At 46.8% G+C, this 57,671-nt stretch carries 52 protein-coding genes and 1 tRNA gene (1 of these 53 running past the window's edge); 18 read left to right on the top strand and 35 right to left on the bottom strand.

Annotated features, from left to right (window positions below; all coding sequences use genetic code 11):
* Nucleotides 1-3,736 carry the 5' portion of an AAA domain-containing protein gene (locus tag QUA70_RS13455; protein ID WP_333344322.1) on the bottom strand. 569 nt of this gene lie to the left of the window's left edge, so only the first 3,736 of its 4,305 coding nucleotides appear in the window; its start codon is at nt 3,734-3,736; its stop codon lies beyond the left edge, outside the window.
* 182 nt (nt 3,737-3,918) lie between these two features.
* A tRNA-His gene (locus tag QUA70_RS13450) sits at nt 3,919-3,991 on the bottom strand.
* 622 nt (nt 3,992-4,613) lie between these two features.
* Here QUA70_RS13450 and QUA70_RS13445 point away from each other — a divergent pair.
* The 4 genes from QUA70_RS13445 (at nt 4,614) to cobA (ending at nt 8,815) form a co-directional block, all read left to right on the top strand.
* Entirely contained in the window at nt 4,614-6,149 is a 1,536-nt protein-coding gene (locus QUA70_RS13445; RefSeq protein ID WP_333332004.1) for a serine/threonine-protein kinase, read from the top strand.
* A 195-nt stretch (nt 6,150-6,344) separates the two neighbouring features.
* Nucleotides 6,345-7,028 (top strand): manganese catalase family protein, encoded by a 684-nt coding sequence (locus tag QUA70_RS13440; protein ID WP_333332007.1) that lies wholly within the window; start codon nt 6,345-6,347, stop codon nt 7,026-7,028.
* A 246-nt stretch (nt 7,029-7,274) separates the two neighbouring features.
* Nucleotides 7,275-8,009: a sirohydrochlorin chelatase gene (locus tag QUA70_RS13435; protein ID WP_333332009.1), complete on the top strand. Its 735-nt coding sequence runs from the start codon at nt 7,275-7,277 to the stop codon at nt 8,007-8,009.
* On the top strand, nt 8,006-8,815 hold the full coding sequence (gene cobA, locus QUA70_RS13430; protein WP_333332012.1) for a uroporphyrinogen-III C-methyltransferase: 810 nt from the start codon (nt 8,006-8,008) through the stop codon (nt 8,813-8,815). Before QUA70_RS13435 ends, cobA begins: the two co-directional genes overlap by 4 nt.
* Nucleotides 8,816-8,897: 82 nt before the next feature.
* Here the strand turns inward: cobA and QUA70_RS13425 are convergent, their stop codons facing one another.
* Complete coding sequence (locus QUA70_RS13425; RefSeq protein ID WP_333332100.1) at nt 8,898-11,150, bottom strand: transglycosylase domain-containing protein; 2,253 nt, start codon at nt 11,148-11,150, stop codon at nt 8,898-8,900.
* Between QUA70_RS13425 and QUA70_RS13420 the strand changes: the two genes are divergently transcribed.
* Nucleotides 11,094-11,309, top strand: a complete 216-nt coding sequence (locus QUA70_RS13420; RefSeq protein ID WP_333410449.1) for a hypothetical protein — start codon at nt 11,094-11,096, stop codon at nt 11,307-11,309. The two genes, QUA70_RS13425 and QUA70_RS13420, sit on opposite strands and share 57 nt — an antisense overlap.
* Before the next feature lie 142 nt (nt 11,310-11,451).
* Here QUA70_RS13420 and QUA70_RS13415 read toward each other — a convergent pair whose 3' ends face one another.
* The 8 genes from QUA70_RS13415 to QUA70_RS13380 form a co-directional block, all read right to left on the bottom strand.
* Nucleotides 11,452-12,330, bottom strand: coding sequence for an ISAs1 family transposase (locus QUA70_RS13415; protein ID WP_333344320.1), 879 nt, complete (start codon nt 12,328-12,330; stop codon nt 11,452-11,454).
* The gene (locus tag QUA70_RS13410) at nt 12,293-12,652 is read right to left on the bottom strand and encodes a transposase family protein (RefSeq protein ID WP_333410447.1); all 360 of its coding nucleotides are present in this window, start codon (nt 12,650-12,652) and stop codon (nt 12,293-12,295) included. Before QUA70_RS13410 ends, QUA70_RS13415 begins: the two co-directional genes overlap by 38 nt.
* Before the next feature lie 307 nt (nt 12,653-12,959).
* Nucleotides 12,960-13,082: a photosystem II reaction center protein J gene (locus tag QUA70_RS13405; RefSeq protein ID WP_006635506.1), complete on the bottom strand. Its 123-nt coding sequence runs from the start codon at nt 13,080-13,082 to the stop codon at nt 12,960-12,962.
* A gap of 69 nt (nt 13,083-13,151) precedes the next feature.
* Nucleotides 13,152-13,274 (bottom strand): photosystem II reaction center protein L, encoded by a 123-nt coding sequence (locus QUA70_RS13400; RefSeq protein WP_006635505.1) that lies wholly within the window; start codon nt 13,272-13,274, stop codon nt 13,152-13,154.
* A gap of 9 nt (nt 13,275-13,283) precedes the next feature.
* Nucleotides 13,284-13,421 (bottom strand): cytochrome b559 subunit beta, encoded by a 138-nt coding sequence (gene psbF / locus QUA70_RS13395; protein WP_006635504.1) that lies wholly within the window; start codon nt 13,419-13,421, stop codon nt 13,284-13,286.
* Between the two features lie 20 nt (nt 13,422-13,441).
* Entirely contained in the window at nt 13,442-13,690 is a 249-nt protein-coding gene (gene psbE / locus QUA70_RS13390) for a cytochrome b559 subunit alpha (protein WP_006635503.1), read from the bottom strand.
* A 56-nt stretch (nt 13,691-13,746) separates the two neighbouring features.
* A complete protein-coding gene (locus QUA70_RS13385; protein ID WP_333344318.1) occupies nt 13,747-14,760 on the bottom strand; it encodes a photosynthesis system II assembly factor Ycf48 in 1,014 nt (337 codons plus the stop codon).
* Nucleotides 14,747-15,082, bottom strand: a complete 336-nt coding sequence (locus QUA70_RS13380) for a rubredoxin (RefSeq protein WP_242716309.1) — start codon at nt 15,080-15,082, stop codon at nt 14,747-14,749. Before QUA70_RS13380 ends, QUA70_RS13385 begins: the two co-directional genes overlap by 14 nt.
* Nucleotides 15,083-15,449: 367 nt before the next feature.
* Between QUA70_RS13380 and ndhC the strand changes: the two genes are divergently transcribed.
* Genes ndhC through QUA70_RS13365 form a run of 3 tightly spaced genes read left to right on the top strand, consistent with a single transcriptional unit; the run spans nt 15,450 to nt 17,024 of the window.
* Nucleotides 15,450-15,812, top strand: coding sequence for a photosynthetic/respiratory NAD(P)H-quinone oxidoreductase subunit C (gene ndhC, locus QUA70_RS13375; protein WP_006635500.1), 363 nt, complete (start codon nt 15,450-15,452; stop codon nt 15,810-15,812).
* On the top strand, nt 15,803-16,528 hold the full coding sequence (gene ndhK, locus QUA70_RS13370; RefSeq protein ID WP_333344315.1) for a photosynthetic/respiratory NAD(P)H-quinone oxidoreductase subunit K: 726 nt from the start codon (nt 15,803-15,805) through the stop codon (nt 16,526-16,528). The genes ndhC and ndhK overlap by 10 nt, the downstream gene beginning before the upstream one ends.
* Entirely contained in the window at nt 16,521-17,024 is a 504-nt protein-coding gene (locus QUA70_RS13365) for an NAD(P)H-quinone oxidoreductase subunit J (protein WP_333344313.1), read from the top strand. Before ndhK ends, QUA70_RS13365 begins: the two co-directional genes overlap by 8 nt.
* A gap of 231 nt (nt 17,025-17,255) precedes the next feature.
* On the opposite strand, the gene QUA70_RS13360 is transcribed toward QUA70_RS13365, so the two are convergent.
* Entirely contained in the window at nt 17,256-17,675 is a 420-nt protein-coding gene (locus QUA70_RS13360) for a GNAT family N-acetyltransferase (protein ID WP_333410445.1), read from the bottom strand.
* 294 nt (nt 17,676-17,969) lie between these two features.
* On the opposite strand from QUA70_RS13360, the gene QUA70_RS13355 reads away from it, so the two are divergent.
* Nucleotides 17,970-18,632, top strand: coding sequence for a restriction endonuclease (locus tag QUA70_RS13355; protein WP_333344310.1), 663 nt, complete (start codon nt 17,970-17,972; stop codon nt 18,630-18,632).
* Entirely contained in the window at nt 18,629-20,089 is a 1,461-nt protein-coding gene (locus QUA70_RS13350; RefSeq protein ID WP_333344309.1) for a class I SAM-dependent methyltransferase, read from the top strand. The genes QUA70_RS13355 and QUA70_RS13350 overlap by 4 nt, the downstream gene beginning before the upstream one ends.
* Nucleotides 20,090-20,345: 256 nt before the next feature.
* On the opposite strand, the gene QUA70_RS13345 is transcribed toward QUA70_RS13350, so the two are convergent.
* From QUA70_RS13345 to QUA70_RS13315, 7 genes are all read right to left on the bottom strand, one after another.
* Entirely contained in the window at nt 20,346-21,011 is a 666-nt protein-coding gene (locus tag QUA70_RS13345; RefSeq protein WP_333344307.1) for a Na(+)/H(+) antiporter subunit B, read from the bottom strand.
* Entirely contained in the window at nt 21,011-21,670 is a 660-nt protein-coding gene (locus QUA70_RS13340) for a DUF4040 domain-containing protein (protein ID WP_333344305.1), read from the bottom strand. Before QUA70_RS13340 ends, QUA70_RS13345 begins: the two co-directional genes overlap by 1 nt.
* Nucleotides 21,660-21,947, bottom strand: a complete 288-nt coding sequence (locus QUA70_RS13335) for a monovalent cation/H(+) antiporter subunit G (protein ID WP_333344303.1) — start codon at nt 21,945-21,947, stop codon at nt 21,660-21,662. The genes QUA70_RS13340 and QUA70_RS13335 overlap by 11 nt, the downstream gene beginning before the upstream one ends.
* Nucleotides 21,944-22,174: a hypothetical protein gene (locus QUA70_RS13330; RefSeq protein WP_190739580.1), complete on the bottom strand. Its 231-nt coding sequence runs from the start codon at nt 22,172-22,174 to the stop codon at nt 21,944-21,946. The genes QUA70_RS13335 and QUA70_RS13330 overlap by 4 nt, the downstream gene beginning before the upstream one ends.
* A 150-nt stretch (nt 22,175-22,324) precedes the next feature.
* A complete protein-coding gene (locus QUA70_RS13325; RefSeq protein ID WP_333344301.1) occupies nt 22,325-22,708 on the bottom strand; it encodes a Na+/H+ antiporter subunit E in 384 nt (127 codons plus the stop codon).
* A complete protein-coding gene (locus QUA70_RS13320; RefSeq protein WP_333344299.1) occupies nt 22,705-24,135 on the bottom strand; it encodes a cation:proton antiporter in 1,431 nt (476 codons plus the stop codon). The genes QUA70_RS13325 and QUA70_RS13320 overlap by 4 nt, the downstream gene beginning before the upstream one ends.
* The gene (locus QUA70_RS13315) at nt 24,132-24,467 is read right to left on the bottom strand and encodes a cation:proton antiporter subunit C (RefSeq protein WP_190739504.1); all 336 of its coding nucleotides are present in this window, start codon (nt 24,465-24,467) and stop codon (nt 24,132-24,134) included. Before QUA70_RS13315 ends, QUA70_RS13320 begins: the two co-directional genes overlap by 4 nt.
* A 234-nt stretch (nt 24,468-24,701) precedes the next feature.
* Here QUA70_RS13315 and QUA70_RS13310 point away from each other — a divergent pair, with 234 nt between their 5' ends.
* On the top strand, nt 24,702-24,854 hold the full coding sequence (locus tag QUA70_RS13310; protein WP_333332050.1) for a hypothetical protein: 153 nt from the start codon (nt 24,702-24,704) through the stop codon (nt 24,852-24,854).
* Nucleotides 24,855-24,995: 141 nt separating this feature from the next.
* Here the strand turns inward: QUA70_RS13310 and QUA70_RS13305 are convergent, their stop codons facing one another.
* Both QUA70_RS13305 and QUA70_RS13300 read right to left on the bottom strand, forming a co-directional pair.
* Nucleotides 24,996-26,261: an ABC transporter permease gene (locus tag QUA70_RS13305; protein WP_333344298.1), complete on the bottom strand. Its 1,266-nt coding sequence runs from the start codon at nt 26,259-26,261 to the stop codon at nt 24,996-24,998.
* Between the two features lie 185 nt (nt 26,262-26,446).
* Entirely contained in the window at nt 26,447-28,267 is a 1,821-nt protein-coding gene (locus QUA70_RS13300; RefSeq protein ID WP_333332056.1) for an efflux RND transporter periplasmic adaptor subunit, read from the bottom strand.
* Nucleotides 28,268-28,724: 457 nt separating this feature from the next.
* On the opposite strand from QUA70_RS13300, the gene QUA70_RS13295 reads away from it, so the two are divergent.
* Entirely contained in the window at nt 28,725-31,151 is a 2,427-nt protein-coding gene (locus QUA70_RS13295) for a patatin-like phospholipase family protein (RefSeq protein ID WP_333332059.1), read from the top strand.
* Nucleotides 31,152-31,591: 440 nt separating this feature from the next.
* Here the strand turns inward: QUA70_RS13295 and QUA70_RS13290 are convergent, their stop codons facing one another.
* Nucleotides 31,592-32,860 carry a pitrilysin family protein gene (locus QUA70_RS13290; protein ID WP_333344294.1) on the bottom strand — a complete coding sequence of 423 codons (1,269 nt, stop codon included), beginning with the start codon at nt 32,858-32,860 and terminating at the stop codon, nt 31,592-31,594.
* 323 nt (nt 32,861-33,183) lie between these two features.
* Nucleotides 33,184-34,449, bottom strand: coding sequence for a pitrilysin family protein (locus tag QUA70_RS13285; protein ID WP_333332065.1), 1,266 nt, complete (start codon nt 34,447-34,449; stop codon nt 33,184-33,186).
* A gap of 346 nt (nt 34,450-34,795) precedes the next feature.
* Here QUA70_RS13285 and QUA70_RS13280 point away from each other — a divergent pair, with 346 nt between their 5' ends.
* Nucleotides 34,796-35,824 (top strand): hemerythrin domain-containing protein, encoded by a 1,029-nt coding sequence (locus QUA70_RS13280; RefSeq protein ID WP_333332068.1) that lies wholly within the window; start codon nt 34,796-34,798, stop codon nt 35,822-35,824.
* Between the two features lie 283 nt (nt 35,825-36,107).
* Here QUA70_RS13280 and QUA70_RS13275 read toward each other — a convergent pair whose 3' ends face one another.
* The 4 genes from QUA70_RS13275 to QUA70_RS13260 form a co-directional block, all read right to left on the bottom strand.
* Entirely contained in the window at nt 36,108-36,968 is an 861-nt protein-coding gene (locus QUA70_RS13275) for an SDR family oxidoreductase (RefSeq protein ID WP_333344292.1), read from the bottom strand.
* A 398-nt stretch (nt 36,969-37,366) separates the two neighbouring features.
* The gene (locus QUA70_RS13270) at nt 37,367-39,802 is read right to left on the bottom strand and encodes an SdrD B-like domain-containing protein (RefSeq protein ID WP_333332074.1); all 2,436 of its coding nucleotides are present in this window, start codon (nt 39,800-39,802) and stop codon (nt 37,367-37,369) included.
* Nucleotides 39,803-40,092: 290 nt separating this feature from the next.
* Complete coding sequence (locus QUA70_RS13265) at nt 40,093-40,260, bottom strand: hypothetical protein (protein ID WP_333332077.1); 168 nt, start codon at nt 40,258-40,260, stop codon at nt 40,093-40,095.
* An 82-nt stretch (nt 40,261-40,342) separates the two neighbouring features.
* Nucleotides 40,343-42,274, bottom strand: coding sequence for an SdrD B-like domain-containing protein (locus QUA70_RS13260; protein ID WP_333344290.1), 1,932 nt, complete (start codon nt 42,272-42,274; stop codon nt 40,343-40,345).
* Between the two features lie 263 nt (nt 42,275-42,537).
* Between QUA70_RS13260 and QUA70_RS13255 the strand changes: the two genes are divergently transcribed.
* Nucleotides 42,538-43,215, top strand: a complete 678-nt coding sequence (locus tag QUA70_RS13255) for a peptidoglycan-binding protein (RefSeq protein WP_333332082.1) — start codon at nt 42,538-42,540, stop codon at nt 43,213-43,215.
* A 781-nt stretch (nt 43,216-43,996) separates the two neighbouring features.
* Here the strand turns inward: QUA70_RS13255 and QUA70_RS13250 are convergent.
* Nucleotides 43,997-45,874 (bottom strand): DUF1565 domain-containing protein, encoded by a 1,878-nt coding sequence (locus QUA70_RS13250; protein ID WP_333332085.1) that lies wholly within the window; start codon nt 45,872-45,874, stop codon nt 43,997-43,999.
* Nucleotides 45,875-46,093: 219 nt separating this feature from the next.
* Between QUA70_RS13250 and QUA70_RS13245 the strand changes: the two genes are divergently transcribed.
* Complete coding sequence (locus QUA70_RS13245; RefSeq protein ID WP_333332087.1) at nt 46,094-47,176, top strand: thiamine phosphate synthase; 1,083 nt, start codon at nt 46,094-46,096, stop codon at nt 47,174-47,176.
* A gap of 97 nt (nt 47,177-47,273) precedes the next feature.
* Entirely contained in the window at nt 47,274-47,486 is a 213-nt protein-coding gene (gene thiS / locus QUA70_RS13240; RefSeq protein ID WP_333332090.1) for a sulfur carrier protein ThiS, read from the top strand.
* A 303-nt stretch (nt 47,487-47,789) separates the two neighbouring features.
* Here thiS and rpmA read toward each other — a convergent pair whose 3' ends face one another.
* A complete protein-coding gene (gene rpmA, locus QUA70_RS13235) occupies nt 47,790-48,089 on the bottom strand; it encodes a 50S ribosomal protein L27 (RefSeq protein WP_006634942.1) in 300 nt (99 codons plus the stop codon).
* Nucleotides 48,090-48,116: 27 nt separating this feature from the next.
* A complete protein-coding gene (rplU, locus tag QUA70_RS13230; RefSeq protein WP_172190164.1) occupies nt 48,117-48,509 on the bottom strand; it encodes a 50S ribosomal protein L21 in 393 nt (130 codons plus the stop codon).
* 297 nt (nt 48,510-48,806) lie between these two features.
* Here rplU and QUA70_RS13225 point away from each other — a divergent pair, with 297 nt between their 5' ends.
* Nucleotides 48,807-51,899 (top strand): pentapeptide repeat-containing protein, encoded by a 3,093-nt coding sequence (locus tag QUA70_RS13225; protein WP_333344288.1) that lies wholly within the window; start codon nt 48,807-48,809, stop codon nt 51,897-51,899.
* A gap of 170 nt (nt 51,900-52,069) precedes the next feature.
* On the opposite strand, the gene QUA70_RS13220 is transcribed toward QUA70_RS13225, so the two are convergent.
* The 4 genes from QUA70_RS13220 to glpK form a co-directional block, all read right to left on the bottom strand.
* Nucleotides 52,070-52,285 (bottom strand): hypothetical protein, encoded by a 216-nt coding sequence (locus tag QUA70_RS13220; RefSeq protein WP_333031954.1) that lies wholly within the window; start codon nt 52,283-52,285, stop codon nt 52,070-52,072.
* A 328-nt stretch (nt 52,286-52,613) separates the two neighbouring features.
* A complete protein-coding gene (locus QUA70_RS13215) occupies nt 52,614-53,114 on the bottom strand; it encodes a DUF3122 domain-containing protein (RefSeq protein WP_333410443.1) in 501 nt (166 codons plus the stop codon).
* A 229-nt stretch (nt 53,115-53,343) separates the two neighbouring features.
* Nucleotides 53,344-53,715, bottom strand: coding sequence for a c-type cytochrome (locus QUA70_RS13210; RefSeq protein WP_333334657.1), 372 nt, complete (start codon nt 53,713-53,715; stop codon nt 53,344-53,346).
* A 74-nt stretch (nt 53,716-53,789) separates the two neighbouring features.
* Entirely contained in the window at nt 53,790-55,277 is a 1,488-nt protein-coding gene (gene glpK, locus QUA70_RS13205; RefSeq protein WP_333334655.1) for a glycerol kinase GlpK, read from the bottom strand.
* 100 nt (nt 55,278-55,377) lie between these two features.
* Between glpK and QUA70_RS13200 the strand changes: the two genes are divergently transcribed.
* Nucleotides 55,378-55,962 (top strand): endonuclease dU, encoded by a 585-nt coding sequence (locus QUA70_RS13200; protein ID WP_333334653.1) that lies wholly within the window; start codon nt 55,378-55,380, stop codon nt 55,960-55,962.
* 128 nt (nt 55,963-56,090) lie between these two features.
* On the opposite strand, the gene QUA70_RS13195 is transcribed toward QUA70_RS13200, so the two are convergent.
* Nucleotides 56,091-57,293: a hypothetical protein gene (locus tag QUA70_RS13195; RefSeq protein WP_333334650.1), complete on the bottom strand. Its 1,203-nt coding sequence runs from the start codon at nt 57,291-57,293 to the stop codon at nt 56,091-56,093.
* Nucleotides 57,294-57,671: the final 378 nt, after the last annotated feature.

The raw sequence follows: 57,671 nt of genomic DNA, 5'->3' as shown, positions 1-57,671 counted from the left end.
CTGCTTCCTGAATGCCACAGTTGAGCTTTTGTTGGTAAAACTGATTGATTGCGCCCATGATTTGTGGGTGCATTCGATACTGAGTTGTCAGCATTTTTTTGATGCTGTCGCTGGCATTTTCAAACAAAACTTTGAACAAAGATTCTTTTATGAAGCTAAGTTCGTCTCCGGTACAGCCGATGTCTTCGGCAATATCGTCGATCGTACTTTGATTAAACATCGGCGGCAATTGCCTGTGATCGCCCACTAATACTAACTTTCTGCCCTTCAAAGCGGGAATTAACAACTCTGGCGGAGTGCATTTGCTAACTTCGTCAATGATGACTGCATCAAAGCTGGGAAAGTTTTTAGTAAAATCGAAGCTAGCAGCCTGCACGCAAGTAATGCCGATTACGTTGGCATTGTCAATATAAATTTGCTTTAAATCGTTGCGGTCTTTTTCTGATGGATTGCGGAGTTTTTGAATCCAATCTGTTACAAAGTTTTGAGAGCGATTGAGTGCTGTTTCTTCTTGTTCTAATTTCCGCTGCCAAGTTTTGAATAAACGCTTAATTTTGTTTAAAAAAGCTACGGTAAATAATCCTGTATTCGGAACTTCTGGCTGGTATTGAGTGGGGATAGTTTGCCATGCTGACTCCCACCAATTTCTCTCAACAAGTAATGCTACGGTTGGTTGCTGCTGTTGCAGTTGAGCATTAATTTCGCTCAATTCTGCTTGTAGTTGAGCGAGTTGCTGCTGCGAAGTTGCAGCCGCAGTTTGCAGCGGAGATAAATGCTCGTCAAGAGTCTTTTTGATTGTCTCCAAAACCCCAAAAGGGTCTAAGTCAGCAATGGATTTTTCAAGCTGAATCAGGCTTGCTTTCCAAGCCTCAACTTGCTTGACAAACTGCTGCGGTTGCTCCCAAATATTCGATTTTTGGGCGAGATATTGTTCGGCTAAAATCCGCAACTTTTCAGGGACGTTTGGCTGTTGGACAATTGCTTGCAACAAATTAGTAACTTCGCTAATTTTTAAGTTTGCCTCTTGCTGCGCTGTTTCTACCTGAAGTTTAGCGGCGGATATTTGCTGCTGGCTTAAGGTTTGACCGATTTTATCTAATAATTGTTGCTGTTTTATAAGCTGCTGTTCGGTTTCGGTTTTCAGGGGAACCACGCACTGACGCGCATTGGCGAGGATACTGTGCAGTAATTCTTTGACTAGGCGATCGAAGGTAGCCTGGATATGATTGGGCTGCAAGGATTGACTGTAAAATTGTTGAATGCTAGCTAAGAAAGTGGCGGCTTTTTCGATGATGAATTTGCGCTGACTTTGGCTGACTTGAGAATAGCTGGCGAAGTCTTTGGCTAGTTGCTGCCACTGTGTACGATCGCCCGCAGAGAGCACGATCGGCGTTTGACTCAAATTTAGGTGCAGAAACTCGCTAAACCGGAACTGTTGCCCTTGTAAGTCCTTAAAACCTGCGCTTTCCTCGTGGGATATCGCCTTTTGCAACCGATCCAAATCGGGCAAATTGATTTTGCATTTGGGCGGCACGATCGGCAATTTGAGCGATCGGGCAATTTTCAGCAATCCTGCGGGCAATTCTACCATATCATCCGTGAGCATTGCGCCCGTTTCCCAGCAAGTTTTCACGACTTCATAGAGCCCCGTATCCGCCGTCTCGATCCACTGTGCAACGGCGACGACAACGGCTGCAATTTCCGCTTTTCGCAGTTCCAAATTCTTGATTTTCTGTTCGAGATTGTGGCGGTGTGTCTGATTTTGCCGATCGCCCAATTCGAGTTGATTCAAAGCCTCAGACATCTGGCGGGAAACCCGCAACGACTCTGCAACCGCCGACATAGCGTGACAAACATCATCAGCGCGATCGAATGCTATCTTAAATTCCGATATTTGCGCTGCTACAGTTTCCTGCAGCCAAACCGCAATCCCAAACGCGCCGCAAGCAGGGCGATCGAACCCAATTTGAGTAGCATTGCTAGTGGCAATCCGAACATTTGCCATAAAGTTTTCTACTAAAACATTGCCTTCTGAGTATGGTTTTAGTCGGGGCATAAACTCAGCTACTTCTGGAGATTCCCAGTTAACTTGCGGCGCATCCAGTAGATTCTCTAGCCCCAAAACCACCGATTCAATCTCGCTTTTTTCGGCTAAAATTTGTTCATAAGCTGCTGCTTGCTGACTGCATTTTTCCTCTATATTTGCTTTACTGTCGTGCAGGTGTTTTAGTTCATTAAAGAAATCTCTCTCTGCGGCACAGTAGGCGGTAAATCGCTCGGATTCTGCCACCAACTGCCGCAAAGATTTGACATTAGTCAGGCGCTGCGAGAGCTTTTCTTCGCAGTCAGTCGCCGTATTTTGCAGCCAAGTGCCGATCGCATTTTCCTCTAAAAACGGCTGCCCTTCTTCCTGCACCTTATGAGCTTTTCCCTTCCGCAAAGCCCGAATCGCCGGATTGTGAACTAACCGACTCAAAGCATTGTCTACAGCCAAATTTGCTTGCGAAGCAATGAGCGTTTTGCCACCCTGACGGGCAATTTGATAGCAAATCTCCGCAATCACAGTCGTTTTGCCCGTTCCCGGCGGGCCTTGAATCAAAATTAAATCCCGCGCCGAAAGCACCGTTTCTACGGCGGCAAGTTGATCCTCATTAGCATTACGATTTAATAAGTTTTCCCGATCCAATTTAATCATTTTTTCCGGCATTCTCGCCTGAGAAGAGTCGAATAAAAACTCACTCAAATAGGGATTTTGAGCGCGGCCGTCTGTCAGCATTTTTAAAGCTTTTTTCTTGCGTTCAATCTGACTGATATCGCCCGCAGCCTCAAAATACAAGAATCCTTGTTTGGGCATTTGATATCTGCCGCCCGCCATGCGATCGCCTAAATCAACATCTAACTTAATGCGTAATTTACCATGTTCAAAGTCAACTTCCGCGATGCTGCCTAATGTCTCTCCATCTCGGCTGCTTCTGCTTCCGGGCGGCGAATCAAACAGGATAATTTCTTCATTTCGGGCTTTTTTCAGCCTTTCGCGAAAGTCGCCCAATTCTAAGGAATTTTCCTCGTAACCGTCCAGAGTTGCGGAATTACGATCAATTTCAAAAGTGACGATTTTAAAGCCTGAACCGTAATTATGACCTCGGAAAGGCACGCAAAATTGACGCGCTTCCGCGATGCGTTTTTCAACATTTAAAAAAGTATGCCAAACTTTTAGCTGTTCGGTAGTCGGTATGTGTCTGTCGTCCCAAAATGGCATTTGTTGGACGCGGGCGATCGACTTTACAGGAATTGGCGATCGACTGTTAGCCAAAAGTCGCAACTGAACCGGCAAAGCATACCCATCTTTCCTCCCTCTGGGAACCGCCACCAAACCAGCATCCAGCAGTTTTAAACCGCCAATTCCGTCTTCACAACGTACAGTGGCTAATAACCGCAAAGTGCGATCGGCTTTTTGCAACAATTGGGGTAATTCAAAATCATCTCCATCCGTAGCAAGCAGCAATTCCCAGATTTCTTCTTCGGAATATCTCTCATTTACCTTTTGGCGGCGCACGTAGAAAAGATTGTGCGATTTCCCAGCTATCTCCGACATCAGAATTTCCGCACGTTCTTTGCATTCCCAATTGCAATATTTCGCTAAAGCCGCTTCCCCTTCAACATCGCGAATAAACTTATTAATCGTGCGATCGCCACTAAATTTATATCCCCAATCTTCTGCTACTAAAGATGGCATATTTTGATTTTAGATTTTAGATTTTAGATTTTTGATTGGATTTAAGATTAGCACATCGGAACTTGTGCCGACAGAACCGCGACATCCCAAAAAAGATTAAGGTGTGCAATGCACACCCTACGACCATCGCAAGTTACCGTAGAGGCGACGGGCGATCGAATTAAACAGTTCAGAATTAAAAGGGCGAATGATGGGAATTGAACCCACGAATGGTGGTACCACAAACCACTGCCTTAACCACTTGGCTACACTCGCCATAACGTTTCTAACTATAGCATCAGATCTCAGCACAAGTCTAGGGGTAAGGCAAAAATATTTTGAAATATTTCTGAGCGTCCCTGAACCGGACAGATCGATTGTGCCTTAAATTCCCAGCACAGTAAGAGTTTAGCACAATTTTTGGTCTGCGCGATCAGGGTGTGCGATCGGCAATTATCTCGCCCCCAGCAGTCATGCGGCCTGGGTTCGGCCGCTTTGGCAGCATCCCGATTCGATCTAGCGCATTAAAATAGCCTTATCAGCCCAGGCGCATCTAAATTTTACAGTCAAGTTTGATAAAACTCACATCTGGCACCATTCTCAAGAACAGGCAAGATGCCTGTTCCACAAAGAATGAATTTCTTGTAGGGTGGCTCTTCTAGCCCGCCCCTAAAAGCCTTATTGAGAATGGTGCAACATCTCAGATGAAATGCTTGTGGGGTTTCCCGCCCGCCCGAAAAATACAACGCCAGAAGCGGGACAGCTTATCCCGCACTGCATGAGTTATCAACCATCCTTCTTCTCTCTCTTCTCTCTTCCCTCTTCCTTCGCGCAGCTTCGCGTCTTCGCGGTTCGTTTTAAAAAAAGTCTTGTCCGCAATATAAAATCTAAAATCAATATGAGCTACTGTGTCAACCCAGAATGTCAAAATCCTCATAACTCCAACGCCACACAATTTTGCTTAAACTGCGGCTTTAACCTGTTGCTGAGACAACGATATCGCCCGATTGAACTTTTAGGTAGAGGCGGATTTGGTAAAACTTTCCTAGCAATTGATGAAGACATCCCATCTCTACCCCGCTGTGCAGTCAAGCAATTTTATTTTTACGACCGCGATCCCAAAATTTTTAACAAAGCCGTTGAATTATTTCGGCAAGAAGGCGTCCGTTTAGACGAACTCGGAAAACACCCGCAAATCCCTACATTATTAGCCTGCTTTGAACAAGAAGGTCATATTTATTTAGTTCAAGAGTTTATAGGGGGATCGACTCTTAAACAAGAATTAGACAACAGTGTATACGATGAAGAGCAAATTTGGCAACTGCTGCAAGACTTATTGCCAGTGCTGCAATTTATCCATGACAAGCGCGTCATTCACCGCGACATCAAACCAGAAAATATTATCCGCCGCCAATCGGACAACAAACTCGTCTTGATCGATTTCGGCATTGCCAAACTGCTGACTGATTCAGCCATGCTTCGTCCAGCAACGCTCATTGGTAGTCAAGATTATGTAGCTCCCGAACAAATGCGCGGCAAAGTATTTCCTGCTAGCGACCTTTACAGTTTAGGTGTTACTTGCATTCGCCTAATGACGCAAGTTCCTCCCTTGGATATGTACGACTGCAACAACGAGCGCTGGTGGTGGCGCGAGTTTCTCCCCAAAGCTACGAGTATTAGCGATGAGTTAGGCGAAATTTTAGATAAATTGCTGCAAACTCCTCTCAATCAGCGGTACAGTTTTGCTGCGGAAGTTTTGCAAGATATCCAAGCAGCTTTAGATATTCGTCATCAAAATTTGCTTTCGCCCCAAAAACCGATGACTCCTGCTCTCGGTAATAGCGACAACTCAACCGATATCAGCGCACTACAAACTCCTGATTCTCGAATTTTACCAACCAATGCCGCCGCCCATTGTGCAGAAAATTTTTCCTTATCTGTTACTTCACATACTTCAAATCTCGATCCAACCCTAATTTCTGCACGGGGAGTTGATTATACCAAACTGCGCGATTTTTTGTCTAACAAAAAGTGGAAAGAAGCCGATCGCGAAACTTGGGGCTTGATGTGTCAATCTCTTTCCCAGGAACCGGGAACTCAGCTAGAAATAAGCCAAATTTACCAGCTACCGTGCGAAGATTTGCAAACAGTCGATCGCCTGTGGCTGCACTACAGTCAAGGTCGGTTTGGCTTCAGCGTCCAAAAGCAGATTTACGAAAGCGTTAAGGGAGACTATATCAGATTTTGCGATCGGGTCAACTGGCAAACCTACAATTCTGCTACTACTTTAGGGCAGATTAAATTTAGTCAGCAAGCACCAATCGGACACCTCCCCTCTCGCAGTTGGGTTGGTGGCATTCAGTGGCTGCGACATCTCGATGTCCTGTCTGCAAAATTAACCGAGTGCGACAATAATGCAGCTTGTAAGTTGTAGTATTTATACCGACTAACTAGCTAAAATTTTAACTTTAAACTCTACCTGAAAGCAGAGAAATTTGTCGCGAGAGATGTATCCATCGACCGAGGCTCGGTGCGATCGCTTGTCGCACAATGGATTGTGAAGGTGAACACAGGTACAAGTCTGCAATCCTCAGACTGTAACAATAGAATTAAAAAGAGGTATCGATCCATGTTTTTTCACAAAAAGCAATTAATGGCTGCGGTGACTGTAGACGAAGCCAACCCCCGTTTTGCCCAATTGCTGCTAGAACAGTTTGGCGGAGCAACCGGAGAACTGACAGCAGCTCTGCAATACTGGGTGCAGTCCTTTCACTGTGAAGATGCAGGGATTAAGGATATGCTCCAAGATATTGCAATAGAAGAATTCAGCCACTTAGAAATGGTGGGCCAACTCATCGAAATGCACACCAAAAACTCTGACCAAACAGAAGCTTATAAAAGCACTTTGTTTGCGGTGCGCGGCGTAGGCCCACACTTGTTAGACAGCCAAGGTCAAGCTTGGACGGCAGCTTATATCAACGAAGGCGGGGAGGTAGTGCGCGATTTGCGCGCTAATATCGCTGCGGAAGGAGGAGCTCGCCAAACCTACGAAGAGTTGATTAAACTCGCACCGGATATGGGAACGAAAAAGACGCTGCAGTTTCTGCTGACTCGCGAAATTTCTCACACTCAAATGTTCATGAAAGCTCTGGAATCGCTTGGCAAACTCACCGATCCAATGTTCGGCAATATTCCGCCAGATTCCACAGTGGATCTCTACTTTAACTTGTCCACAAATGGCAAGGATGAACGCGGCCCTTGGAACTCGGAACCTACTTTCCAATACATTGCCGATCCCGCTCCCAAAGCTTAATTTGAGATTTGTGTAACCTGGGTGGCGAGTGAAGATTTAAGCTCAGTGTTAAGTAATTTTTAAGCCGCGCACCTTCTTTTGTAAGGTGTGCGGCTTAGAAAATTTAAGCCCAGTGTTGAGTAATTTTTAAGCCGCGCACCCTAGGATATCGAACTTTTGTGTTGAGTAATTTTTAAGTCCCGCGCCTTACGGTGTTATAATTATTTGAAATCCGGATCGAACATTAACATTTAATCTATATTGAAATTGCGATCGACCTATTTATTAGTTTCTCACGGCAGCCGTGACCCCAGACCCCAACTAGCTTTGGAAAACCTAGGTCAACTGCTGTCTCAAAATTTGGCTGACTCGTTCCCCGCAGTAGCAACCGCCACCTTAGAACTCGGGCCCGCACCGCTGCACGAACAAATTTGCAGTTTTGGCGATCGTACCCTGTCGCTGGGAGTGACACAATTGCAAATACTGCCTGTATTTTTATTGCCGGGAGTTCACGTCGCCGAAGACATACCGGCAGAGGTGGAAATTGCCCAAAAAACTTTTGGTGACAAGCTAAAAATTGAATTGCGCCCGCATTTAGGTTCCCAGGAAGCAGGCTTAACACAATTGGTAAAAAGTCAGATGCAAGAGGTGAGTTTTCTCCCCAATCTGCTATTGCCAAAATGGATTTTATTATCTCACGGCAGCCGTCGCCCCGGAGGTAACTCGATTGTTGAGCAAATCGCCAGCAAACTCGGTGCACAGACAGCTTATTGGTCGGTAAAGCCGAGTTTGGAAGAGCAAATTGACAGTTTGGTTCGTGGTGGACAGCAGCAAATAGGGATTGTGCCATACTTCTTATTTAATGGAGGAATTACAGATGCGATCGCCAAAAATGTCGCACAGCTAAAGCAGCAATTTCCTGCGGCGGAACTTCATCTCGCAAATCCTCTAGGCGCAAGTGTAGAATTAGCAGACTTAATTGGGGATTTAATTCAAAAATGAACCGCAGTGGCACAGAAGAGGTAAAGGAAGCAAGAAAAATGTCTTTAGGAAAAGTGTATTTAGTAGGTGCGGGGCCCGGAGATCCAGGTTTGATGACCTTGAAGGGAAAAGCTCTGTTAGAGTGTGCGGATGTGGTGATTTATGACGCTTTAGTCAGCCCTCAAATTTTGGCAGCAATCAACCCCCAAGCAGAACGAATTGATGCCGGAAAACGCAAAGGCCGCCACTCGTTAATGCAAGATGAAACAACTCAGCTAATGATAGAAAAAGCTGGAGATAATGCGATCGTAGTTCGTCTCAAAGGCGGCGATCCGTTTATCTTCGGTCGCGGCGGCGAAGAAATGGAAGAGTTGGTAAAAGCTGGAGTGTCGGTAGAAGTCGTCCCCGGCGTAACTTCTGGGATTGCGGCCCCGGCTTATGCGGGAATTCCTTTAACACATCGATCGTACAGTTCCTCTGTCACTTTTGTCACCGGTCACGAATCAGCGGGAAAATATCGACCGGAGGTAAATTGGCAGGCGATCGCTCGCGGCTCGGAAACCATTGTAGTATACATGGGAATCCACAATTTGCCTTACATTATCGGTCAGTTAACAGCAGCCCAATTGAGTGCAGAAACACCCATAGCGTTAGTGCGCTGGGGAACGCGGCCGGAACAAGAAGAATTGATCGGAACTTTGGGTACAATTGTAGAGCAAGTTGAGGCTGCCGGATTTGCAGCACCTGCGATCGCAGTAATCGGAAATGTTGTCAATTTGCACTCAATATTGTCTGGCTGTCGGCCAGTTTCTCAGACTGTAGAATAAGCGCAGAAATTGCCCCTAAATCCTCGTAGGGTACGCACGGCGCACCTTACTTACTACTTTTGATGCGTCTATGCTGATGATTTCAACGCGCCACCTGCCGCATATACTCCCCCCACAACTGAGCGGCATTGGCACTACCTCCCCCAGTCGGAGAATTATCATCATTTCCCAACCAAACTCCTGTCACCAGTTGCTGACTCGGAATATAACCGACAAACCACAAATCTCTATTATCATTAGTCGTGCCTGTTTTTCCAGCTTCTCCCAACCCCAAAGCAGCACTGCTACCCGTACCTCCCCGCACCACACCTTGCAGCATATCAGTCATCGTATCCGCTACCGCTTCAGAAACTAACTGCCGATTGGCAACGCCATCTTTTTGATACTCATAAATCACCCGGCAACTGTTAAAATCATTTCGATCTTTGCAATCGCTGCTGTCAATAATTCGCTTAATTACGTGGGGGCGATTTCCTAAACCCCGATTGGCCAAAACCCCGAAAGCACCCGTTAATTGCAACACATTAACTTCACTTTCACCTAATACTAAGCCTGGGTTAGAACGCAGTTCAGATGTAATCCCCAAACGTCTGGCCATTTGCACCACATTGTCTAAACCGACATCCTGTGCTACTCTCAAAGCAATTCCATTTTCCGACAATGCCAAGCCGCGATACATATCCGCACTGCCGCTGGTTCTTTCGCAACCACTATAACTTTGTCCTCCCCAGGAAAGGGGAGCGCAAGAATAAGTTTTATCGGCTGATATTCCCCGTTCCAGGGCTGCTGCATAGGTGAAAATCTTAAATGTAGAACCGGGCTGTCTCAAAGCTTGGGTAGCCCGATTAAACTGACTTTGCAAATAATCTACACCCCCAACTAAAGCTAAGACTTCTCCGGTTGCAGAGTTGAGAGTTACCACGGCTCCTTGAGAGAAACCTGCACTGGCTCCCTCATTTTCTACAGCATTTTTGAGGGAAGCTTCAGCCACTTTTTGCAGACCGGGATTCAAACCTGTTTCTACAATAAAATTGCCTTCTCTGGCTAACTGCTCCCCCAGCAAAAATTCCAATTCGTCAAATACATAACTGTAGAAATAAGGAGCGATCGTACTTTGCAGAAATTCGCGAGCTTTCGGATTTATCTCAATTCGCGATCGCCTCGCGCGATCGGCTTCTTCCTGAGAAACCGTCCCCAGAGCGCGCATTCGTTCGATCACTCGATCGCGATACTGCACCGCCAACTGATAATTTTGAATCGGATTAAAACTGTTGGGAGCCGGCAAAATTCCCGCCAAAGTTGCCGCCTCTGACAAAGTTAAATCCTTCGCCGACTTGCCAAAATAAAACCGAGACGCATCCTCAAAACCGTAAAGGTCAATTCCCAAAAACACCCGATTCAAATAAGTCAGCAACAGCTCATCTTTACTGTAATAACTCTCCAGTTTAAAAGCCACTACAGCTTCCCGTAACTTGCGTCCCGCCGAATCTTGAGTTCCCACATAATCTCGAAACAAACTCCTCGCTAACTGCTGCGTCAGAGTGCTACCGCCTTCGCGAATTCCGCCCCCCCGAACATTAGTTAAAAGTGCTCGCAAAACCCCAAGCGGATCTACCCCCAAATGCCAATTGTAGCGGCTGTCTTCTGAAGCAAGTACCGCCTTGGATAAATAAGGCGAAAAATCCTGCAATTTCTTTAATTCTAAGTGAGCGTTATTCTGAGGAGGACGCAGGGGAGTTTGCCCGTCGCGGGCGTAAACAATCACGGGGCCATTGATACTTCTCGGTAGAGGCCGCACTTGAAACTTTGTCGATTCCATGCCTACCAACACAGCAATCAAAGCGGTGATGCCGCTGACGCCGTAAAAGCTGTAACGCACCAGTTCCAAATACCAAGGCGGCGGATATACGAATTGAATTCTAACAGCGGCGGCTAGTTCCGGTGGCCCTAAAGTGAACACGTCTCCGTGACGCAGGGACATACTTTTAACTCGCCTTTTGCCATTGTAAATGCCGTTTGTGGAGTCTTCATCTTTGATGACAAAAGGAGTCCGCCGCCGAGTATCCCGCGACAGGGATAAGTGCACGTGACTGACAACAGGATTGCGAACCACAATATCAGAAGATTTGGACGATCGACCTAATAAATATCGATCGCCCAACAGCGGATAAACCTCAGCTTTAGCTGCACCCGCATCCTGTACCCACAATTCGGGTACTTTGGCGTTCGGTTTCAGCGCTAGCTGGTTAAAATTAACCTTGGCAATAGTCTGGACTGCTTGGGTAATCGCACCCAAGACGGTTTGAGGTTTGCGGGGCGGCGGCGGTGGGGTCATATTTCGCTGTGCACTACGATCGAGCGATCGGCTCTTGCACCATTCTACTCGCAACTTTTGGCTATTTTCACGATCGGCCCCACAGAAGGAGGCGATCATCGGCTAGTGGCGATCGATTTGGGGGTTATTGGTGAACCCGCAAGGCGAGCAGTTTCTTGAGCAAATCTCCATCTAGCCACCAAAAATCTCGCTCTCACCAGAAAATTAAATTATCATAAACCTGCTAAAAAATCCACACTTTCAATCAATACGATTCAGTTAAGCCCGATCCCCCCTAGCCCCCCTTAAAAAGCAGGGTGGATTAATTGTCAAAACAGTAAACCAGTGGGGCAAGGCTATTTGCTGACGAGCACGCGCCAGATTTAATTGGTTTGTCTTGATGAGATAAACCGAAAAGTAATTCGCTAACATATTCAAGTTGATTGGCCATAAATCTTAAAGCTTCAGGAAGTGTATTTGTACCGAGCATCCGAGCTAGAGATAGTAAAAATTGTCTGACCATTGCCCAGTTCGCAGGTGCATTGCCACCTCGATGGATGCAGTTATCCTCATTTAACGTCACATCTTTAACCCAATGCAGCCGATTCTCTATTAACCAATGTCCTCGAATTGCCGACGCAAATTGGCTTGCCGACCAATCCTTACTACTTAAATAATAATGCGTTTCATGGAAATCAACTAACCGACGACGACTTTTTTTGCCTTCCCACCTACTGCCAGTTCTTTTGATAGCAATTATATGTTTGACACCAGCCCACGCTGGTAATAACTGAGTAGATACGGGATAAATTGTAGTAGAGCGAGTTGTGGTGCGGCCATGCAAGCGTTCTGAGGTTTGAGCTGAATCGCTCGCACCCACAGATTCGACCAATTTTTGAGCCATTTTAAACAGACTAGATTGATTTTTTTTGAGAGTAATTATGTAGTCATTACCTCCATCAATAATTAACTGAATAGTTTTTTTTTGAGTGTGCAGTGCATCAGCAGTAATTACTACTTGAGAACCCGCAAGTTCTTGCACGAGTTCCTCCACAGCTTCGATTTCACTTCGCTGCTGATTTTCCATGACTTTATGTCGGACTACCCACCCGCGATTGTGACTGTACACAGAAACCAGGCTCACAAAATTTTGGTAAGAACTATTACCCCCAACACTTGTGGCAATTGATACTTTTACCATCAATTGCCATCAATTCTCCTGGCGTGCTCGGTAATGTCTGCCCTGCCCATATATTAAAAAGGACGGCAATTACCTCAAAATCTAATGAGAGAATGATGTTTCTAAAAGTTGAGTCGCATGGAAAACGAATATCTGGTGGGAGGTTAAAGAGTTTTATCAGAGTTGAGCGATGATTTTTCGTAAATTCAGCTAAGGGCTTATATCCCCAATATCCCGTACAACTGCCCAATAAAATTATCATGAGTATCAGCCATAAGGGATGCCTAATTCCCCTCGGATGTCGGTGGTCAGGTACTGATTTAATTGCTTCAATTAAATTCATTGTTGATGCACTCTGTAGGATAGTCGAGCGCGAGCGAATCGAGTCCGCTCGCGCTCGACTATTATAATTTACTTGGGGACAATTAATCCACCCTGCCTAACCCCCCTTAATAAGGGGGGGACAAGAACTTACTCAAAGTCCCCCTTCTTAAGGGGGATGCGAGGGGGATCTCCGGGGAATAAACAGTTTTAACCCAAGCGTATTGCACTTTCGATAACATTTATCCCTGATTTACCAACACACTTTGCATAATTAAAACCCCCCTTTTTCAAGGGGGGTTAAAAGCCGAAAATCAGCTTAATTCTCCTTACATCGAAGAACCCAAACCGGCATAAGCACCGTAGAAGAAAAGACTCACAATGCTCAGAACACCGAGACCAGCGACAGTAGCTACCAGCCACAAAGGAATTCTGCCACTTTCACTAAACATAGCCATCACCTCACTAATTTACAGCTAAACACATTCGAGCGAACTATCGAAAGCAAACTGGGGCACCAGTTAGTTAAAGAAATAACTGGAAAACAAAATACCCAGAGTAAAAATCAGCAACAAACCCAAATACAAAGAAGTCCGGTTTAACTCAACAGGCTGCTCGTTGGGATTAGGAAGGCGCTCAGGCATTGTAAACTCCTATCGTTGAATAAATTGCATTGCTGCGATCGCGCCCAAAAAGAAAATTGTTGGGACACCTAAAGTATGAACTGCCAACCAGCGCACCGTAAAAATCGGATACGAAATTGGCTCATTATTTGGGGTTCTGCTCGTCATTTTTCCAAATCCTTGTTAAATTACTTGGCAATGAACTGATCTACTTGTTTCTTAGCTTCAAAGCGATCCGAGATAATCGGCACTTCTTCTCGCTGCGGTGTGAAATATTGGTTAGGGCGAGGAGTTCCGAAAGCATCGTAAGCCAAACCCGTTTGCACAAACAGCCATCCAGCAATAAACAAAGCCGGAATGGTGATGCTGTGAATTACCCAATAACGGATACTTGTAATAATGTCCCCAAACGGACGTTCTCCAGTTGTACCAGCCATTTAGAATCCTCCTTTCAACAACAAATTGACAGACAATCTCTATTACTATTCTACTATCAAGCAGCTTGCGCTGAACCTTGATATTTAAGTAAAGTACCGCTCGCGCCGATCACAAATCCGCGATCGGGGCCCATAAAGACAATCCTGTAAAAATTAGCCGGAACATCTTCAACTTCGCGGTCTTTTTGCCAAGTTTTCCCGCCGTCCAAACTGCACAGCAAATTGCCGCCGCCGCCGGCTACCCAAATTTCATTATCAGTCCGGTAAGCCATGTCCAGCAAACCCCAACTCGCCTTGCGATCGGGAAAAAACGGTTTTCCCCAACCTTCAGGATTGGACGGGTCACTAAACTGAATCTGACCGCCGCGGGCGAGCATCCACAAACGCCCGTCCTTGGTAAAGCCCATATTTTGCAGGCGGCGAGAACTATTGCGGTTGTGAGGTTCCCAAGCTTGTTGTCCGGGTTTCCACACCGAGTAGAAATTTCCCTTCGAGGAAACCGCAACATACTGCCCGTCTTCAGAACGGTTGATATTGCGAACTACCCCAAAAGAATCCTGCACGACAGCTTTCCAATTTTTGCCGCCGTCCGAAGTGCGGTAAATCGCCCCGACATCGGTCGTCATCTCGGCGGAATTCGGGCCCAATGCTGCGATCGTACTCGGAGAACCTGGCAACTGACTGCTCAAAGCAATCCGCGTCCAAGACTTGCCCTCATCGTTCGTGTGGAGCAAAACAGAAGGCTGGCCGACAATCCAGCCTTCGGAACCCGAAAAACTCACCGACGCAAAACGCGACCTCGAATCGTCGATATCCAGTCCTACAGACTTCCAGCTAGTGCCGCCGTCCATCGTTTCGAGCAGAGTCGCCTCAGAACCAACAACCCAGCCGTGTTGAGGATTGCCCGTAAAGGCAATATCCTGCAAATTAGCTTCCGTCGGCAAGGAAATCACTTGCCAGGGGTTGTAACTCACAGCACCGATCGTGCTGCAACTCGTACAGATGAGCGCAGCGGCCAATAACATTACAATTCGTTGCCAAAATCTCACAATCGTTTTACTGCAAACCATACATACTAAGTAAAAACAAGAAACCAACGACCAAGCCGCCAAAAATCAGCAAACTTTTCTGACCTTCGGTCATGCCGTTGACACCGACACCGTAGCGCTGATTTGCCTTAAATCCAGACACCCCTTCCATCTGACCGAGATTTTGAAACACCGATTTGCGCGCCCCGCAAACGGGACACACCCAAGTCGGGGTCACATCTGTAAAAGCAGTGCCAGGGGCAATTGCATTTTTAGGATCGCCTTTTTTAGGATTGTAGACGTAGCCGCAGGCTCGGCACTCGTGCCGATCGAGGGTATTAGTCTCCGTGGCTCGATCGCTCATAAATCCAAAATTATGGGTCAGCTAATCGTGAAGTACCTCAACTAAACTTCGTTATAGTTGGGGCTTCCAACTAAAACTCATATTAGGACGGTCTTATTCGTCTTCGAGGTTTCCCGTCTCAACCGCCGATGCCACGTTAGGGACACCACAAGGGTGTTCGACACAAAGCGTCGATGATGGTCTTACTTAGCGTCCACAGGCAGCCGCCCGTCTTCCACAGGCAGTTACAATATTAGAATATACATTAAAAATTATTGCAGAAGATGGATGATTAATCTCAACCAACTCGTAATTTTAGCTACCCAAAATCTATATAATGTAACAGACAAGTTACAGAACCCTTTCACCGAGGCAGTAATTATTCACTGTGTTTGCACTTAGCGGCTACGAGTATTTCTTAGGCTTCCTGCTAATTTCCAGCCTAGTCCCTATCCTCGCCCTCACGGCGTCTAAGGTTCTGCGGCCCAAAAGTCGTCCCTACGACCGACGCACTACCTACGAATCTGGCGTCGAGCCGATCGGCGGAGCCTGGATTCAGTTCAACATCCGATATTATATGTTCGCTCTGGTCTTCGTCATCTTCGACGTAGAGACCGTCTTCCTCTATCCTTGGGCGGTTGCTTTCAACCAGCTAGGACTTTTGGCTTTTATTGAAGCCTTGTTTTTTATCACAATTCTCGTTATTGCTCTTGTTTACGCATGGCGCAAAGGAGCCTTGGAATGGTCTTAAGTTCTGACACAACACAAAAAGCGCAACTTGTCAACCCAGTCGAGCGCCCCGAAGTCACATCCCAACTCTCCGAGAACGTCATCCTGACAACAGTGGATGACCTCTACAATTGGGCGAGACTTTCCAGCCTGTGGCCGCTGCTTTTCGGCACAGCCTGCTGCTTCATTGAATTTGCAGCTTTGATCGGATCGCGCTTTGACTTCGACAGATTCGGTCTAGTACCGCGATCGAGCCCCCGGCAAGCCGACCTGATCATCACCGCCGGCACAATTACCATGAAGTACGCCCCCATCTTGGTGCGGCTGTACGAACAAATGCCGGAACCCAAATACGTGATCGCGATGGGCGCTTGCACCATCACGGGCGGAATGTTCAGCATGGACTCCACCACAGCAGTCAGAGGCGTTGACAAACTGATTCCTGTAGACGTGTACATCCCCGGCTGTCCCCCCCGCCCAGAAGCGATTATTGACGCAATTATCAAACTGCGGAAAAAAATCGCCAACAATTCCATGCAAGAACGGGCCAATTTGCTGCCAACCCACCGCTACTACACCAGACCCCACAAAATGAAAGTAGTAGCCGACATCTTGGACGGCAAATACTTGTCTATTCCAGGCCGGATAGCACCGCCGAAGGAATTGACGGAAGCAATGGGAATGCCAGTACCGCCGGCCCTGCTTGCAGGACAAAAACAGGAGGTAAACCGTGGCTGATCAAGAATCTGCGATTGTTGAAGCCGGGAAGGTTTCCCAGTGGTTGACTCAGAATGGCTTTGAACACGAAGCTTTAGCGGCCGATAATTTGGGCGTGGAGATATTAAAGGTCGATCGAGACTTCTTAATTCCGATGTCAACAGCACTGTATGCCTACGGGTTTAATTATATGCAGTGCCAGTGCGCCTACGACCAAGGGCCGGGACAAGATTTAGTCAGCGTCTACCACTTGGCTAAGCTGACAGATAATGCTTCCAAGCCTGAAGAAGTCCGCGTCAAAGTATTCGTACCCCGCGAAGATCCCAGAGTGCCATCAGTCTACTGGATTTGGAAAGCAGCCGACTTTCAAGAGCGGGAATCCTACGATATGTACGGCATTGTCTACGAAGGACATCCGAATCTGAAACGGATTTTGATGAATGAAGATTGGGTAGGCTGGCCACTGCGGAAAGATTACATTTCCCCTGATTTCTACGAATTGCAAGACGCTTATTAAGGGAGTTTTGCGAGGGCGGGTTTACATCATAAAATTTGACTTTTGGGGTTAAGTTTTATGTGAAACTCGCCCTCTATTTTTTTGCGAACTTTAACTGATTCCTAGGCTCTGCCTGGGAACCGATGTCCAGAGGCTCTGCCTCGCTGGTAAAAATTGGAAGAGCACGACACGGAAGATATGAGCGATCGCACTGATGATAGTCGATCGCACCGATTTAGCAATATACATGAATTACAACGGGAGTGAGTAATGATAGAACACCTCATCTTTGACATACCCACGAGATTCGTAAAGTGATTGCGCGCTTTGATTGGTCATTTGCGTACATAATGCAATTCTCACGGCACCCGTTTGACGTGCAAAGGTTTCCGCCGCTTGCATTAATTGTGTCCCAACACCTTGCCGGCGAGCCGTTTCTTCAACAAACAAATCATTCAAAATCCAAAGTCGTTTCATTGAAAATGACGAAAAACTCGGATAAAGCTGAGTAAAACCCACACTCCGAAGTTCATCCAACGCAATCAATATTGTTGAGTCACCCTGTTGGAAACGCATTTGGATAAACTGACGGGCTGCATCAAGATCCGAAACCTGACCGTAAAAGATGCGATAGCGATCGAACAACCGCGTCACCTCATCCAAATCATCCATGTGCGCCAACCGAACTTCCATCCCACACCTCAATCACAATTCACCCGATTATAACAGATGTTTCATTACTAGAATACGGGGATTTTCAGACACCGAAAGTTCAATAGTTCAATTTGCCGAAAGTCAGCCTGCATCACAAATTTCGAGATAAACTGAGGGCTGCTTATTCGTATCAGCTTTTCTATGCTCATTCCAAATGCAAAGAATGCAGTTAGTGAAATAGCTAATAAATCGGCGACCTTTAATGATACTGTTTAGTTGGTCAGGAAATTAAAAATCTGGTGGTTCATCAAAATGACGACTCTGACCGTAGAAATTCTTTGTTCTGAGGCGGCAATATTTTCAGCCGCCGAGTCTCAACACCCGGAACCTTTGCTTTACGGCATCACAGACGGAAAGGCTGTGGGGACATATTTGGAGCAAAAGTTTAGACTCTATCTTAAGCAGCAGTATGAATTTATAGATGGTAATTCAGCCAGCGGCATCGATTTTCCTGGGCTATTGGTTGACGTGAAGGTAACAAGCATTAGGCAACCGCAGTCGTCATGTCCTTTCAAATCTGCAAGGCAAAAGATTTTTGGGCTGGGATATTCACTGATTATCTTTGTTTACGAAAAGACAGACAACAGTACGCTCCGAATTGCAACCCTGAATATTTTGCATACAATTTACGTGAGTGCCGAAAGAACCGCAGATTTTCAAATGACCCGTGGAATTCGCAATATTTTAGACAACGAAGGCAATAAAGATGATTTGCTTGCTTTCATGTTTGACAAAAATTTACCTGTTGACGAAATTGAAGCAGGTAACATTGCCGACGAAATACTGAGAAACCCACCCTTGCAAGGTTTTTTAACCATTTCTAATGCGTTACAATGGCGACTTCAGTATGGAAGAGTCATTGAGCGTGCCGGACAACAGGAAGGCGTTATCGCAGTTTATAAATCTAAACGATGAGTTCCAACGATCGCCAAACAAAACTAGAATACGGGGATTTTCAGACACCGCTGGAATTAGCCGAGATGGTGTGTCGGAAATTGATAGAACTTAATGTTAACCCCAAAGTCATCATTGAGCCAACTTGCGGGATAGGTAATTTCATTAAAGCTGCTGCAAATTCGTTTCCATCCGCCAGCAAGATTATCGGGGTTGAAATCAATCAAAGTTATTTAAGAGAATTAAGAGCTAAGCATGAATTGTTACAGGATGAAAGATGTGAGGTTAAGCACGGAGATTTTTTTGAGTTTGACTGGACATCATTAATCAACCCATTTAATCATAGGGTGCTGGTACTTGGCAACTTTCCTTGGGTAACAAACTCACAACAAGGAACTATTGGCAGTGAAAACTTGCCGAAAAAAAGTAATTTTCAAAAGCACACTGGCTTAGATTCACTAACAGGTAAAAGTAACTTCGATATCTCAGAATGGATGCTGATCCATGCGATACAATGTTTGCAAAATCGTGACGCCACTCTGGCCATGCTTTGCAAGACTTCCGTTGCCAGAAAGTTATTGAGTTACATTCATTCAAAAAAACTTAATCTCGCTAGCTGTGCAACTTACAAAATAGATGCTAAAAAGTATTTTGATGCAAATGTTGATGCCTGTCTGTTATACTGCAAGTTTGACTCAAGCTCACAAAACTACTTCTGCGATGTATTTAGCAGTTTAGAAAGTTCTGACGGCAATCGAATCGGATATCACAACAATCTCCTGGTTAAAGATATAGATTCTTTCAATAAATTGAGTAATTTATATGCGGTGAATTCAGGGGCAAAATGGCGATCGGGCGTTAAACATGACTGCTCGAATGTGATGGAGTTTCGGAAAATTGATAATTTGTTTGTCAATGGATTTGGGGAAGCTGTCGAGCTTGAGGAAACTTATCTATTTCCGCTACTTAAAGGATCGGATGTTGCTCAAAATCGACTTAATCGCACAAACCGCTATATTTTAGTAACTCAAAAATTTATTGGCGAGCCAACCGAACCTATCAGCCAGATAGCTCCTAAAACCTGGCGCTATCTGCAGGAGTGGGGACAATATCTAGACAATCGCAAAAGCAAAATTTATCAGCACAATCCTCGCTTTTCTATTTTTGGGGTTGGCGATTATAGCTTCAAATTTTGGAAGATAGCAATTTGCGGACTTTATAAAAAATTGGATTTTAGGTTGATCGGTGAAATAGCTAATAAACCTGCGATTTTTGATGATACTGTTTACTTTCTCAGCTTTGACAGCGAGAGAGTTGCACGTCAAACTTTTGAGCTTTTAAATTCATCGCCAGCAATTAACTTTTATTCATCGATGGTATTTTGGGATGAAAAGCGCCCGATCAAATCCAGCATTTTAAATTGTCTGAATCTGGCATTGCTGGCAGATTGGGAATTTGTAACCGCTGATGCAAGCTGATAAACGCAGATGAGTACACAGGAATTACTCACCAAAAGCAAAGAAACCAGGTTTTTGGCAAATTCTGCGGGTGTAACAAAGTATTTTCGCAAAAAAACCCGGTTTCTGACTACCGGTGCGTAAGCCTTATAAACGTAAAATATCGTTTACGGTTGTTGCTGAATGATTAAACCGCAGAGAACACAGAGGACACAGAGTCAGAGATTGAGAGAGATGAATAATTTCGATGTCAATGGATTTGAGATCGGAACATTTGTCATAGCAATCCGCGATAGCGAATAAACACCAACAGCACCGCCCACGATCCTAATGCGACTTTGACTGCAACCAGGATATTGAGCAAGGGGAGAATGCCACCGCTGAAAAGTGTGCCTAATTCTCCGTGCGGTAACTCATATCCTGACAGAGTGATAACGGACAATACAATGAAAACAAGTACCGAAACTTTCTCCAAAGTCGCGGCGTGCCAGCGCTGGTAGATTTCTTGCATCCACTGCGGTGATGAGGTAATCGCCACCAAGCCGATCGCAGTTCCCCCCGCTACACCCGCGGCAAAACCACCGCCTGGACTTAAATGCCCGCGAATTGCTAGTTCGATACCCACCAAGGCGGCCATCGTCGCTCCCAATCGCGCCAAAATAATCGATGGTTGATCGGTAAACTGATATATGGCGCAGGACGGCTGTTCATTTGCTAGCATAAAACTTGCACCCAAGATGGCGATCGTAAATACCACAACTTCAAAGATCGTGTCGTACAGCCGATTTCGCAAAATGATACCGGAAACCGCATTGGGTACTCCACTATCTTGAACAACCAATTCGACGATCGAACTTTGCAGCGATGAGTCCATTATTGGATTGGCGATTAGCAGCATTTTGACAAACAGCGCTATCCCTGATAAAAAGTAAACCCACTTCATCAATGCTTTTCCTCTGCGTCTGGTGTATTTACATAGGTTAGGGTTGTCCCTGGTGATGAAAGTTCGGTTTGCATGATGTCGTAGACACGCCGAACTCTGATTGCGGTGTTATAAAGTTGCGCTTCGCCCCTGTGTTCTAGTTGGTCTTCTGGGGAACAAGCTGCATGAACTTCTTTTTCCATCAGCGCCCGCTGCAATGCCTGTGCACTCGCATAGGGAACCAGTTCCAGGCGCATATGGCGTTTCTCAAAAACTGTGCGGATGTCATCTATCAGTTGCTTAAAATGACCTGCGGTTTTGTCGTTTGGTATAGCATCGCCCTCTGTCATGCGATCGTACAAGCTTTGTTTAGAATGCTCGCATGCGGTTTTGTCGTTTGGTATAGCATCGCCCTCTGTCCCCTCTTCGATTACACCCAGACGCAGCACGAGGGATGAACGCACCGTCACTGCATAAAGTGTAATCGCGAGCAGGGTGCCCATCAAGGCTTCGGTCAAGCCCACATCCCCCGCGCCTAAAATTGTATACACCAAGGCGGCGATCGCTCCCAATACCCCCCGCAGCAGCAATGCGTGGTATGGATTGACCTGAAATACCACCATACCAGCAGCTAAGGGTAGCAGAGCGACGAGGACATAAATGTAGCTATTATCGTTCATAGTCACTCCCTGTTTTGGAACAATAGGCCAACACATATCCCAGCATTGTGTTCCAGATTGCTAAGCAAATGATCGCCAGAATCAGCAGGGGCCATTTATTGGGTATTTTCAGCAGCAATCCGACGACGATCGCGATCGAACCCAGCGTATCTGCTACCGAAAGACTGTGCAGTTTATATAAAACCGATCGCTTGCCCAGCAGGAAAGAACTACCCCAAAACCAGAAAAAAATCCCTATACCGATGCAGGTATAGCTCAATACATCTATTACGATCATGCTTCAGTGATACGTTTGATTATTTGTGCCAACAACATCAATCCAGCATTACCCACACTGAGGATAATCGCCGCCACCACACCGATCATCCAATCATCGCGCCAGACGGATATGACGAGAGCGATGATTGCCGCCTTGGTCGAAATGCTGGCAAACGCCAACATTGTCTGCCAGATATCATGATCTTTCCATACCTCGTACATGGGTATGAGCAGAGCCAGAATCATGGCAATTAAAATCAAGTTGTTTAAGTTGTTCAATTGTGTGCACTCCTGCTTTTTCTTACTTAGCTAAATCGGAATTATTCATTTCTCTCTTCTCTTCTCTTCTCTGACTGTGCGTCAAGAGCGGTTAAATCCTTCACAAACAAAGTTTAGCTACGTGTTTGATGTCCGCCGCACTCGGTGTACTTCGTAAAAACCCTCTTCGTGATATTTCACCACAATTGTCTTAGGTGTAAAAGTGATCAGCAATACATCTAGGAAGATCAGCAGGGGCGATCGATGGTTTGGCACTTTTTCCATGATCACATCTTCGTGTCTATGGGGACGGAAGATAAGTTCAAAAGCTTCTATATAAGCTACCGGAATCGCCATGAAGATTTTACCCAACACCCCCAACCATTCCCTCAAAGGTTCCGAGGGTGCGTAGCTGCGCGGCAACAGGGCAGCAATGATGATGCCGATCGCAATATTTGCCAAACTAAAATCGGCAGTAAGTAGAAACCAGATCGTCAGTCTTAATATTAGCTGTCCAATCATTTTGGTAATGCCATCCAGAATAGTAGGAGCGAAATCAAGCTCATAAAACCGACCAAATGATCGAATTGTTCAAGCATACGTGGCAGTTTGATTGCCGTGCGTTGAAAAATTAGAAAATAGGCCAACCAACCAACGCCGATGATGGCGATCGCCTTAAGCATATTGTCCAGCGTATAAGCCTGAACATCAAAAGCATTGGCTCCAATCAGCCCAGCTAGCAACAGCAACACCGCAGGCCAAAAACCGGGTTTGACTGCTGTTTGTCCGCCACGAGGTAGAAAGATGAATTTAGCAAAAGAGATTGCTGTTCCGACTGCTGCGACATTCATCCCGATCGCTGGCCAGAATCCCAAATTCTTCACCGTCAACACCTTTGCCCCAAAGCCAACCAACAAGGGAAAGCCAGAGATTGATAAGCTAGCTATGACTAAGGCAATCCAGATTTTGGTATCGATCGGCTTTTGTTTCAATTCTTTCAGATTACGAGTCGGTAACGATCCTGCAGTCAAAAACAGCGACGATTTGACCAAACCGTGGGCCAGCGCATAAAACCCACCCACCGACGGTGCAGCGAGGATAAAACCCAACTGCGAAACCGTGTGAAAAGCCAACATCCGTTTGCTATCTTTTTCTAAAACGGCACAGAACACGCCCAGCAGCGCCGTCCCGACGCCAAAGATTTGGACGATGGGTGCCACCTCCTCCACCATCAGCGCACAGCGCACGAGGGGATATACCCCCGCTTTGACCACAATCCCTGACAGCAAAGCCGACACTGGCGTTTCTGATTCCGAGTGAGTTAACGGTAGCCATAACCCCGATACAAACACACCTCCCTTAACCAAGAGTCCCATAAAGATCAGAGCGATCGCCTCTGGAGGCGCTGCACCCAAGCCGGCAAAACTAAACGAATGACTTGCCTTATAAACCAGCACGGCACCGACTAGATAAAACAGCATTGCCGTGTTGCTAATAAATAGATAGCGCAAAGCTACCCAAATCGAGCGATCGGTGCGAGGATAGGCAATCAACAGAAACGCCGCAATGCCGCTGACCTCTAACCCCACATATAAACTGATAAAGTCAGTAGAGGCAAAGGCCGCATTCAGGCTGCCGTGTACCATCAGAATTTGTGCATAAAAAAATGCCGTCTTATCTGTGGGCCAACAGTAGATAATCACCGCTGCTGTGACTAAGGCATTGGTTAAGATGAAATAGCCGCTCAAGCGATCGACTAACAACGTGACACTGAAATTATCCAGTAACTCCAGCGTCACCGCTGACGGCATAACAAAAAGCTGGAACGCATAGGCAGCGGACGCGATCGCTCCGAATATTGCGAGATACTTGTCAAGCTTCGGAATCAAATAAATACTAAACCCGACAAAAAACGGGAGTCCAATCCAGGCTAGCGTCAGGGTATTCATGGGGTATTATTCATCTCGATTTCATTACTTTCTAATGTCGGATTATCTCGTGCCAGCTTCATCACACTGACCAGCATTAAAGCCTGAATCGAAAAGCCGATCACGATCGCCGTTAAGATCACCGCCTGGGGAACCGGATCGGCGTAAGCGACATTTTTTCCCTTTGAAATAATTGGTGTCAGCCAGCCTTCTCGCGATGCCACCACCACGTAATAGGCTATAACCCCTGTACTCATGACATCCATACAGACGATTTTCATGATCAGGTTTTTTTTAAAGATGATACCAAAAAATCCGCAAAATACAGTTGCCAATACCAATCCTTCTAACATGGAAATTGCGTGTTGGATAAGGGGTTTTGGTTATTATATTTGAAGAAACGTATATTAGTTCTAATGAGACTTAGACATTTTCTAGCCCCTAAAGTACCTGAAAACCAGTCTAGGTAAGGGAAAGAGTTTGTTGACTGTTGACTGTTGACTGTTGGCTGTTGACTGTTGACTGTTGACTGTTGACTGTTGACTGTTGGCTGTTAACTGTCAGTCCAAAAACTGAATGATGGTTGAGTGTTAACTGTTGACTCGATTTTACGCCCGGCGATCGAGCGCGGATTTGATATCAGAGGTGAAACCCTTGTCAATCCAGGACTGAACCCAATTCAAGATCAAACCGTTTACCTGTCCCCGTTTGCCGCCATTTTCGACGTGATTTTTGGCTAAGTCCCGTTAGCGAATCTGTGGCCGACAAGGAAGTCTGAACGTCCATCAAACCCGGTTTCTGACCACTCGTGCGTCCAGGACTATAATTGTGACACTTGCGTCCAGGACTATTCAATTTAACGGGGGCGAACGTCACTAACTTCAATCATTCCGCAAAGCTGCGATCGGATCTAAGCGAGCCGCATTCCGAGCCGGCAGCACTCCAGCCAATAAGCCTACAGTAAAAGACAGCCCAAAACCAGCCGCGATCGACCATACAGAAACCACAAACGGAAATTTGAACGCTGTCGAGGCCCCAAAGGCGATCGCAACTCCCAACCCAATACCCGCCGTTCCCCCCACCGTGGAAACTAAAATAGATTCCGCCATAAATTGAATTAGAATTGCTGCATTAGTAGCGCCTACCGCTTTGCGAATCCCGATTTCCTTAGTGCGTTCCACAACAGACACCAACATAATATTAGCAATACCGATGCCGCCAACCACCAAAGAAATTCCGGCTATCGCACCCACCATAACCGTAAATAAACCTATCACATTGCTGAAAGTATTAACGATCTCAGCTTGATTTACAACTCGAAAATCATCCGGTTGTGGCGGATAAATATTGTGGCGCAAGCGCATGATATTTTCCACTTGAAATTGAGCATCCGCTAAATCCGCTTCGCCGGCAGTTTCCAACCAAAAACCCGAGATCGCAATCCCCGCTAAAGAATTTCTCCCCACAATCCGCGAAGACATATTTTTGAGGGGAATATACACTCGATCGTCCTGATCGGTTCCCCCTACAGACCCCTTGGTTTCCATCACTCCAATGACCTTGTAGCGGTTTCCCTGAATGCGAATATCGGAGGATAGCGCATTAGCTCCGGCTCCAAAAAGTTCGTCCCGCACCTTAGAACCGAGGACAACTACTGGCTCAGCAGCATTCAATTCATCCTCGTTAAAAAACCGTCCTTCTTGGGGTTGAATGTTCTTCACATCTGGATAGTTTAAATCCGTTCCCAAAATAGCAGTAAATGAATTTTGTCCGCCATAAACCACTTGCACTTGGCGCTGCAAATAAGCCGAAATAGCCTTAACTGCGGGAGCTTGTTTGCCGATCGCCCTAGCGTCATCCCAAGTAAGGGTAGTAGCAGAACCGCTTCCCTGACTGACACCGCCCGATCGCGAAGCGCCGGATAAAACCAACAGCACATTTGTACCCAAAGCCTTTAACTGTTCTTCAGTTGATTTTTGTACACCCTGTCCCACCGAAGTAATCGCAATTACCGAAGATATCCCAATAATTACACCCAGCATAGTCAAACTGGTACGCAACTTATTATTCCACAGCGCCTCAGTCGCCATGAACACAATTTGAACATTCGAGATTTTCTTAATAACTGGGGGAGTCTTTAATTTCATGTTATTAGTTATTTGTTATTTGTTATTTGTTATTTGTTGGAAAATTTCATCCTACTCACATCTTTCACCCTTCTGATGAACAGGCAAGATGCCTGTTCCACAATAGATCAATTTTCTTCTTGTGGGCCGTTGCTCCTAGCCCGCCAAAAAAGGATTATTGCAAATAGTGCAAGATGATATCCGATCTAACGCAAGCGCGTTCCCCCACCCGGTTGCAAACCCGGAATTCCGCCCGACGATGGATTTTGGGATCTAGGCCGCAATCCGGGGGGTAAACTAAGCAGCACTTTTTCATTTCCTTTCAAACCCGATCGCACTTCCGTCTTGTCATCCACCGTCATACCAGTTTTAATCGGCATAAAAGCAGGTTTGCCATCTTCTCCACCGGGAACAAAAACCCCCGTTTCCCTTTGTTGGCGGACAATTGCCGCAGTCGGAACTACCAAAACATTTTTGAGTTCACCGGCCTTAAACTCCACATTCACATTCATCCCCGATCGCAGCATTTGTTTCTCATCATTAATAATTGCCGCTTTAACCTCAAAACTTGTCACATTTTGCTGGACGATCGACTGAGGCGAAATTTGAGTGATTTTACCTGTAAAAGTCTTTCCCGCAAAAGCATCGGCTTGAATAGACGCAGCCTGGCCGATCTGAATCTGAGAAATATTAGTTTCTGCTACGTTTGCTACTAATTGATTTTTTGAAGCTAAGGACAAAATCGAAGAAGAAGTCGCCGAAGAAACCGCACTACCTGCCGTAGTGGGAGTCACAAAAGCGCCCGGATCGGCGTACTTGCGGGTAACAGTGCCGGTGAAAGGAGCCCGCAGCACAGTGTCGTCGATCTGGGCTTGAACGCTTTGCAGGCTGCCTATAGCTGCGAGAACTTGGGCCCGGGCTTGGGCGATGTCTTCGGGGCGAGAACCCGCTTCTAGCAGCGCCAAAGCTTGCTGTTTTTGCTCGACGGCGGCCTGCCCCGCAGCGATGTCTTCCGGGCGTGCGCCCGATCGCGCCAGGGCCAAAGCTTGCCGTTTTTGCTCCACAGCAGCCCGCCCCGCAGCGATGTCTTCCGGGCGTGCGCCCGATCGCGCCAGGGTCAAAGCTTGCCGTTTTTGCTCGACTGCAGCCCGCGCCGAAGCGATTTCTTCGGGGCGAGTACCTGCTTGCAGCAAAGCTACAGCTTGTTCGGCTTGCCTGACTTGCGTTTGAGCTCGATCGCGCGCGGTGCGGGAGTTGTTGACAACTTGCAAAGCAAGGGCGCCGGCATTATAAAGTTCCTGATTTCTCTGAAAGTCTTCCTCAGCTTGGTTTTTGGCGTATTCCGCATCTCTGAGTTTGGCGATTGCTTGGGCGATGTCTTCAGGCCGATTGCCCTTGAGCAATTTTTGTAAATTTGCCTGTTGTTCAGCTAGTTGTGCCTCGGCTACGGCAATATCTTGGGTTCGATTGCCGTTGAGCAATTTTTGCAACGTTGCCTGTTGCTCTGCCACTTGTGCCTCAGCTACAGCAATGTCTTGGGTTCGATTGCCGTTGAGCAATTTTTCCAGACTTGCCTGTTGTTCTGCTAACACTGCCTTAGCCACAGCAATGTCCTGGGTTCGAGTGCCGTTGACCAATTTTTCCAGGTTTGATTCCGCGGCTGCGAGTTGTCCGCGAGTTTGGGTAAGTTGCCCTTGGAGGTTGGAGTCGTCCATGTAGGCTAGAATCTGCCCTTGTTCAACTTTATCTCCTTCCTTGACAAGCAAACTTTTGAGCATTCCTGAAGTTTTGGGGCTGACGTTAACGGAACGTTCGGGCACAATTGTGCCGTTTGCCGAAATTGTAATCGGCAGGTTCACCCTTTCGACAGCAACGGTTTTTTCCCTGCGTCTGGTTTCGCGGCTGGATTTGACTGTGAGTTGGCTGTAAGCTGTGTAGCCTACTCCTGCCAGCAGGGAAGCGGCGAGGAGTCCGCTGAGCCAGGGAGTCAGCTCTTTTTTAATCTGAAAGTGCTTTACGAAGTACATATAAATTAGACCTGATGGGTCTGTCTTGAATTTAGACCGATCGGGAACAGAAAAGGTTCAAGAGAAGTCGCACTAAGTTTTTTCCGGTGTTTAATGCTTGGGGCCGATCTAATCTAGTTTAGATACGAATGCAGATAAAACCTGTATGGTCGGCTTCGTTGGTAAATGCCGTACAACGATCGGCGATCACGAAGCATAAATAATTGTTAAGCGATCGGGTATAACAAATCATTGGAGCGGACCAACAGCTATGATGTTAGTCAAGCTGAAGTTATCGCCGAGCGCCAAGTATAAATAATTGTTAAGCGCTCATCGATGCCTAACGAATCCTTGGATATGACAAAATCGCAATATTTTAGGTTTGAGTCAGAGGCTATCCTTTTCCGCTCAATTTAGCCGTTAGGTGGCAGTTATTTCGAGATAGAGATGTTCCCTTACAGTCATTGGTTAGTGATATATGGCTGAAATTGATAACAGACATAAATTAATTAAAAGAATTCAAAGAATTTCTAATTGGTTTGAAAACAAGCTAATTCAAATTTCTGATTGGTTTGAAAACAAGCTAATCCCAATAATTTCTAATTGGTTTGAAGACCAGCTTAACCCCATCGTGAAGTTCTTGATATATTTAAGAGTGCCTCTGACAGTTGCAATCGCAGCTTGGTATTTTTTTACCCAGATCGATCAAACCATTGAGGTCTATCTCGCAATTGCTTTAGATAGTAATGAACTTCAGGCAGTTGTTTCTACAGTATTTGTTGTTTTGCTTTCACTTGTTGTCTGGTTCGCGGCACGTTCACTTGAGAAACGCTATAAAGATCATCTTCCTAAATTCAACAAGAAGCAAAAATTAGATATCTTATACAAAAATGCACCTCGTTTGCTAGGTGCTGTACCACTGGGTAGCCTTGCTTATGGCACTTGGGCTACTACCCAAAAAACATTGCAGGACTTATCGAATAATACTGCTTTAAGTGCCTATATTTTTTTGCTAGTGTGGATGTTTAGCAATATAGTTTTATTAGGAAGTTTATTTTATTTATTAAGAAACCGTATAGAAAAAAAATACTTAAAGTACCTATATTCCGTTGGCTCTAAGAAGAAAAATGAAGGTCTCTTTGGGCAAATATTTGAAAATATATTTGTTAATATTGCCTGCTTTGTTTTTAGTATTTTATCTTTGCCTATGATTCTGGGGGCAAACGATTCACGTTGCTCTTTTGGTGTAATTGCTGTTTTTCTGTTGCTCGTATTTTCTAATGTGGGGCTATATTCTTGGCAAAACAAGCTAGAGTCACGATGGATCGTTGTTAGAATTTGTTTCATTTCTGTGGTGGCATCCCTCGCCTTAGGGTGGAAAATGCCTCCGACATTTTTTCCCGATAAGCTGGGTTCAATTAGTGTGGTGGCAATATCGTTGACGATTGTGGTGGTTGTTTTTTCAACAATTTACCACTGGGGGAAACGAACTAAAATACCCGGCATAACGATTCTAATCGGATTAATGTTAGTTTCTAGTGCACTAAATCTTAATGACAATCACCGCTTTCAACTAATCAGCAAACGCGAAAAGTCAGTCCTTCCAACTTTAGAATCTAGTTTTAATCAATGGTTAGAGAATCGCCCCGATCGCGCTCAATTCTCAAATAAACCCTATCCTGTATATATCGCTGCAGCTCAAGGTGGTGGTATCTATGCCGCTTATCATGCAGCGACAGCCTTCTCAAAGCTAACAGAATATTTTCCGAATTTTCCTCAGCATGTATTTGCAATCAGTGGGGTGTCTGGCGGTAGCTTGGGGGCTTCTGCCTTTTCAAGTTTGGTGAAAGTGGGTGGAATTAGTGGTAAATCCCTTAGCCAAACGGCTAGCAAACTGTTTAGCAGTGACTTGCTGACGCCCCTCCTGACGATGGGGCTATTCCCTGACCTGGTTCAGCGATTTATCTTTTTCCCAATAGACGATTGGGATCGGGCAAGAGGTCTGGAAGTTGCGTTTGAAAAAGCTTGGGATAAGCTGTCTCTTCCAAATCCAGATAATCCCTTGCGGAAGTCTTTTTACGAACACTGGCAGCCCCAGGGCAAAGCCCCTGCACTGGTTCTCAACACAACTGTTGTCGAAACGGGCGATCGCCTGGTGATCAGCCCCTTTCAGATTAACTTGCCCAACAAAGAAAATATTGCCATTGATGAACCCGATCTAAATTTGAAACTGAGTACAGCGGCTGGCCTCAGTGCTCGTTTTCCCTACTTCACCCCTGTAGGGTGGTACCAAAGCAGTAAGGACAAAAGTAAATTGCATTTGGCTGATGGCGGTTATTTTGATAATTCTGGTATTCCTACTGCTTTGGACATTGGGCGGAACTTACAGCAACTTCCGGGTTACGGAACAACCTTTGAAATTGTCTACCTATCCTTAATTGATGGGCAATTTAACGAGCCTACAACTCAACTCAAGAGTGAAGGACTGAACGAGCTTTTATCGCCAGTTCGTGCCTTGTTTAGTGCGCGCGAGTCCCGCAGTCGCAGTGCTGTTGAGTTGTCTATGTTCACGGTCAATGATGAGATTGATGCTCGACTCAAAAATGACAATAAGAAGCGACGCAAATATAAATTCAGAACCTTGTTCCTGAACAAGTCAGGTAAGGACGTTAAGTTGCCTCTGGGTTGGCTCATCTCTAAGCGCTCAAGGGAATTTATCGATCTGCAGACACCTGATCCCAATGACCCCAAAGCAAGACCCTGTGATACCAAAAAATTCCAAGAAGCCCTTGCAAACGGTCTGGTGGGTATGGATAAGAATCATAACCTTTGTGTGATTGCATCGATTGGCGACGATTTGAGAATGACCCCAAAGCAAGACCCTGTGATACCAAAAAAATCCTAGAAGCCATTGCAAACGTTCAGGTGAGCATGGATGACAATCATAACCTTTGTGCGATCGCATTGATTGGCAACGATTTGAGTTAGATTCAGATCATGTCTAGCGATCTACACCTACTGTCTATTTAGCAAAGGCGGGATCGTGGAATCCTTAAGCTAACGGCGCACCCTAACAATTCGGTTGGAGCGGATTGTTGAAAGTTGCTGGTGGTGCTACGAGTGTTATTTGCAACAGCTCAACCGGAACGTTATACTACCAACGAAAATTCCGTTGAGCTTGTCGGTGTCAGTTCTAGAGAATGCCAGCAATAATAGTTGGCTTTGTTGTAACCTTTGGAAAGGTTAAAAGCGATCGTAAAACACAAATAATTGTTAAGCGAAAAGTTTTTTTGTCTGCGATCGCATCGATCGAACTTGTGAAAAGTTCGATCGCCAATTTCCTACTCAACAAACAGCCGCTACACCCAACTCTGTAATCGCCGCCTCCGGGCCCACCAAAGAAATATACGGTTCGATGAAGTATTTCTTAGCCGCATCCCGCGCTTGTGAAGCTGTCACCTGTGCAATTTCTTCTTGAAATTGCTGGTCAAATTGAATTCCCAATCCCAAAATTTCATACCAGCCTAAAACTTGGGCAATTTGCGAATTAGTTTGTTTCCCTAAAGCATATTGACCGAGCATTTTATTCTTGCAAGCTTGCAATTCTTCCTCGCTTAGTTCGATGTTGGCGAGTCGATCGACTTCGGCGCGCAATCCTTCAAAAGCAGTCGCCGTATTTTCCGGCGCCGTACCCATGTACACGACAAACTGAGCCGTGTCCAAGCGCGTCGCGTAGAGGGCGGAAACGTCGTAAGCCAAGCCCCGCTTTTCCCGCAATTCCACAAACAATCGGCTCGACAAACCGTTACCCAAATAAGTATTCAGCAACTTAATCGCTGCGTAATCGGGATTTTTGACGGAGGGTGCGAGGTAGCCCAGCATAATCAGTGATTGCTGCGTATCTTGCGCGGTAACGACCGATTGAGGGGAGGGGTAGAGGGGGGGGACAGTTAAAGTTGGCAGGGGTGTTAAAGGCGCTTTCCAGGATCCAAAAGTTTGATCGATCAGGGCGAGCGCATCTTCGGTGGATATTCTGCCGGCTACAGAAATAACTACATTATCGGGACGGAAATAGGTTTTGTGGAACTCTTCAAGCTCGTTTCTGGTGAGCTTTGACATACTAGCTTCCGTACCCAAGGGAGAGAAAGCATAGGGGTGTTCCTGGTACATCGCGTGCCGCAATTGCTCGAAGGCGATCGCAAATGGCTGTTCTTGCTGCGATCGAATTGCCGATATGGCAATGCGGCGTTCGAGTTCGACTTCAGCTTCCGGGAAAGTAGGCGATCGCGTCAATTGCGCCGCCAACTCCAAAATGTCCTCAAAATCCGCAGAAACCGTCTTCAAACTCACTAAAAAATAGTCTGTAGTAGAGTCGGCACTCAACCTCGCTCCCACCGATTCTACACGCTCCGCAATTTCCAGCGAAGACAGGCGCTCGGTTCCCTTAGTCATTACCGCCGACAGCAAGTGACACAACCCTGCTTGTTCCGGCTGCACGTAGCGACTGCCGGCCCGCAGGAATATCCTAGCTGCAATAATATCTGCGGCTGGATTTTCTGCTGCCAAGACAACAATACCGTTGTCTAAAACCGTGCGCTGGATTTCATTTTTCATGGTTAATTTAGTCGAGAATTGGTAATTGGGAAGAGGTAATTGGTAATTGGGAAGGGGTAATTGGTAATTGGTAATTGGTAATTACTTGATTGCCATTTTTCTATTTTCCATTTGCATCTTGTATGATGTCATACCGGGCAGGGCCTGACGCACAACATCTAAATGTAACAACATCTATCCTGTAAGGTGCGCCACAAGCACAAAGAACCCTGGACAAACGCCGAACCTCTATCCCGTAGGGTGCGCCACAACCACAGAGAACCCCGCACAAATGCCGAACATCTATCCGGTACAAAAGATATTTATATTCACCAGCTTAACGATTAGATTGGTTTGAGTACGACGGCTGTATAGCGTCGGGGAGAGAGATATTGTTGAGCTAGGCGTTGGAGGTCTAAGGGCCCAAATGCTTTAATCCTGGTGGGATAGCTGAGCGCTAATTCCGCAGTGGCGATCGTATTGTAATATCCGTAAAGACCCGCTAGCTGTCCCGGCGTTTCGAGCGAGAAAGCAAAATCGTTGCACAGCAAACGCTTACAGCGGAGCAATTCTACCTCGGAAACTGGCTCAGACTGCAATTCCCAAAGTCGATCGCAAATCCGAGATTCCACCTGTTCGACATCCTTCGCGTCCAAGACTGCACTGATAGTAAATAAACTCGATTCCCGTTGCAGCGAGAAAGTGCTCTCGATCGCCTCTACTAATTGTAATTCTTCCCGCAGTTCCCTGACTAAACGCGAAGTTCGCCCGTCTGCGAGCAACACCGACAGCAAATCCAAGCCGCAAGCACTTTGCAAGTGTTCCACTCCCGGGCCCGTCCAGGCCATCATTAGCCGGGCTTGCTCTAATCGGGGCAGGCTCAATTCCTGACGGCGAATTTCTATCAGTGGCGGTTCCGCCTCTGCGGTTAATTTGGGACAATCCCACGGATCGTAAAACTGCTCGAATGCTTTCCCCGTAACATCTCTGGCCTGTTGTTCATCAATTCCCCCAACTATCACCACAGTCATATTTTCCGGCTGATAGTGCGATCGGTGGAAACAGCGCATTTCGTGGGGAGTTCGCGACATCAGCAGCTCTTCCGTGCCGAGTACCGATCGCCTGTAGGGATGCCGCTGGTAAACTGTTTCCATCATTGCTTGGAAACCCAGCCAATCGGGATTGTCTTGAGCTTGACGGATTTCTTCTAGCACCACATCTCGCTCGCGATCGAATTCTCGATCGGGAATCGAAGCGCGCAGCAGCAATTCTGCCAGTGGCTGCGCTGTTTCTGCTAAATAATCGGCCGCAGCGTTGACGAAAAAATGGGCGTAGTCGTGACTTGTAGCTGCATTGGCGACACCGCCGCGATTTTCGATTACCTGGTCAAATTCTCCAGGGGCAATCGAATCCGTCCCTTTAAATATCATGTGTTCTAGAAAATGAGCCATTCCTGACCAAGAATCCGGCTCCAGCGTAGCGCCAGCCCTCACCCACACGTCTAGGGCGACCACCGGTGTGGCCGAAATCCGCTGGTGAATTACCGTTAACCCGTTGTTGAGCTTCCAGACATTGGCTGGGAACTCTAAAGCAGTGAGCAGTTGAGACAAGCTAGTTATTCTTAAACTTTAGTTAACTTCGGCTCCAACTATGGTAGCGCTTTACAGCTCTGCGATCGGGATTAATTGATACAAAAGTCAGTTGTCAGTTGGCAGTTGTCAGTTGGCAGTTGGCAGTGGTCAGTGGTCAGTGGTCAGTTGGCAGTTGTTATTAAGGGTAATTTTTGCTTTTTTAAAAAACGACCTTAGCCTTAATTAAGTATCATTTCTTGGTTTAAAAGTCAATAGGTTGCGCGGGATATTAATGAATCAGTCGGGAGAAAGAGGATGTTATCAGAATATTTCAATAAATTAAGAAATATAAGAACACTAAAGACATTGAGAGGAGAAACGACAGATGGTAGCTACCTTAGAAGATACCAAGCGCCAAGCGATCGCGATGAAATTAGCAGACATGAAAGCGCTGCAAAACCTGTTGATCGCCAACGAGCAATTGTTCATCAATTCCTGCAACGACTCCGAACTGGCTGATCGCTTCCGCCATATGCTTGAGGACGATCGCAAAAACATGGGCGTATTAGAAACTACGATCGTGCAATACGGCATTCAAGCCGAACCCAAAGAAACCAGCACAAAAATGATTGAAGAAGTTCAGAAACTTATGGAAGGTTCTGAACTCACCATGTTTGAAAAAGTCGCCCAGCACGAACTGCTCAAACACAAACAAACAATGGCTGGCTTATTAATTCATAAAGCCGCCCAAGTAGTTGGCGCCGACATCGAAGCCGCCATTACCCCGCTCAACACAGTTAACTTTGAAAACCGCGCTCACCAAGAACAACTCAAAGGAGTTTTAGAAGTCTTAGGAGTGCGCGAACTGACCGGCAAAGACCCCGATCAAGGCGTTTGGGCCCGCGTACAAGATGCAATGGCAGCTATGACCGGCATCATCGGCGGTGCAGTTACCCGCACCAAAGATGAGATGAACATCACCGAAATCCTCACCATGGATCACCGCAAAGTCGATACCCTCTTTATGGAAATCGAAAAAACCGACGATCCTCAAAAACTGCAAGAATTCTTCGGGCAACTTTACAAAGACCTCAGCGTTCACGCAGAAGCCGAAGAACAAATAGTTTATCCAGCAATTCGCAGCTACTACACCGATACTCAAGAACTGTACGACGAGCAAGCAGCAATGAAGCAAATGCTCGCCCAAATTAAGGCTCTCAACCCCAGTTCTTCTGATTTTAAAGCCCAAATCAAACAGCTCCAAACAGCGGTTCAGGATCACGTGAAAGAAGAAGAAAACGATATGTTACCTCAAATTCGCCGCAACCTGAGCGAAGCACAAATGGAACAAATGGCTACTCAATTCAAAGCAGCCAAAAGCACCATGCAGCAAGAAATGGCTAACATGAGCTAATTCAGCAGCGAGCTAATTGTAGCTCTAGCAAAACTAGAGAGTAGCTAAACTGCAACCTATCAATCCCGCTACGTGGGTAGCGGGATTACTGTTTTTTTGAAAGACTATTTTAAAAAATAAATATATTATTTGTAGGGGCGGGTTTCACGAAAGATATTTCGGGTAATTCATAATATAAATAAACCCGCCCCCGAGTTGTGGAGGGCGGGTTTATTTATATTATGAATTTCATCAAAGGTTTCCGGTAAAACCGGCCCCTACGAGCATTGGAAACAAGAAGATTTTAGCCATTAATCACAGAGCCGCCGTTGGGATGCAAAATTTGACCCGTCATGTAAGACGAATCTTTTGAAGCTAAAAACACGTAACTGGGGGCAACTTCATCGGGTTGACCGGCGCGTCCCAAGGCTGTGTCTGCACCAAATTTCTCCACTTTTTCTTCAGGGAAAGTCGAGGGAATTAGAGGCGTCCAAATCGGGCCGGGAGCTACTCCGTTGACGCGAATTCCTTTCTCAGCTAAACTTTGAGACAAAGAGCGGGTAAAGGCAACAATTGCTCCTTTTGTGGAGGAGTAATCTAATAATTGTTGATTGCCTTTGTAAGCGGTGACAGAGGTAGTGTTGATAATTGCACTTCCTTCTTTGAGGTGTTTGAGAGCGGCTTTTGTGAGGTAAAACATTGAGAAAATGTTGGTGCGGAAGGTGCGCTCTAATTGTTCGGCGGTGATGTCTTCAATGCTTTCTTGGGGATGCTGTTCGGCGGCGTTGTTGACGAGGATGTCGAGGCTACCAAATTCTTTAACTGTTTGTTCTACAAGGTTTTGACAGACGTTTTCGTCGCCGATGTCGCCGGCGATCGCAATACAGCGCTGGCCTTGTTGTTCGATCGCCTCTTTGGTCTTTTTGGCATCATCATCTTCGTTAAGATAGCTGATGACCACGTTAGCGCCTTCTTTGGCAAAGGCGATCGCCACTGCACGCCCGATACCGCTGTCTCCGCCAGTAATTAAGGCTACTTTGTCCCGCAATTTGTCGCTACCGCGATAGCCCTCCGCGAAGGATTGGGGTTGCGGGGTCATTTGCGATTCAATACCGGGTTGCTGTTCTTGATGTTGAGCCGGATTGGTTTGTTGTTGAGTTGGCATAACATATTCCTCTAGGTTATACCTCTATAAATAAAGGTTTTCTGGAACTAGGGAATCGCTCTTTTTGCCGATCGCGCTCTACGACTAAAGACAGTAATTAAAGAGATAAATAAACCCGTCAGCCGAACCCATGATTGTGGGGGGCTGGTTTATATAAATTGTGAGTTTTCCTCAAAGATTGTCGATAAAATCCGTCCCTACGAGCATCGGGATATATTTGTTGTAGAGGCGGGTTTCACGAAAAATATTTGCGGTAATTAAAGAAATCCATAAACCCGCCCCGCGAGCCTCTAATTATTGTCACAACAGCAAAAAGCACGCCAAAACATGATTTGACGTGCAGTTTAAACAAGCTAGTGGCTAATTGATGAGTCTCAAACTAAAGACCCAACTTAAGATTAAAGCAGCGAAGGCGTAGGCTTAGGAGGAACGACGAACAATGATTTATCGAGACCATTCTCTTCAAAAAATATTGCCATCAGGGAATTCGCCGAGTTTCGCAAATCGTTGGGGTTAAAGGTGCTAACACCAGTCTCAGTCTTAGAAGCGAGCAAGCGATCATCATCGGCGGTGCTGGCCTGTACCAGAGCCGCCGCTGAACGCTCGGGGTTATTCAGCGGATCATTATCGTTGGGGATGCTAGAAGCAGTTACCACACCCGTGCCACCAGTCAGCGGATCGATGCTCATAATCGTTAGCTCTGGCGTCACAGACGCATTCGGTCCCGGCACCGTTAAAGGAACAGGGTTGGGCCCGGTCGGAATCGGGAACGGGTTGGGAACGCCCGGAGCGTTGAAAACTTCCAATAGCGAATAGGTGCCCGGAGCTAAATTGGTGAACAGGGCAATACCATTCGCATCAGTAAATACCAGAGGCTCGGTAGCAGGATCGTAGAGCCGGTTGTTATTCAAATCCAAGGTGAACGGGATGCCCTCCAAAGGAGGCTCGCCCTCATCTCGAATGCCGTTGCGGTTGTCGTCGCGGAACTTCTCAACTGGCTCGTTAAAGCTAAGGTTCTGAGGGATCTGGTTGTTGCCTACCAAAGCACAAGTAAACGTTTGGTTTGCGCCCAGTACGATGTCCAGTGGTTGAGTAGTTTGGAAAGAATTCGGAGGCGTGACTTCCCGGACTCGGTAAATACCGGGGGTCAAATTGCCAAACTCCCAGCGGCCGAACTGATCGCTGACGCTAGTGGTTTCTTCCGCATCGAGGGCGTCGTTACCGTTGCTGTCGAGGTAGATTGTGACCCCTGCGATCGGCGTTTCAAAGCCGTCTCGGTAGCCGTTGCCGTTCACATCTTGGAATTTGCACCCAGTGATCCGGCTGTTGGGGGTGTTGCCAAAGACGACGTTGGCATCTTGAGTGCTGAGGTCGAACTGCACCCGATCCGGAGTAGTAGGACTAAAACCCGCCTGCGCGACTTCCCGAACCACATAATTGCCTGGTTCCAGGTTGGTGAAAGCGGCGCGTCCGTTGGCGTCAGTTACTATCGACTGTTCCCCTGTGTCGAGGGCGCCGTTGTCGTTGGCATCAATGTAAGCCGTGACGCCGGCAATGCCCCCTTCCTCTGGAGTGTTGCCCGGTTCGTAACGACCGTTAGCGTTCTTATCGTTGTATTTGAAGATTGTGATGTTGGGGCGCGTATTCCCGACTGCACCGCTGCCTGGATTTACCGGAATCGAGGTGAAGAAGACTGCCGGTTCCGGGTTGAGCGGCGGGAACGGGGGCGGAAAGTTCGCCGAAACGACGCGCTGGCCACCGGGAACTGTTGCATCTGCCACTAGGAAAGGCAGCGTTCCCTGCTGTCGCGATTGGGGCCCGGGGGCTGTGACTTCTACCGGGTTCTGGGTAGTTGGAATTGGCGGCTGGTTGGCTATGAAGGTTTCAAAGGTTTCCAATACTGAGTAGCTGCCAGCCTTCAAATCTCTGAAGGTAGCCCTACCATCAGCGCCAGTGAACAACTGCGGTTCGCCCGTGTCTGTTCGGCCGTTCCGGTTCACATCGATGATGAACGGGATGCCCGAGAGAGGAATTTCCCCTGCGTCTTGTATGCCGTTGGCGTTGTCGTCCCGGAATTTGAAGATCGGGATTTCGTACAGGGGAGTGTTGCCGACTTGAGCGCAGGCCCAGATTTCGCCCTGGCCGAGGTTAACGTCAAGCAGGGGGGTGCTACCGGGGGGGGTGCTTTGGGGAAAATCTCTTTCTAACGGTTCAGTGCCCGGCCCGTTGGCTCGCTCTTCCCGAATCCGGTACAGCCCTGGCTGCAAATTGGTGAATCGGAACTCGCCGTTTCTATCAGTTAAGGTACTGGTGTCCCCTTGATCTAGCTCACCGTTGTTGTTGGCATCGATATAGATTCTGACGTTTTGCATCGAGGGTTCACTCCCGTCTCGAAAGCCGTCGTTGTCTACGTCGAGGAATTTGCAGCCAATAATCTCACCACCGGGCGGGATCGGACCATTGCCGAACAACACTGTGGCATTAGTGCCCGTAAGGTTGACGACAACTGGGTTAGGAGTTGTCGGGTTCAAATTGGGTGGCGGAATTTCCCTAACTGTATAGGTGCCTGGAAGCAAGCCTGGAAATACGAAGTTTCCGGTGGCGTTTGTCAACGTCGAGGGTTCACCTGGCTCGACAGTGCCGTTGTTATTGGTGTCAATAAAGATTTGGACGTTGGAGATTGGCGGCTCGCCTGCATCTCGAATGCCGTTGAGGTTGTTGTCGCGGAATTTGGTACCCTGGATACCCGCAGGAGCGTTGCCAAAATTGATGGTTGGCGGTAGCACTACTGGGGGTAATACAGGAGTTACCTGACTAGCCTTTATGTCTGTCATGATTTTCTTTTCCTTCACACCTAAATCTACGTAAGCTACAGGCTACTGTATCACTTTGTCAATCAGCAGTTAGCTGCTGCTAGCGACTGACGATCGCTACTCAATCATACATACGTCTACGTTGCTCGAAGGTTCCTCATCTAACATCAGGCTTACTCCAGCTTTGTCGCACGAGATTATATCAGGTTTTGAATAGCTGTGGCAATTTGAGCGCAATATCTTCAAGATTTGCGCCCGGAGTTCTTCTGCCCGTGGACACTTGCTGTTTAGAGCTGGAACAACGTTAAGATTCACTGCACCTCGGTGACTTGAGCGACCGGGCCACGAGGGCGATCGCACTTGGGGAATTGTCTGATAATTCCTAAAAACAGGTATGATACTGTCTCTGAATCTTGCTCCTCATATACAAGCCAGCTTTGGGCTTCCCGGAACTCTGGCTTGGCTTTGGAGGTTGCCAACAATAGGGTATCACGCGATCGCCCTTTAACCTCTTCCTGATTTTTATCTGTGGTTTGGGATGCGGGGCGATCGAGCTTTGTGTCACCCTACATAACCGAGAAATCTCTCGCGCCCATCGGCACCAACGAGTGAGCGATCGCCCCATTCATTATTTAATTCATTTGTCTTGACAAAATTACTAATTTGTGCATTAGGCTCCAGACCGACATTCTGTTGCCCAAAGTTAGGAATATTGCCTAAATTCGTAAAAAATCCATCACTCAAAAAATTACTAATTTGATCACTATCATGACCCTGGCTCAAAAGCAAGCGATCGGTCCCCATATTGCCCGCAGGTTCGCCCGCATAGCTGCTGCCATCCGTCAGCGGGTCGCCCTTCAAGGATTTAGCTGACCTACCCTCAGCCCCTCCCGTCAGAAAATCGATGCTGCTAGCCTGAATCTCTGCCGAGACAACAACCACCGCAGGCGGAGTCGTTTGAATGAAACCGGGCGGCGGAACTTCCCTGACAACATAACTACCTACAGGAACGTTACGGAAACTGTAATTGCCCTGCAGATCGCTGAAGGTACTCGCTTCACCCGGATCTAAACTGCTGTTATTGTTGAGGTCGATATAAATTTGAGTGTTGGCGATCGGCGGTTCCCCGGCATCGAGGATGCCGTTGGCGTTAAAATCGTTAAATTTCACACCGCTGATCGTGCCAGTCACCAACACGTTGCCAAAGCTGAGATTAGTGGCATTTGTGCCATTGCCCACGGTGATCGGAGTCGGATTGGGCGTAGTTTGTCGAAAACCGGGCTGCGGGACTTCCCTCGCCACATAAGTGCCTTGGGGCAAATTGATAAAAGAGAAATTACCTTCGGGGTTTGTTAAAGTCGCAGGTTCGCCCGGATCTAAACTGCCGTTGTTGTTGAAATCAAGGTAAATCGGCCAGTTGGCAACTCTCGGTTCCGTCGGTTCGTTGATGCCGTTAGCGTTGAGGTCGTTGAACTTGAAGCCGCTGATGCTGCCAGTGAGTAAATTGTTGCCGAAATTGACGGCGACAGCGTTGGTATTGCCGGTAATGTCGATCGGGCCTGGATTTGGCGTAGTCTGTACCCATCCCGGTTGCTGGACTTCCCTCACCAAATACCGGCCAGGAGAAACATTGGCAAAAGTGTAGTTGCCTTGCGGGTTTGTGATGGTGTTGGGTTCGCCCGGGTCAACGCTGCCGTTGCCGTTGAGGTCGAGGTAAATTTGCCAGTTGGTCAGAGGGGGGTCTGTCGCGTCTCGGACGCTGTTGGCATTCAGGTCGTTGAACTTGACACCGCTGATGCTGCCGACAAAAAAGACATTGCCAAAATTGATGTTGTTGACAGTGGCGTTGGAAGTAACGTTAACCGGGCCGGGGTCAGGCGTGGTTTGGAGAAAACCCGGTTGCTGGACTTCTCTCACCAAATATGTATCGGCGGGAATATTGACAAAAGCGTAATTGCCTTCAACATTTGTAAAAGTAAAAGGTTCGTCGCCGTCTAGCCTGTTATTGCGGTTGAGGTCGAGGTAGATTTGCCAGTTAGCTAGCCCTTGTTCCCCGGGATCTCGGCTGCTGTTGTTGTTGATGTCGTTGAATTTTGTGCCTGCGATCGTCCCTGCGTTAAAGTTGTTGCCAAAATTGATATTGTCAGTGTTTGTGCCACTGGTAATCGTGATGGGTGCGGGATTTGGGGTAGTTTGGCGAAAGTTCGGCTGCTGGACTTCCCTAACTTGGTAAGTTCCCGGGGGCAGGTTGGCGAAGATGTAGTTGCCTTGCGGGTTTGTGAGGGTGGAAGGTTCGTTAAATTCTGGCTGGCCGTTGTTGTTGAGGTCGAGGTAGATTTGCCAGTTGGGAATGGGAACTTCTCCCGGATCAGGGAGGCCGTTGGCGTTGAAGTCGTTGTATTTGGTGCCGCTGATGCTGCCGACTTGGAAGTTCCCGATGTTGACGTTGCCGATGTCTATTTGGCTGGCGGTTCTGGTGCTGGATTCGGACATGGTGTTGCTGGGGCCCAATGAACGCGGTTCAATGTTTTCTGTAGGGCAATCTAGCAGTTTTTTTGCCAATTGCAGCTATTTCAGGGGATAAATTATTTTTAGGAAAGGGAAGGGGAGAATAGTTGTGAGTTTTGAGTTAACTGGTTCGCAGGCATAGCCAGGGAATCAGTTAATGCCTTAGCCCAATTCCCTATGCCGAAATTCCCAATTTTTTCCAGATTTGATGTACGATCGCTACCAGTTTTGCAGAGGTCGAATTCCCAATGTCCCAAAACTTGACAGCAAGCTGGAATGACGCCCGCGAGGTTCCAAGTTTGCTCTTCGGCTGGAGTTTGTGCGGTTTATTGGCAATAGGCTCGATCGCCCCGACTCCTGCTGCGGCACAGCTACCTACCTCCCAACAGAGTAACAGCAACAGCCCGATCGCTCAAACAGGTGCGATCGTCCGCCCCGCAATCAAATTGGGCAGCCGCGGCTCGGAAGTGATCGAACTCCAAGCTGCTCTTCAATTGTTGGGCTTTTATACTGGCACTGTAGACGGGATTTTCTCACAAAGCACCGCTAGAGCTGTGTCTCAGTTCCAGGAAGCAGCAGGCCTGCCTCCAGACGCAATAGTCGGTCAAGATACTTGGAACCGGCTGTTTCCTGCGACTCCGAGTGCGATCGAAAACCCGATCGCCAACGATCCTACAACTACCGACAACTCAGAGATTAGCCCCGAAGCGCAGCCAACCAATTTTCCAGTTTTAAGAAGACGAATGCGGGGGGCGGCAGTCAGAGATTTGCAAGAGCGGCTGCGGGCCAAGGGATTTTTACGCGTGAGTGCTGACGGCGTATTCGGCCCGGAAACTCAAGCTGCTGTCAAGGCGGCTCAGCGACAATATCAACTGCCAGCAGACGGCATAGTCGGCCGTGCTACTTGGGAAGCTCTGCTGCGTTGACAGCAAGCGAAAAGTGCCGGGTGTGCACGTTGCGGTATCGGGCGATCGTACAAATTGTTAATAATCCCTTTTGGAAGTATTTCTTCACATCAAAAAGTGTCAAGTTTGGTAAACAAAGTGTTTTTATGCGCGCAGTTGGTGTTAACTTAAAAACAGGAGGGGCAAAACCAAGAAGCACAAAAAACTTGGATAAAAAATTTGGAATTAGAGTATTTGTCCCGCTCGGCTCTAGTCCGCAGGCAACGCCTGAACCGTGTAGCTTATTAGCAAAGAAAGGTTGACATTGCGCTCGATATTTGTTAGATAGCTTGAGGCTATTGCATGAATCAAAAGTTGCGATCGCACAATCAAACACAGAAGTCTGAATAGACTCCGCTGATAGCTAGCTCGTCCGCAGAGTAGTTGCAAAAAAGTCCACCTTAGTTGTAGTTTGCTGAAACTCAGCAGAGCTAAAAACCCACTTGAATCAACTTAATTTACAAACTTTTTAGGGTCTGGCATCCGATATGCTAGGCCCTAAAATTTTGAAATTTTGAAGTAGCAAGCAGTCTTTGGCTGTTAACACTCAACAGTCAATCGATTTTAGATTTTAGATTTTAGATTAAAGAAGTGAAGCATTGACCCCACGGATAAATTCGGGGGGCAAGTTTCATCGGATACAGGTTTTTTATTTCTGGACGGATGAATCCGGGGGCTTGTATCCTGGATTCTTTCGGTCATTAGTTAACATTCAACAGTTAACAGTTAATAGTCAACAGTTAACTAATGACTAATGACCATTTCATTTAATTTCTTCAATTCGAGCATTCAAACCGTTAGCGCTGAGCATTTGTAGCAATTCCTCAGCTTTTTCGCGTTCCCGAAAAGCACCGGCTTGCATCACCGGTCGTCCGCTGGCAAAACTGCGAAAGGCACCGGGAACGAGGGATTGCATTTTTTGTCGATCGTCCGGGCTGTCGGTATCCACCACAACTCGATAGCGCAAACCCAAAGCAGACGGTAGATCGAATGACGGCGAATTATCCGCGGCATCGGGCAAAGAATTCCCCCCTAAAGGTGCAGGTACATAACCGCCCCTTCCGATAGGAATGTTGCGGCCCGGAACCGGCAATCTACCCTCGGAAGAAACCGAACTCGAACTATCAAAATTGGGAGGAATAATTGGTTGCTGTACCGAAATTTCCGAAACCGATCGATAATTCGGATCGGGCACAGGAATTGCGATCGCCCCTGGGACTACCGATGAAGCAGCGGCATTCCTCGGAGAAAGCTCTTGCTGCAACTGAGCGCTTGGCGGTGTCGAGCGATTTTGCACCGGTCGCCTGGAAACCGGCGCAGGTGGCGAAATTGGCGCTCTTTCCACTCTGGGACTTAGCCGCCCGGGAGTGTAAGCAGGGAGAGAAGTTTCTGGGCCGCCGATGCTGGGAGGTCGATCGGTCGTTAGCTGCAAAGCACTTCCTCCAATTGGCCCAGGGGTAAAAGTTCCCGCCACGTCAACCGATCCCGTCGTCCGGCTGCTCAACAATTGATTGCCGTAGGCTGGGATTACTTGACCTTTGGCCGCATTGTTGACATCGTACTGACCGTTGTTGCGAATGACATTACCCCCCGGTTCGGTTGCAGTTCCCAAATCCGGCAGAGCTCTCGATATCGCCACAATTCCGTCCCGCCGGTTACTCTCGATATAATTGTTACGCAGCACCGGCCTAGCATCAGCTTGCACCACCACGCCATCTTTATTGCGAGTAATTTTATTACCGATCAGCAGAGGCGAAGCGTTCTGCGCTACATTCACCCCAAATCCCGTGTTTTCAAACACATTATCTCGAACTTCCGGCTGGGAACTGCCAAAAATCGTAATGCCGTTAGCTCCATTTTTCGAGAAAACATTCCCGCCAATCGTCGGCCTGGAAGTACCCACTACTGAAATGCCGTCGTGAGTGCTGCCAGAAAAAGTATTGTTGACAACTGTCGGAGAACTCGATTCGATCCACAAAGCGTAACCGCGATAGTTGGTATTAGTCACCGTCACCCCGCTGAGTCCCGCCCCATCTGCGCCTAAAATCGCAATATTTTGACCCGCCGAAGTCGGACTGATAAAGTATCCTCCGCCTTTGATGACAATATTCTGACCGCGAGTGTTGGGATTTCCCTGAACTGTCACGCTGGGCCTAAGCATTAATGGAAATTTTTCGCCGGTTTGCTCGCTGTAAGTACCGGGCGCTAGCAAAATCGCTGTTTTGGGCGGGGCGACGCTTAAGGCGTAGGTAAGGGTTTTAAACGGAGCTTGATCGCTGCCGTTGCCCCCCGTGTCGCTGCCCCCGATCGAGCTGACGTAAAGTATGTTAATGTCGCTCTCCAGGGTCTGAGAAAGTAGCTGCTCTCCGGGTATCCCGGCAGCGATAACTGACGGTTGAGGGTTGCAAAAGGCGGTCATCGCAAAGACGAGCAGAAGGCAAGAACTCAAACAAGATTTTTGCGATCGATTTTCTTTGCACTCGCTATATTGAGAATTTAGGAGCATAAATAAACCCCACTGATTTGCGATCCGAGTTCCGCTTCCTGAGTTCGGTGTCGGGTTTTCGCGATCGAACTTTGATTTCACCCGCCTGCTGGGGTTTTCTTCTGTTAATCTTTTGTGTTGTTCTGCTAACCTCACGGCTCTCCTCCGAAGTGTGGTATGCAGTTTAACGATTCCACTCTCATCAAGTTTGATCTATTATGCTTTGTTTTCATCAAATTCAATAAAACTTAAAAAATTGTCGAATTTACATCGGTTTATGCCAAAATTAAGCCGCTTGCTTTGCCACAATCTTGACGGCGTGGGAGAATATAGCGGTTTGACTGGTAAAATTAATTATAATTAGGGTGGTTCTGAATGACCGACAAACAAAACAGAACTTTACCGGCACAGCCAGCCCTCTGCCGGATTTTAGATGCAAATTTAGATCGATCGCGCGAAGGGTTGAGAATTATTGAAGAATGGTGCAGGTTTGGTCTCAACAACGCCGATTTAGCTGGCGAGTGCAAGCAACTGCGTCAAGAATTGGCTGCTTGGCACGTCGCAGAATTGCGAAGTGCTAGGGATACGCCGGCTGATCCGGGTACGGAGTTGACTCACCCGCAGGAAGAGCAGCGTTCGAGCATTCAGCAGCTACTGGAGGCGAATTTCTGCCGGGTGGAAGAAGCTCTGCGGGTACTCGAAGAGTATGGCAAAATTTACGATCGGAATATGGGCGCGGCTTTTAAGCAGATGCGCTATCGGGTTTATACTCTCGAAAGCAATTTGCTGGCTTATCGGCGCTACCAGCAGTTACTTCGATCGCAGTTATACCTTGTAACTTCGCCGAGAGACAACTTGTTGGGAGTCGTGGAAGCTGCTTTGCAAGGGGGACTGACTTTGGTGCAGTACCGCGACAAAAGCTCAGACGACGGGGTAAAACTGGCTAATGCGCGCCAGCTTTGCGAACTTTGTCACCGCTACGATGCTTTGCTGATTGTGAACGATCGCGTGGATTTTGCGATCGCAGCGGATGCCGACGGCGTACACTTAGGACAGGGAGATTTGCCTGTGGCGGAAGCGCGCAAGTTGCTGGGCCCGGGACGCATCATCGGTTGTTCGACTACGAATGGCGAGGAAATGCAGCGAGCTATTGATGCGGGAGCCGACTACATTGGAGTTGGGCCGGTTTACCACACTCCTACTAAACCTGATAAACACGCGGCAGGTTTGGACTATGTGCGGTATGCTGCTGATAAGTCGCCGATTCCGTGGTTTGCGATCGGCGGAATTGATATCAACAACCTCGATGAAGTATTGAATGCCGGATCTCAAAGGGTTGCCATAGTACGCGCGATTATGGAAGCAGAACAGCCTACTTTAGTCACGCAGTTTTTCATCTCGCAGTTGATTCGGATGGAGAATCTGAAAGCTCAGAAAGCTTTGCACGGGAAAAGCTAGGTTTATTTGCGATTCGTAGGGCGGGTTTAGCACAGGAAGTCTGTGCATAAAATATAATTTTGTTACCAAACCCGCCCTGAAAACTGATATTTTACTTATGATAAATCAAATTGCGCTGCAAGTTAACGGAGAAACCCGCAATTGTGCGATCGACACACCGTTACCAAATTTACTAGAACAATTGGGATTAAACCCGCGCTTGGTGGCTGTGGAGTACAACGGGGAAATTCTGCACAAACAATTTTGGGAATCTACACATATGCAAGAGGGCGACATATTAGAAGTTGTCACAATTGTCGGAGGAGGCTAGCCACAAATTGGTGGCAAATTAAGCCTTAAATTTTCACCAATGGGCAGAACCTAGGAATGTCGCTTGCACTCAAGTCTAGATCCCACTCAATCCCCCTTAATAAGGGGGACTTTGAGAAGAATTTTGTCTCCCTAAATCCCGTTAATTAAGAGGGACTTTGAGAAGAATTTTGTCCCCCTAAAGCCCGTTAATTAAGAGGGACTTTGAGAAAAATCTTGTCCCCCCCTTATTAAGGGGGGCTAGGGGGGATCGAGACTTTGAGACAAACAAAAGAGACTTAATGAACGTCGCAAAATATCGCAATTAAACTGCGACAGCTTCAGCCACTGGTTCAGCCACAGGTGCTGCTACAACAGGATAAATGCTGACTTTCTTGCGAGTTTTGCCTTTTCTTTCAAAAGTCACCACACCGTCAATCATGGCAAACAGAGTATCATCTCTGCCGATACCTACATTGTTACCAGGGTGAAATTTGGTGCCGCGTTGACGGATCAAAATGTTGCCAGCTCTGACAACTTGACCGCCGTACTTTTTGACACCCAGACGCTGAGAATTAGAGTCGCGTCCGTTACGTGTACTGCCTGTACCTTTCTTGTGGGCCATAATATCCTCAACTGTATTTACTATTTTTTATTCTGAATCAGTTTCGGCGGTTTGGGGAGTTTCCACAACTGCTGCAGTTAAGTCTCTGGCGGCTAAGACTGTACCGTTGACGCTGATGGAGTCAATCATAAAGCGAGTTGTTTCTTGACGGTGCCCTTTTTTCTTCCGAGTTTTCTTTTTCGGCTTCATCTTGTAGACGAGGACTTTGCGGCCCCGGAAATGCCGGAGAACCGTTCCTTCTACAGTGGCATTTTCTAGTAGAGGCTGGCCGATATGAACCTCGCCTTCGTGCTGGATGAGAAATACTTTGTCTATGGTGACTTTGGATTCAGCTTCGACGTGAAGCAGTTCGATGTCGTAGAAGCGGCCTGGTTCTACCCGAAATTGTTTGCCGCCGGTTTCAATGATTGCGTAAGTCATGGGATGGTTGTTGAGATTGCCGTACAGGTAGCTGATGAGTCATTGGTCATTAGTCGTTGTGGACTTTTGACTGCTGACTGCTCTCCAGCTTTTGGAATGTCTTAACCTGATCCGAGCCGGATTTAGACAGACAATCTACTATTATTGCTGATTGTTGTAGTTTTGTCAAGGTAAAAGAGACTTAATCTTTTCTAATTGTTAGTTTGAGAACAGATTTGTGGCGACGAACTACGGAATGCTTACAGAGTTAAATGTAGATTTTCTCAGATTCTCTCTTGTGAAACAGGGCAGGTAAAAATGGCAAATCGCATCGGGAAATTCTTCAATACTGATATCAAAGAACTGTTTTCCGCCGAAGCAGCGGAGGGAATCGGAGAAGCTGGGAAAACAGCCGCCGAATTGGCAAAAATGTTCAAAGAACAAGGGCTGGACAATAGCAACTTGCTGCTAGAGGTTTTGAACTCTCCCTTAGCTCAAGTTGTGGGAACTGGATTGCCATTTGTCGGGATTGCGGCGAAAATGCTGGCGTTTTTTATTGAAAAAGCTCACCAGCAGCCGACTTTAGCTGAGTGCATTTTCCTCGTCAGTCAGGCGGCTTATCTGGAAAGTTTTAAGGATTTTCTTGAAGAAGACGCAAGTCTGTTAAATCGCATCGGGCAAACTCCGGTTTCCGATAAAGTTAAGCAGTTGCTTAAAAAATTGGCAGATTGGGAATTGAGCGATAAAGCAGCCAAAGAAACTGTTACTTGCTTCCGCGATTCGATGTTAGCCACGGAATTTAACCTAGTGCTATCAGAGCGGCTACAACAAGCCGGACTGAATGCCGATGAAGCTCAAATTTTGACAAAGAGAGTTGCTGCTAATACTGGCCGCTATTTAATCGAAGCTTGGGCAGTTTCCGGCGAGGCCATGAAACATCTTGGACAGCCTTCTTTCAGCGAATGGCGGAAGGATCAGGAGCAATATCACAGCATTGACAACTACCTGCAAGAACAGATTGCCTCTCTACCGCTAGAATCGGTATTTAAAGAAAAATTTTCATTCAAAGATATCTACGTGCCTCTGAAAGCAAAGCCAATTGATAAAAATGGCAAGCTCATAAATGATGCAGAAGCTTTCGATTTAGAAACTTGGGCAAAAGACTTGCTTGAGAATGAAAACAAACAAAATCGGGTAATGTTTGTCGAAGCTGGGCCCGGACGCGGAAAAAGCGTTTTTTGTCGGGTGTTTGCTGACTGGGTGGGGCAAAATTTGCATCCAGTTTGGACGCCCGTGTTAATTCGACTGCGATATATTCCTAAATTGCACAATAGTTTTCGAGAAACGCTAAAAGATGCAGTTACTGCGGGTTTTGCTAGCGATGACGGCTGGTTGACGGATCGAAACACGCGATATTTGTTTTTCTTGGATGGCTTTGACGAGTTGCTGATGGAGGGGAGAAGCAACGGGGGTTTAGAGCAATTTCTCAAGCAAGTAGGGAAATTTCAGGAGAACTGCGCTCAGAGTTCGGAAATGAGACACCGGGTTTTGATTACTGGCAGAACTTTAGCTTTGCAAGCTATTGAAAGGCAACTGCCAGAGAACTTGGAGCGAGTCGAAATTCAGGTAATGGATGACGGACTACAGCAACAGTGGTTGAGCAAGTGGGAAGACCAATTTGGGGCAGAAAAAACCTCAGCTTTTCAGCAGTTTTTAGAAGATGAATGTTGTCCAGAGAATGTAAAATCCGAACTGTCGCGAGAGCCACTCTTGCTTTATCTGTTAGCGGCGATGCACCGGGACAAAACGTTGAAAGTTGAGAATTTTCAAGGAACTAACAGCACTCAAGCAAAAATTTTGATTTACAACAAAACTGTGAATTGGGTACTCACAGAGCAGCGGTCTGATAAGCTCAATCGCGATTTGACAGAATTGGAAACAGAGGATTTGCGGCGCATCCTTACAGAAGCAGGGTTGTGCGTGGTGCAGTCGGGAGGGGAATGCGCTTCTGTAGCGATGATTGAGGAACGATTGAAAGCACATGACTCAGCTAAAAAATTTCTTGAGGAAGCACAAAAACGGATTGATAATCCTCTGAGAAATGCTTTGGCGGTTTTTTATCTTCAGCAAGGCAGTAAAGAAGGTTCTGTGGAGTTTGTACACAAGAGTTTTGGTGAATTTCTGTGTGCGGAACGATTGAAAGAAAGTCTGGAAGAGTGGACGGAACCGGGAAAGAAAGGTAGAGGATTTAATACTCAAGACTCTCAGATGGACTGGGAAATTTATGATTTGTTGGGTTATGGGCCGCTGACGGGAGAAATTGTGGAATATTTGATGGGGTTGTTAACAACTCCGGCTGTTGCAGGGGAGGAAAATCAGTTTCGTCTTGTGGAGTTATTCCTGCGTCTGGAAGATTTTTATCTGCGGTGGTGCGATGGGGAATTTATTGATATGCTGCCGGAAAGTTTGCCTCAGAAGAAGATGCGCCTACTGCGAGATCAATTGAAAACCCAAGATTTGGGACAGCGACAAATAGATATTTATGCTGGTTTGAATGTGATGATTTTGCTGTTGGAGTTGCACCGTTACGGTCAGCAGAGAGATGAATTAAAAGACAAAATAATGTTTTATCCTTATGGGGAACCTAATGCTGAAGGTAAAGTTGAGGATGCAAGTCGGTTGTTGCGTCTCATCCGTTATAGCTGTTGTGTTGGGGATTTTGGCTTTATCCAAACTGTTGGGAGATTCCTAAGTGGTGCAAACCTCAGAGGCGCAAACCTTCGCGGGGCAAACCTCAGAGGCGCAAACCTCAGCGGCGCAAACCTCAGCGACGCAAACCTCATCGGCGCAAACCTCATCGGCGCAAACCTCAGTGACGCAAAGCTCAGTGGCGCAAACCTCAGCGGCGCAGACCTCTGTCGCGCAAACCTCAGTGACGCAAACCTCAGTGACGCAAACCTCAGTCGCGCAAACCTCAGCGGCGCAAACCTTAGTGGCGCAAACCTCATTGGCCCAAAGCTCAGCCGCGTAAGCCTCAGCGGTGCAAATCTTAGTGGCGCAAACCTTAGTGGCGCAAATCTCATCGACGCATACTTCAGCCGCGTAAACCTCAGTGGCGCAAACCTCATTGCCGCAAAGCTTATAGGCGCAAAGCTTAGCCGTGTTAACCTCAGCGGCGCAAACCTCAGCGGCGCAAACCTAGGCGGCGCAAAGCTCAGCGGCGCAAAGCTCAGTGGCGCAAAGCTCAGTGGCGCAAAGCTCAGTGGCGCAAAGCTCAGCGACGCAAACCTCAGCGATGGCACTTTTGGAGATATCGAATGGGATGAAAATACAAAGTGGGAGAATGTTCTAGGTTTGGATACAGCCGTTAATGTTCCAGAAGCGTTAAGGCAACAGCTAGGAATGCAGTAGAAACATTTTTCCAGGCTTGGCGTATCATTTTTATGAACAGGCTTTCCGGCCTGTTCCACAAAGAGTGAATTTTCTTGTGGGGTGGGCCCTCCTAGTCCGCGCCCGAAAGACCGATCGACATACGAAGGTCGATCGACCTTATTCTATCCAAAAGGTCGATCGGACTGGATTCAAGCAGCCACAGAACATTTGCGCGATCGCAACAATTCCAAAGCCTGCTGTTTCACCCTACCTTCCATAACCTCTTTTTGCAAATTAATAAAAGCCTCAAAATCTTCTAAACCGTACTTAGTCATCTGCAACTGCTGTCGCAACTGTTCTTCGGCCTCAACCGTTAAATAACCTGTTGCCAAAGCTTTTCTGACAATTTTACTGATTAAAGTCATAGTAGATTCACCCTGAATACACCTACGTTAAAACACTGAAGTTTTGTCAACCGACTAACTCAGCTTTTAGTTTGTTTCATAATTACCCTTAAAATAGGTTAAATCTACCTTAAGGTCTATGTAAATAAAGTTATTTTTGATACATTGATGAAACTGTAGCAATTTTAAATGTAGAGTGCGATTAAAGTGGTATATTTAGTTTTTCTCGGACAACATTATCCTTCAACTACGTTAAATCTACCTTAAGGCATAATTTAAACATAGCGATTTGTGACATTGGAAATTGTTGTATGGATTTTAAATGTAGAGTGCGCTTAAATTGGTATATTTAGTTTCTGTCTAACAACAGCCTCCATTCTCTGACAGCAAAAGGAGGAACCAGCAATTCTGTTTCTTTTTGATTTTTCACAGGAAAACTCAACAGCAAAGGTCGATTACTTTCCAATTGTGTAATTATTGATTGGAAGTCGTATTCTCCGACATTAATTGGCAAACCCGACTCGTTCCAAATATCATTAGCCTTGCCAATTTCGCGCTTGCCAGCCGCAACTTTCAGAGGAACAGGATGCTGCAATTCTGTTCCGGGAAATCCTACTAATCTCAGATTTAAAGACTTTACTACTCCCGACTTTACTCGCTTGTACAAAACAACTTGCCATGCTTTATCGTCTGTATCGCGCAGGCTTTGTACGGATCGGAACATTACTGTCTCAGCAGTTTCTGGATATTTGTGAATCGAGGCGAAAGCGGGCAGGCTAACCGCTAAGATTAGATACAAGCACAAGCTAATGACAGTTAAAGTTCTACGCCAACAATAATGTTTTTTCAACTTGCAATACCTCCGATAATTTACAGTTCTTCAGCCAACAATAGAAAAAAACAGGTTTGTATTGAGATTCTGAAGGGATGAAGAATAGAAGACAAGCAGCAGGCAGGTTTTGTATAAAGATTATTCATTGATGACCAAGTTAGGCGCTAAACCTGCCCCTACATTACACCTCGCCTTGGTTTCCTGAAGTTAAACGCTAAACCGGGTCTTACAATGTAGATATTCTGGTTTATTTCCAATCGGTTTCGGCTTGGGATAGCACGTAAGCTGAAACATCGATAATTTGTTGTGCCGACAAACGATCTTTGTAAGCGGGCATAATACCTTTACCGTTGGTTACTAAGTTGGAAATGTTGGCTATGGAATCCATGCCGTATTTTTTCAAAGCTTTTTGTTTCAAGTTTTTGCCGCGCCTGATAATGTTGCTGCCGTTGATGTGACAACCCGCACAGTTGGCGCTGAAAACTTCGGCTGCGGTTGTGGGGTTTGTAGCTGTATCTGCGAGGGCGATTTGGGAATTAGTGGCGATTTCTACAAATGCCAGTGTCAGTATCAATAGAAAGGCGGTGAGAATTTTTTTTAAGTTTTTTAGCGACATCATTTATTTGCAACTTGAAAAATAGTGCGGGATTTAATGATATCACTAAATAGGCAATCTGGGGTTAACTCAGCGATTTATTCTTCCCAATCGAATGTGCGGGAAACTGCTTTTTTCCAAAAGCGATATTTTTGTTCGCGAAGTGCGATCGGCATTTTCGGTTCCCAAGTACAATCCACCGCCCAATTGTCCCGCAATTCTGCTAGCTGACTCCAAAAACCTACCGCCAAACCGGCCGCATAAGCTGCGCCGAGTGCAGTAGTTTCTGCTACCACAGGCCGCACCACAGGCACTCCCAAAACATCGCTCTGAAACTGCATCAGCGTGTGATTTCCCACCATTCCTCCGTCTACTTTTAGAGACAAAAGCTGCACAGCAGAATCCTCATTCATCGCCTCCAATACTTCTCGCGTTTGCCACGCTGTAGCTTCCAATGCTGCGCGGGCAATGTGTGCCTTAGTCACGTAGCGAGTTAAACCTGCAATTACTCCCCGCGCGTTGTCTTTCCAATAGGGCGCGTAGAGGCCAGAAAAAGCCGGGACAACGTAAACTCCGCCGCTATCTTCGACTGTATTTGCTAATGTTTCTACTTCCGCAGATGTGTTGATGATGCCCAAATTGTCCCGCAGCCACTGCACTAAAGCTCCGGCGAGCGCAATACTGCCTTCCAAAGCATACACAGCGGGCGATTCCCCCATCTTGTAGGCGACTGTTGTTAGTAACCCGTTTTTTGAAGGGACGATCGCCTCACCGGTATTCAGCAGCATAAAACAGCCCGTACCGTAAGTATTTTTCGCCTCCCCCGGACTGAAACAAGTTTGCCCGACAAGGGCGGCCTGCTGATCGCCCAAAGCAGCAGCAATCGGAACACCTGCAAGCAATCCTTTTGCAGTTCCAAAAACTTGACTCGAAGGGCGAATTTCTGGCAGCATCTGGCGGGGAATTGTCATTATTTCCAAAGTTTCGGCATCCCAATCAAGGGTTTGCAAATCCATCAGCATCGTGCGGCTGGCGTTGGTAACATCGGTAATGTGCGCGCCGCCAGTCAGGTGCCAAATCAGAAAAGTATCGACATTGCCAAAAATCGCATCCCCTTGATTTGCAGCTTCGCGCAATCCTGGAATATTGTCCAGCATCCACTTAATTTTCGGCCCGCTGAAATAAGTTGTCAGCGGCAAACCGCATCGTGCTCGAAATCGATCTTTGCCCTCAACTTCAGCTAATTGATCGCAAATAAAGCGAGTGCGGGTATCTTGCCAAACAATCGCATTACCGTAAGGTTTGCCAGTTTTTCTGTCCCAAACAATTGTAGTTTCGCGCTGGTTGGTAATACCGAGTGCAGCAATATCTTTGGGATCGATATTGCCGATTTCGAGGGCATTTTTAATCACGCTTTGGGTGCGCTGCCAAATTTCATCGGGATTGTGTTCAACCCATCCTGGTTGGGGATAGATTTGCTGGTGTTCTTGTTGGTTGCGGCAAATTATCTGTCCCTGGCGATCGAATACGATAAATCGGGTGCTGGTGGTTCCTTGGTCGATCGCTGCTATGTATTTTTTTGCCACTTGTCTAAAATATTTTTAGTAATGAGGTCTTTAAGGTATATGATACTATATCTAGAAGTCAAATTAATGTCAAAAACTTTAGCTTAGGGAACTCCACAAGTTGAAACTGGCAGATTTGCTGAGGCTCGATCGCACAATTAAGGTTATTGGCTTTGACGACGCTCCTTTTTCTCGTACAAGCGGCAGTCTGGTGTCGATCGCGGGCATAGTCTGCGGGGGAACTCGATTTGAAGGAATGGTGTGGGGACAAGTCCTCCCAGACGGATTAGATGCCACGGATGCTATTTCTGGGCTACTCCTCGGAGGCAAATTTCTGCCGCAATTGCATCTCGTTTTGCTAGACGGAATTGCTTTCGGTGGCTTCAATATTATTGACCTTTCCGAGTTAGCATTGCGGCTGCAAATTCCTTGCGTTGCTGTCATGCGTCGCCAACCTGATTTAGCTGCTGTTGAAAAAGCCCTCGGTCATTTACCAGACTCGGAATACCGTTTAGAATTGTTGCGCCGCGCTGGTAAAATTCACGCTTTTGAACCTTTCTTTTTTCAAGTTTGCGGCGAAAAACCCGAAGTAATTGCGCTGGTGCTTCAGCGTTTGACAGACACTGGGAAAGTTCCTGAAGCTTTGCGTTTGGCTCATTTGATTGGTGCGGCGGTAATTAATGGAGTTAGCAGCAGTTCTGCTTGAATTCTTGTTAAGAACGGGCAAGATGCCCGTTCCACAAAGACTAACTAAATTTTATTGGGGTGGGCATTCTGGCAGCCCATGAAAGGTTTATTGACAAGGGTGCAATATCTCTGTTTGTACTCACTTACTTACACAATCTCGCCGTCAATTTCACCGAATTCGATTTTAGTTCCCAACGCCAAAGTCAGGGTACTTTCAGATTCTACCATTTTTATATCGCCTTGAATGTCTGTAGCCCACCAAGCGCGATCGCACAAATTGGTCAATCCTAACGAAAGCTCGTTTCTCGATCGAGAAGTGACTATAGCTACAAGACCGTTAGATGCTGCGGCTGTTAAACTCGGTATGTCAGAGGTGAATAGTTGAGTTCCCGCACTCAGAGGAATAACTCGACTGCCTAATTTCAGGGAAAATTGGCTGCTGGTAAAATAATCTGCTGCGGATTTGGGTGATATAATACTAGGCGGAACCTGAGCCGAAGTTGCAGCAGGCAAGTCAGAGTTTCCTACTGTAATTGTACAGTTGCCGATTTTCTTTTGGTCGCCCGATCGCAAATAACTCACTGCCCCGCTATCAACATTCTCGCAAACAATTTGACCTGCTTCCAATTGAAACCGCATGGCCAAGGGCGAAACATTAGGAATGCAGATAATAGACAAATTTTCATCACTGCCAAAAGTTATCGGTTCCGAACCCAGAGTGAGAGTGCGATTTGCTCCGGTATCGTAACTAATTACCAGCCAAGCTTTGTTGAACAAAGTTTCAGCTACAACTAGCATGATTCCAATCCAAAAACCGATCGCAGCACAGCCAGCTAAACGGCCTGCTGTACCGGATAAATTGTAAGCAAACAGAATAAACAAACAGCCGCCCAAAACTCCTCCAACACCGCCGCCTCCCATGCCGCGAAGCGCTCCCAAATTAGGAATCCGCTGTGCAAGTCCCAGTCCTAACAAACTGCCAGCTATTCCCCAGCAAATTACTCGCAATAATTCGTTGTTTCCGTCGCCAATCCCACTATAAATACCTTCGGCGATCGCCCCAGAAATGGCTCCTGCTATTAAACCAAACAATCCGCCATTTTTTAAAGCCTGTTTAATTTGAGGCTTGCCTTTGATATAGTAATAATAGCCGAACATGATAGCAGTAGCAATACCACCGCCTACCAATCCAAACCAGCGAGCTGTAGAGAATACACTGTCAAAAACAGATTGTGGATTATTGAGCCGCTGCATGAAAGGTTCGGTGATTAGATTGCCGGCGAAACCGCCGACAGCACCGCTAATCCCAAACTGTAAAGCTTTTTTAAGGGCTGATAGATTTCTTTTCACGGCACACCAGATTAAAAGTGAGAGTCAAATTTAGCTACAAGCTCGAAAGTCACCATTTCCGATGATCTGATATCTTGCACCATTATCAAGAACAGGCAAGCTACCTGTTCCACAAACACAAAGAGTGAGTGTTCTTGTGGGTAGTAAGGGTTGGGCAGGAGCCAAGGCGTGTCAACTTAAGCTTTTAGTCCGCCAATCCTCCCGCTCACCCGGCAGTCCGCCAGGGAATGAATTCCACGGGGCTTATAGCGAAAGTCCTCTTTTACAATACTCCGGACAGTTTTTGGAACGAGACTACAAGCTTTACAGCGCAAGGATCATAAATAAAGTCCAATTAAATGCAACGAGCGGGGTGGAGCTGACATTGATTTAATTATC

The organism is Microcoleus sp. LAD1_D5 (assembly GCF_036702115.1).
In the GTDB taxonomy this organism is placed as follows: Bacteria; Cyanobacteriota; Cyanobacteriia; order Cyanobacteriales; family Microcoleaceae; genus Microcoleus.
The sequence above is the reverse complement of the archived record's forward strand: the minus strand, read 5'-3'. Positions and strand labels throughout refer to the sequence as shown.

What these genes read in the sequence shown, in the direction of transcription:
- QUA70_RS13425 (WP_333332100.1), bottom strand. Translation starts at nt 11,150, where the DNA reads ATGACCCCACCGCCGCCGCCCCGCAAACCTCAAACCGTCTTGGGTGCG.
- QUA70_RS13325 (WP_333344301.1), bottom strand. Translation starts at nt 22,708, where the DNA reads ATGATTGGACAGCTAATATTAAGACTGACGATCTGGTTTCTACTTACT.
- QUA70_RS13210 (WP_333334657.1), bottom strand. Translation starts at nt 53,715, where the DNA reads ATGATGTCGCTAAAAAACTTAAAAAAAATTCTCACCGCCTTTCTATTG.
- QUA70_RS13295 (WP_333332059.1), top strand. Translation starts at nt 28,725, where the DNA reads ATGGCTGAAATTGATAACAGACATAAATTAATTAAAAGAATTCAAAGA.
- QUA70_RS13385 (WP_333344318.1), bottom strand. Translation starts at nt 14,760, where the DNA reads ATGGTTTGCAGTAAAACGATTGTGAGATTTTGGCAACGAATTGTAATG.
- psbE (WP_006635503.1), bottom strand. Translation starts at nt 13,690, where the DNA reads ATGGCTGGTACAACTGGAGAACGTCCGTTTGGGGACATTATTACAAGT.
- QUA70_RS13440 (WP_333332007.1), top strand. Translation starts at nt 6,345, where the DNA reads ATGTTTTTTCACAAAAAGCAATTAATGGCTGCGGTGACTGTAGACGAA.
- QUA70_RS13320 (WP_333344299.1), bottom strand. Translation starts at nt 24,135, where the DNA reads ATGAATACCCTGACGCTAGCCTGGATTGGACTCCCGTTTTTTGTCGGG.
- cobA (WP_333332012.1), top strand. Translation starts at nt 8,006, where the DNA reads ATGAACCGCAGTGGCACAGAAGAGGTAAAGGAAGCAAGAAAAATGTCT.
- rpmA (WP_006634942.1), bottom strand. Translation starts at nt 48,089, where the DNA reads ATGGCCCACAAGAAAGGTACAGGCAGTACACGTAACGGACGCGACTCT.
- QUA70_RS13410 (WP_333410447.1), bottom strand. Translation starts at nt 12,652, where the DNA reads ATGAATTTAATTGAAGCAATTAAATCAGTACCTGACCACCGACATCCG.
- QUA70_RS13340 (WP_333344305.1), bottom strand. Translation starts at nt 21,670, where the DNA reads ATGAACGATAATAGCTACATTTATGTCCTCGTCGCTCTGCTACCCTTA.
- QUA70_RS13255 (WP_333332082.1), top strand. Translation starts at nt 42,538, where the DNA reads ATGTCCCAAAACTTGACAGCAAGCTGGAATGACGCCCGCGAGGTTCCA.
- QUA70_RS13350 (WP_333344309.1), top strand. Translation starts at nt 18,629, where the DNA reads ATGAGTTCCAACGATCGCCAAACAAAACTAGAATACGGGGATTTTCAG.
- thiS (WP_333332090.1), top strand. Translation starts at nt 47,274, where the DNA reads ATGATAAATCAAATTGCGCTGCAAGTTAACGGAGAAACCCGCAATTGT.
- QUA70_RS13315 (WP_190739504.1), bottom strand. Translation starts at nt 24,467, where the DNA reads ATGTTAGAAGGATTGGTATTGGCAACTGTATTTTGCGGATTTTTTGGT.
- QUA70_RS13245 (WP_333332087.1), top strand. Translation starts at nt 46,094, where the DNA reads ATGACCGACAAACAAAACAGAACTTTACCGGCACAGCCAGCCCTCTGC.
- QUA70_RS13360 (WP_333410445.1), bottom strand. Translation starts at nt 17,675, where the DNA reads ATGGATGATTTGGATGAGGTGACGCGGTTGTTCGATCGCTATCGCATC.
- QUA70_RS13445 (WP_333332004.1), top strand. Translation starts at nt 4,614, where the DNA reads ATGAGCTACTGTGTCAACCCAGAATGTCAAAATCCTCATAACTCCAAC.
- QUA70_RS13260 (WP_333344290.1), bottom strand. Translation starts at nt 42,274, where the DNA reads ATGTCCGAATCCAGCACCAGAACCGCCAGCCAAATAGACATCGGCAAC.
- QUA70_RS13405 (WP_006635506.1), bottom strand. Translation starts at nt 13,082, where the DNA reads ATGTTTAGTGAAAGTGGCAGAATTCCTTTGTGGCTGGTAGCTACTGTC.
- QUA70_RS13300 (WP_333332056.1), bottom strand. Translation starts at nt 28,267, where the DNA reads ATGTACTTCGTAAAGCACTTTCAGATTAAAAAAGAGCTGACTCCCTGG.
- QUA70_RS13280 (WP_333332068.1), top strand. Translation starts at nt 34,796, where the DNA reads ATGGTAGCTACCTTAGAAGATACCAAGCGCCAAGCGATCGCGATGAAA.
- QUA70_RS13380 (WP_242716309.1), bottom strand. Translation starts at nt 15,082, where the DNA reads ATGAGCGATCGAGCCACGGAGACTAATACCCTCGATCGGCACGAGTGC.
- QUA70_RS13225 (WP_333344288.1), top strand. Translation starts at nt 48,807, where the DNA reads ATGGCAAATCGCATCGGGAAATTCTTCAATACTGATATCAAAGAACTG.
- QUA70_RS13290 (WP_333344294.1), bottom strand. Translation starts at nt 32,860, where the DNA reads ATGAAAAATGAAATCCAGCGCACGGTTTTAGACAACGGTATTGTTGTC.
- QUA70_RS13270 (WP_333332074.1), bottom strand. Translation starts at nt 39,802, where the DNA reads ATGACAGACATAAAGGCTAGTCAGGTAACTCCTGTATTACCCCCAGTA.
- QUA70_RS13400 (WP_006635505.1), bottom strand. Translation starts at nt 13,274, where the DNA reads ATGCCTGAGCGCCTTCCTAATCCCAACGAGCAGCCTGTTGAGTTAAAC.
- QUA70_RS13355 (WP_333344310.1), top strand. Translation starts at nt 17,970, where the DNA reads ATGACGACTCTGACCGTAGAAATTCTTTGTTCTGAGGCGGCAATATTT.
- psbF (WP_006635504.1), bottom strand. Translation starts at nt 13,421, where the DNA reads ATGACGAGCAGAACCCCAAATAATGAGCCAATTTCGTATCCGATTTTT.
- QUA70_RS13330 (WP_190739580.1), bottom strand. Translation starts at nt 22,174, where the DNA reads ATGATTCTGGCTCTGCTCATACCCATGTACGAGGTATGGAAAGATCAT.
- QUA70_RS13275 (WP_333344292.1), bottom strand. Translation starts at nt 36,968, where the DNA reads ATGCCAACTCAACAACAAACCAATCCGGCTCAACATCAAGAACAGCAA.
- rplU (WP_172190164.1), bottom strand. Translation starts at nt 48,509, where the DNA reads ATGACTTACGCAATCATTGAAACCGGCGGCAAACAATTTCGGGTAGAA.
- QUA70_RS13415 (WP_333344320.1), bottom strand. Translation starts at nt 12,330, where the DNA reads ATGGTAAAAGTATCAATTGCCACAAGTGTTGGGGGTAATAGTTCTTAC.
- QUA70_RS13345 (WP_333344307.1), bottom strand. Translation starts at nt 21,011, where the DNA reads ATGAAGTGGGTTTACTTTTTATCAGGGATAGCGCTGTTTGTCAAAATG.
- QUA70_RS13220 (WP_333031954.1), bottom strand. Translation starts at nt 52,285, where the DNA reads ATGACTTTAATCAGTAAAATTGTCAGAAAAGCTTTGGCAACAGGTTAT.
- ndhK (WP_333344315.1), top strand. Translation starts at nt 15,803, where the DNA reads ATGGTCTTAAGTTCTGACACAACACAAAAAGCGCAACTTGTCAACCCA.
- QUA70_RS13305 (WP_333344298.1), bottom strand. Translation starts at nt 26,261, where the DNA reads ATGAAATTAAAGACTCCCCCAGTTATTAAGAAAATCTCGAATGTTCAA.
- QUA70_RS13335 (WP_333344303.1), bottom strand. Translation starts at nt 21,947, where the DNA reads ATGATCGTAATAGATGTATTGAGCTATACCTGCATCGGTATAGGGATT.